The organism is Streptomyces sp. Q2, assembly GCF_056820935.1.
Genome location: NZ_JBXEJE010000014.1, coordinates 117,118 through 172,962 on the forward strand (window position 1 = coordinate 117,118; position 55,845 = coordinate 172,962).

47 protein-coding genes, 3 tRNA genes and 5 pseudogenes are annotated in these 55,845 nt (G+C 70.3%); 23 read left to right on the top strand and 32 right to left on the bottom strand.

Translation table 11 applies throughout. The annotated features are described in order from the left end of the window. Both ACWBNA_RS17350 and ACWBNA_RS17355 read right to left on the bottom strand, forming a co-directional pair. Window positions 1-346 (bottom strand): annotated as a pseudogene (locus ACWBNA_RS17350) (hypothetical protein); the annotation flags it as partial. Between the two features lie 732 nt (window positions 347-1,078). Further along, entirely contained in the window at window positions 1,079-2,533 is a 1,455-nt protein-coding gene (locus ACWBNA_RS17355) for an amino acid permease (RefSeq protein WP_482705248.1), read from the bottom strand. Window positions 2,534-3,240: 707 nt separating this feature from the next. Between ACWBNA_RS17355 and ACWBNA_RS17360 the strand changes: the two genes are divergently transcribed. Together ACWBNA_RS17360 and ACWBNA_RS17365 are read left to right on the top strand one after the other, a co-directional pair. Continuing rightward, window positions 3,241-3,975 (top strand): FadR/GntR family transcriptional regulator, encoded by a 735-nt coding sequence (locus tag ACWBNA_RS17360; protein WP_482705249.1) that lies wholly within the window; start codon window positions 3,241-3,243, stop codon window positions 3,973-3,975. 77 nt (window positions 3,976-4,052) lie between these two features. Beyond that, window positions 4,053-5,522 (top strand): APC family permease, encoded by a 1,470-nt coding sequence (locus tag ACWBNA_RS17365; RefSeq protein WP_482705250.1) that lies wholly within the window; start codon window positions 4,053-4,055, stop codon window positions 5,520-5,522. 122 nt (window positions 5,523-5,644) lie between these two features. Here the strand turns inward: ACWBNA_RS17365 and ACWBNA_RS17370 are convergent, their stop codons facing one another. Then, complete coding sequence (locus ACWBNA_RS17370; RefSeq protein ID WP_482705251.1) at window positions 5,645-5,800, bottom strand: hypothetical protein; 156 nt, start codon at window positions 5,798-5,800, stop codon at window positions 5,645-5,647. Window positions 5,801-5,863: 63 nt separating this feature from the next. On the opposite strand from ACWBNA_RS17370, the gene ACWBNA_RS17375 reads away from it, so the two are divergent. Further along, window positions 5,864-6,268: a response regulator transcription factor gene (locus ACWBNA_RS17375; protein ID WP_482705252.1), complete on the top strand. Its 405-nt coding sequence runs from the start codon at window positions 5,864-5,866 to the stop codon at window positions 6,266-6,268. A 76-nt stretch (window positions 6,269-6,344) separates the two neighbouring features. Here ACWBNA_RS17375 and ACWBNA_RS17380 read toward each other — a convergent pair whose 3' ends face one another. From ACWBNA_RS17380 to ACWBNA_RS17395, 4 genes are all read right to left on the bottom strand, one after another. After that, a complete protein-coding gene (locus ACWBNA_RS17380) occupies window positions 6,345-7,202 on the bottom strand; it encodes a hypothetical protein (protein ID WP_482705253.1) in 858 nt (285 codons plus the stop codon). 107 nt (window positions 7,203-7,309) lie between these two features. After that, window positions 7,310-8,146 carry a hypothetical protein gene (locus ACWBNA_RS17385; RefSeq protein WP_482705254.1) on the bottom strand — a complete coding sequence of 279 codons (837 nt, stop codon included), beginning with the start codon at window positions 8,144-8,146 and terminating at the stop codon, window positions 7,310-7,312. Window positions 8,147-8,187: 41 nt separating this feature from the next. Continuing rightward, on the bottom strand, window positions 8,188-8,424 hold the full coding sequence (locus tag ACWBNA_RS17390; protein ID WP_482705256.1) for a hypothetical protein: 237 nt from the start codon (window positions 8,422-8,424) through the stop codon (window positions 8,188-8,190). Next, a complete protein-coding gene (locus ACWBNA_RS17395; RefSeq protein ID WP_482705257.1) occupies window positions 8,412-8,591 on the bottom strand; it encodes a hypothetical protein in 180 nt (59 codons plus the stop codon). The genes ACWBNA_RS17390 and ACWBNA_RS17395 overlap by 13 nt, the downstream gene beginning before the upstream one ends. 620 nt (window positions 8,592-9,211) lie before the next feature. Between ACWBNA_RS17395 and ACWBNA_RS17400 the strand changes: the two genes are divergently transcribed. Continuing rightward, window positions 9,212-10,084 carry a DUF2182 domain-containing protein gene (locus ACWBNA_RS17400; protein ID WP_482705258.1) on the top strand — a complete coding sequence of 291 codons (873 nt, stop codon included), beginning with the start codon at window positions 9,212-9,214 and terminating at the stop codon, window positions 10,082-10,084. 1 nt (window position 10,085) lies between these two features. Here the strand turns inward: ACWBNA_RS17400 and ACWBNA_RS17405 are convergent, their stop codons facing one another. After that, window positions 10,086-10,442, bottom strand: a complete 357-nt coding sequence (locus ACWBNA_RS17405; protein WP_482705259.1) for a DUF1326 domain-containing protein — start codon at window positions 10,440-10,442, stop codon at window positions 10,086-10,088. Between the two features lie 236 nt (window positions 10,443-10,678). Then, window positions 10,679-11,335 (bottom strand): DUF1326 domain-containing protein, encoded by a 657-nt coding sequence (locus ACWBNA_RS17410; protein ID WP_482705260.1) that lies wholly within the window; start codon window positions 11,333-11,335, stop codon window positions 10,679-10,681. Between the two features lie 291 nt (window positions 11,336-11,626). Between ACWBNA_RS17410 and ACWBNA_RS17415 the strand changes: the two are divergent. Together ACWBNA_RS17415 and ACWBNA_RS17420 are read left to right on the top strand one after the other, a co-directional pair. Next, window positions 11,627-11,858 (top strand): annotated as a pseudogene (locus tag ACWBNA_RS17415) (Tn3 family transposase); the annotation flags it as partial. Window positions 11,859-11,973: 115 nt separating this feature from the next. Then, on the top strand, window positions 11,974-12,450 hold the full coding sequence (locus ACWBNA_RS17420) for a tautomerase family protein (protein ID WP_482705261.1): 477 nt from the start codon (window positions 11,974-11,976) through the stop codon (window positions 12,448-12,450). A 77-nt stretch (window positions 12,451-12,527) separates the two neighbouring features. Here ACWBNA_RS17420 and ACWBNA_RS17425 read toward each other — a convergent pair whose 3' ends face one another. Further along, entirely contained in the window at window positions 12,528-13,118 is a 591-nt protein-coding gene (locus ACWBNA_RS17425; RefSeq protein WP_482705262.1) for a TetR/AcrR family transcriptional regulator, read from the bottom strand. A 101-nt stretch (window positions 13,119-13,219) separates the two neighbouring features. On the opposite strand from ACWBNA_RS17425, the gene ACWBNA_RS17430 reads away from it, so the two are divergent. From ACWBNA_RS17430 to ACWBNA_RS17440, 3 genes are read left to right on the top strand one after another with little or no spacing between them, the layout of a single operon-like run. Then, on the top strand, window positions 13,220-13,651 hold the full coding sequence (locus ACWBNA_RS17430) for a tautomerase family protein (RefSeq protein WP_482705263.1): 432 nt from the start codon (window positions 13,220-13,222) through the stop codon (window positions 13,649-13,651). Further along, complete coding sequence (locus ACWBNA_RS17435) at window positions 13,644-14,672, top strand: zinc-dependent alcohol dehydrogenase (RefSeq protein WP_482705264.1); 1,029 nt, start codon at window positions 13,644-13,646, stop codon at window positions 14,670-14,672. The genes ACWBNA_RS17430 and ACWBNA_RS17435 overlap by 8 nt, the downstream gene beginning before the upstream one ends. Window positions 14,673-14,719: 47 nt before the next feature. Then, a complete protein-coding gene (locus ACWBNA_RS17440) occupies window positions 14,720-15,412 on the top strand; it encodes a PaaI family thioesterase (RefSeq protein ID WP_482705265.1) in 693 nt (230 codons plus the stop codon). Window positions 15,413-15,438: 26 nt separating this feature from the next. Here ACWBNA_RS17440 and ACWBNA_RS17445 read toward each other — a convergent pair. Together ACWBNA_RS17445 and ACWBNA_RS17450 are read right to left on the bottom strand one after the other, a co-directional pair. Then, window positions 15,439-16,383, bottom strand: a pseudogene (locus ACWBNA_RS17445) (site-specific integrase). Between the two features lie 335 nt (window positions 16,384-16,718). After that, window positions 16,719-17,597, bottom strand: coding sequence for a helix-turn-helix transcriptional regulator (locus tag ACWBNA_RS17450; protein WP_482705266.1), 879 nt, complete (start codon window positions 17,595-17,597; stop codon window positions 16,719-16,721). A 103-nt stretch (window positions 17,598-17,700) separates the two neighbouring features. Here ACWBNA_RS17450 and ACWBNA_RS17455 point away from each other — a divergent pair, with 103 nt between their 5' ends. After that, window positions 17,701-18,396: an SDR family NAD(P)-dependent oxidoreductase gene (locus tag ACWBNA_RS17455; protein WP_482705320.1), complete on the top strand. Its 696-nt coding sequence runs from the start codon at window positions 17,701-17,703 to the stop codon at window positions 18,394-18,396. 240 nt (window positions 18,397-18,636) lie between these two features. Then, a complete protein-coding gene (locus ACWBNA_RS17460) occupies window positions 18,637-18,915 on the top strand; it encodes a DUF1048 domain-containing protein (protein ID WP_482705267.1) in 279 nt (92 codons plus the stop codon). Between the two features lie 891 nt (window positions 18,916-19,806). Here the strand turns inward: ACWBNA_RS17460 and ACWBNA_RS17465 are convergent. The 6 genes and pseudogenes from ACWBNA_RS17465 to ACWBNA_RS17490 all read right to left on the bottom strand — a co-directional run. Then, window positions 19,807-20,234, bottom strand: a pseudogene (locus tag ACWBNA_RS17465) (transposase); the annotation flags it as partial. Between the two features lie 167 nt (window positions 20,235-20,401). Continuing rightward, window positions 20,402-21,340 (bottom strand): ABC transporter substrate-binding protein, encoded by a 939-nt coding sequence (locus ACWBNA_RS17470; RefSeq protein WP_482705268.1) that lies wholly within the window; start codon window positions 21,338-21,340, stop codon window positions 20,402-20,404. A gap of 10 nt (window positions 21,341-21,350) precedes the next feature. Beyond that, window positions 21,351-22,094 carry an ABC transporter permease gene (locus tag ACWBNA_RS17475; protein ID WP_345570832.1) on the bottom strand — a complete coding sequence of 248 codons (744 nt, stop codon included), beginning with the start codon at window positions 22,092-22,094 and terminating at the stop codon, window positions 21,351-21,353. Then, window positions 22,091-22,744 carry an ABC transporter permease gene (locus ACWBNA_RS17480; RefSeq protein WP_266396739.1) on the bottom strand — a complete coding sequence of 218 codons (654 nt, stop codon included), beginning with the start codon at window positions 22,742-22,744 and terminating at the stop codon, window positions 22,091-22,093. Before ACWBNA_RS17480 ends, ACWBNA_RS17475 begins: the two co-directional genes overlap by 4 nt. After that, a complete protein-coding gene (locus ACWBNA_RS17485; protein ID WP_482705269.1) occupies window positions 22,741-23,949 on the bottom strand; it encodes an ABC transporter ATP-binding protein in 1,209 nt (402 codons plus the stop codon). Before ACWBNA_RS17485 ends, ACWBNA_RS17480 begins: the two co-directional genes overlap by 4 nt. Beyond that, window positions 23,946-24,656, bottom strand: a complete 711-nt coding sequence (locus ACWBNA_RS17490) for an IclR family transcriptional regulator (protein WP_345570838.1) — start codon at window positions 24,654-24,656, stop codon at window positions 23,946-23,948. The genes ACWBNA_RS17485 and ACWBNA_RS17490 overlap by 4 nt, the downstream gene beginning before the upstream one ends. 343 nt (window positions 24,657-24,999) lie before the next feature. Here ACWBNA_RS17490 and ACWBNA_RS17495 point away from each other — a divergent pair, with 343 nt between their 5' ends. The 5 genes from ACWBNA_RS17495 to hutU are packed head-to-tail and all read left to right on the top strand — an operon-like array spanning window position 25,000 to window position 31,096. Continuing rightward, entirely contained in the window at window positions 25,000-26,541 is a 1,542-nt protein-coding gene (locus ACWBNA_RS17495) for an HAL/PAL/TAL family ammonia-lyase (RefSeq protein WP_482705270.1), read from the top strand. Continuing rightward, complete coding sequence (locus tag ACWBNA_RS17500; protein ID WP_482705271.1) at window positions 26,538-27,761, top strand: CaiB/BaiF CoA transferase family protein; 1,224 nt, start codon at window positions 26,538-26,540, stop codon at window positions 27,759-27,761. Before ACWBNA_RS17495 ends, ACWBNA_RS17500 begins: the two co-directional genes overlap by 4 nt. A gap of 20 nt (window positions 27,762-27,781) precedes the next feature. Further along, window positions 27,782-28,657 carry a 3-hydroxyacyl-CoA dehydrogenase family protein gene (locus tag ACWBNA_RS17505; protein WP_345570844.1) on the top strand — a complete coding sequence of 292 codons (876 nt, stop codon included), beginning with the start codon at window positions 27,782-27,784 and terminating at the stop codon, window positions 28,655-28,657. Beyond that, on the top strand, window positions 28,650-29,432 hold the full coding sequence (locus ACWBNA_RS17510; protein ID WP_055634697.1) for an enoyl-CoA hydratase-related protein: 783 nt from the start codon (window positions 28,650-28,652) through the stop codon (window positions 29,430-29,432). Before ACWBNA_RS17505 ends, ACWBNA_RS17510 begins: the two co-directional genes overlap by 8 nt. A 5-nt stretch (window positions 29,433-29,437) precedes the next feature. Then, on the top strand, window positions 29,438-31,096 hold the full coding sequence (gene hutU / locus ACWBNA_RS17515; RefSeq protein ID WP_482705321.1) for a urocanate hydratase: 1,659 nt from the start codon (window positions 29,438-29,440) through the stop codon (window positions 31,094-31,096). A 49-nt stretch (window positions 31,097-31,145) separates the two neighbouring features. Here hutU and ACWBNA_RS17520 read toward each other — a convergent pair. The 4 genes and pseudogenes from ACWBNA_RS17520 to ACWBNA_RS17535 all read right to left on the bottom strand — a co-directional run. Next, window positions 31,146-31,325, bottom strand: a pseudogene (locus ACWBNA_RS17520) (MurR/RpiR family transcriptional regulator); the annotation flags it as partial. Window positions 31,326-31,551: 226 nt separating this feature from the next. Then, window positions 31,552-31,628, bottom strand: a tRNA-Ile gene (locus tag ACWBNA_RS17525). A 168-nt stretch (window positions 31,629-31,796) separates the two neighbouring features. Beyond that, a tRNA-Asn gene (locus tag ACWBNA_RS17530) sits at window positions 31,797-31,869 on the bottom strand. Between the two features lie 6 nt (window positions 31,870-31,875). Next, window positions 31,876-31,948 (bottom strand) — tRNA-Asn (locus ACWBNA_RS17535). Window positions 31,949-32,107: 159 nt separating this feature from the next. On the opposite strand from ACWBNA_RS17535, the gene ACWBNA_RS17540 reads away from it, so the two are divergent. The 4 genes from ACWBNA_RS17540 (at window position 32,108) to ACWBNA_RS17555 (ending at window position 37,771) form a co-directional block, all read left to right on the top strand. Then, window positions 32,108-32,413, top strand: a complete 306-nt coding sequence (locus ACWBNA_RS17540) for a YtxH domain-containing protein (protein WP_468654125.1) — start codon at window positions 32,108-32,110, stop codon at window positions 32,411-32,413. An 87-nt stretch (window positions 32,414-32,500) separates the two neighbouring features. Then, the gene (locus ACWBNA_RS17545) at window positions 32,501-33,955 is read left to right on the top strand and encodes an FGGY family carbohydrate kinase (protein WP_482705272.1); all 1,455 of its coding nucleotides are present in this window, start codon (window positions 32,501-32,503) and stop codon (window positions 33,953-33,955) included. A gap of 154 nt (window positions 33,956-34,109) precedes the next feature. Continuing rightward, entirely contained in the window at window positions 34,110-35,843 is a 1,734-nt protein-coding gene (locus tag ACWBNA_RS17550; RefSeq protein ID WP_482705273.1) for an ABC transporter ATP-binding protein, read from the top strand. Further along, window positions 35,843-37,771, top strand: coding sequence for an ABC transporter ATP-binding protein (locus ACWBNA_RS17555; protein ID WP_482705274.1), 1,929 nt, complete (start codon window positions 35,843-35,845; stop codon window positions 37,769-37,771). Before ACWBNA_RS17550 ends, ACWBNA_RS17555 begins: the two co-directional genes overlap by 1 nt. Before the next feature lie 188 nt (window positions 37,772-37,959). Here the strand turns inward: ACWBNA_RS17555 and ACWBNA_RS17560 are convergent, their stop codons facing one another. From ACWBNA_RS17560 to ACWBNA_RS17580, 5 genes are all read right to left on the bottom strand, one after another. Next, on the bottom strand, window positions 37,960-39,303 hold the full coding sequence (locus ACWBNA_RS17560) for an RNA polymerase sigma factor (RefSeq protein ID WP_482705275.1): 1,344 nt from the start codon (window positions 39,301-39,303) through the stop codon (window positions 37,960-37,962). A gap of 107 nt (window positions 39,304-39,410) precedes the next feature. Next, complete coding sequence (gene dnaG / locus ACWBNA_RS17565) at window positions 39,411-41,312, bottom strand: DNA primase (RefSeq protein ID WP_482705276.1); 1,902 nt, start codon at window positions 41,310-41,312, stop codon at window positions 39,411-39,413. Window positions 41,313-41,464: 152 nt separating this feature from the next. Next, the gene (locus ACWBNA_RS17570; protein WP_482705277.1) at window positions 41,465-42,730 is read right to left on the bottom strand and encodes an NAD(P)/FAD-dependent oxidoreductase; all 1,266 of its coding nucleotides are present in this window, start codon (window positions 42,728-42,730) and stop codon (window positions 41,465-41,467) included. A 136-nt stretch (window positions 42,731-42,866) separates the two neighbouring features. Next, complete coding sequence (locus ACWBNA_RS17575) at window positions 42,867-44,162, bottom strand: deoxyguanosinetriphosphate triphosphohydrolase (protein WP_482705278.1); 1,296 nt, start codon at window positions 44,160-44,162, stop codon at window positions 42,867-42,869. A gap of 165 nt (window positions 44,163-44,327) precedes the next feature. Next, window positions 44,328-45,134 carry a sirohydrochlorin chelatase gene (locus tag ACWBNA_RS17580; protein ID WP_482705322.1) on the bottom strand — a complete coding sequence of 269 codons (807 nt, stop codon included), beginning with the start codon at window positions 45,132-45,134 and terminating at the stop codon, window positions 44,328-44,330. A 326-nt stretch (window positions 45,135-45,460) separates the two neighbouring features. Here ACWBNA_RS17580 and ACWBNA_RS17585 point away from each other — a divergent pair, with 326 nt between their 5' ends. Then, window positions 45,461-46,159 (top strand): SanA/YdcF family protein, encoded by a 699-nt coding sequence (locus ACWBNA_RS17585; protein ID WP_482705280.1) that lies wholly within the window; start codon window positions 45,461-45,463, stop codon window positions 46,157-46,159. Here the strand turns inward: ACWBNA_RS17585 and ACWBNA_RS17590 are convergent. From ACWBNA_RS17590 to ACWBNA_RS17600, 3 genes are read right to left on the bottom strand one after another with little or no spacing between them, the layout of a single operon-like run. After that, window positions 46,146-46,913 (bottom strand): enoyl-CoA hydratase-related protein, encoded by a 768-nt coding sequence (locus tag ACWBNA_RS17590; protein WP_482705281.1) that lies wholly within the window; start codon window positions 46,911-46,913, stop codon window positions 46,146-46,148. The genes ACWBNA_RS17585 and ACWBNA_RS17590 overlap by 14 nt on opposite strands. A gap of 17 nt (window positions 46,914-46,930) precedes the next feature. After that, complete coding sequence (locus tag ACWBNA_RS17595; protein WP_482705282.1) at window positions 46,931-48,199, bottom strand: ferredoxin reductase domain-containing protein; 1,269 nt, start codon at window positions 48,197-48,199, stop codon at window positions 46,931-46,933. Then, window positions 48,196-49,758: an amino acid adenylation domain-containing protein gene (locus tag ACWBNA_RS17600; protein WP_482705284.1), complete on the bottom strand. Its 1,563-nt coding sequence runs from the start codon at window positions 49,756-49,758 to the stop codon at window positions 48,196-48,198. Before ACWBNA_RS17600 ends, ACWBNA_RS17595 begins: the two co-directional genes overlap by 4 nt. A gap of 405 nt (window positions 49,759-50,163) precedes the next feature. Here ACWBNA_RS17600 and ACWBNA_RS17605 point away from each other — a divergent pair, with 405 nt between their 5' ends. After that, on the top strand, window positions 50,164-52,323 hold the full coding sequence (locus ACWBNA_RS17605) for a molybdopterin oxidoreductase family protein (RefSeq protein WP_482705285.1): 2,160 nt from the start codon (window positions 50,164-50,166) through the stop codon (window positions 52,321-52,323). Window positions 52,324-52,407: 84 nt separating this feature from the next. Here ACWBNA_RS17605 and ACWBNA_RS17610 read toward each other — a convergent pair whose 3' ends face one another. Next, entirely contained in the window at window positions 52,408-53,253 is an 846-nt protein-coding gene (locus tag ACWBNA_RS17610; RefSeq protein WP_482705286.1) for a sugar phosphate isomerase/epimerase family protein, read from the bottom strand. A 179-nt stretch (window positions 53,254-53,432) separates the two neighbouring features. Next, window positions 53,433-53,885 carry a gamma-glutamylcyclotransferase family protein gene (locus tag ACWBNA_RS17615; protein ID WP_482705287.1) on the bottom strand — a complete coding sequence of 151 codons (453 nt, stop codon included), beginning with the start codon at window positions 53,883-53,885 and terminating at the stop codon, window positions 53,433-53,435. A 206-nt stretch (window positions 53,886-54,091) separates the two neighbouring features. On the opposite strand from ACWBNA_RS17615, the gene ACWBNA_RS17620 reads away from it, so the two are divergent. Beyond that, window positions 54,092-55,741, top strand: a complete 1,650-nt coding sequence (locus tag ACWBNA_RS17620; RefSeq protein ID WP_482705288.1) for a M4 family metallopeptidase — start codon at window positions 54,092-54,094, stop codon at window positions 55,739-55,741. Window positions 55,742-55,845 lie beyond the last annotated feature (104 nt).

A 55,845-nucleotide genomic window follows, 5' to 3' on the forward strand; every position in this document is an offset into this window, starting at 1 on the left:
CCGCCGATTCACTTGCTACCCGGTGAGGCGACGGCCATCTCCGGCCCCCCTGGTGCTCCGCCGCTTTGAAGTGGCGGTGCAGGCTGGCGGGGCTCATGTGTGCCGCGGCGGCGATCGCGTCGATGCTGATCGGCTCGGCGTAGTGCGCGCGGATCCATCGGGCCACCTCGCGTACCCGGGTCGTGGCCGAGTCTGTCGGCGACCACTGGCGCAGGACGGGACCGAGGGAGCTGCGCAGCAGCCGGTAGAGGATCTCGCTCTCGATCCGGGCGGCGAGGGGGCGGATGTCTTCGGGGGTGCTCGGCGACGGAGTAAGAGTCCCGCCCCGCTCCGAAGTCGCGAGCAACGGATTCAGTCCGTCGAGCGGTAGTTGACGCTCCAACAGCTTACGAGGAACGTTTCCGCAGGTCAGAAGCCTGCACAGGTGGGGCGGGTGGGACTCGAACCCACGGCCGACGGATCATGAGACCTTTGAAGATCTTGGCGGTCCTTGCCGATCCGTGCCGATTCATGGCGTTCTTGCAGGTCAGGCGTGTGCACCTGTGTCGGCCTCGCGCGGTCCGTGTCGGTTGGTTCCTGTCCTTGCGGTCCCTTCGTGGTCCCTGCCGCACCCTGAGGGACTACCCAATTACGGAATCCCGGACGTCGCTCCTGCTCAGCGGACACGGTCGAAACATGGCACAGCGGATTCTCCTTCCACCACGCAGAGGCTCCACCCGCGCAGGCCCTGCGGCGAGTGCTCTGTCCTCCGAGGGAGCTACGCGCAGGTGTCCACGTGACGATTCCGGGCCGTTTCCAGAGCGAACTCGATGTCGCCGAGTTTCGGCAACACCAGCCCACAGTGGCACGGTGTAGCACCGGATGCTCGCTGGCCTGCGGAATCGGAGACGACGTGCCACCACACGCACATCCCGAGCCACGCGGCGACCATCCCGACCGCGGCACGACTGGAGTACTGGTCCGCCCCCGCGGGACATACCGGCCCGGCATGACGGGTGCAGCCGTGAAGCCGGTGACGCGGCGGGAGGGCCGCGTCACCGGCGGGTCGGGGCGGCCGCACAACGGGCCGCCCGGGCTGTTACGAAGGGATGACCTTGTCCTGCCGTGCGTTGCGTGCCAGCCGCTCGCGGACCAGCGCGAAGGCCACCACGGCCCCGGCCACCAGGGTGGACAGGACGACCTGGTCGCGGCCGCCGCCGTCGGCGGTGTCGGTCAGCATGTAGACCAGGACGAACGTGATCATCGCGATGGTGGCCCAGGTCAGGTACGGGTATAGCCACATCCTGACGACCAGCTTGTCCGGCGACTCCCGCTGGATGATCTTGCGCATCCGCAGCTGGGAGAAGCAGATCACCAGCCAGACGAAGAGGGCTATCGCACCGGAGGAGTTCAGCAGGAACTGGAAGACCGTGTCCGGCCAGAGGTAGTTGAAGGCGACGGCGACGAAGCCGAAGACCACCGAGGCCAGGATGGCCGCCTGCGGGACTCCGCGTCCGGTGGTGCGGGCGAAGGCGGCCGGGGCGTCGCTGCGACGGCCGAGCGAGAACGCCATCCGGGACGCGGTGTAGAGGCCGGAGTTGAGACAGGACAGCACGGAGGTGAGCACGATGGCGTTCATGATCTCGCCGGCGTGCGGGATGCCGATGGAGTTCAGCGCGGCGACGTACGAGCCGTCCTTCAGGATCGCCGGGTCGTCCCAGCGCAGCAGCGACACCACGATCAGGATCGAGCCCAGATAGAACACCGCGATCCGCCAGATCACGCTGTTGGTGGCCTTGGTGACCGCAGCCTGCGGGTTCTCGGTCTCGCCGGCGGCCAGGGTGACGATCTCGCTGCCCATGAAGGAGAAGACCACCATCAGGATGCCGGTGAGGATCGCCCCCGGCCCGTTGGGCAGAAACCCACCGTGTTCGGTCAGGTTGGAGAAGCCGGATGCCGGGTGATCCGAGCCGGGCAGCAGGCCGAAGATCGCGAGTCCGCCGATCACGATGAACGCGCCGATGGCGACGACCTTGATGCCGGCGAACCAGAACTCGAACTCGCCGTAGGAGCTGACGGAGACGAGGTTGGTGGCGGTGAGGACGACCATGACGAGCAGAGCCCAGCCCCACTGCGGGACCGCGGGGATCCACCCGGCCAGGATCTTGGCGCCGGCGGTCGCCTCGACGGCGAGCACCACGACCCAGAAGAACCAGTACAGCCAGCCGATGGTGAAGCCGGCCCAGCGGCCCAGCGCACGGTCCGCGTAGGCGGAGAACGAGCCGGAGCTGGGGTTGGCCGCGGCCATCTCGCCGAGCATCCGCATGACGAGGACGACGAGGGTGCCGACGAGCAGGTAGGAGATCAGGATGCCGGGACCGGCGGCGGCGATGCCGGATCCGGAGCCGACGAACAGGCCGGCACCGATGACACCACCGATCGCGATCATCGACAGGTGACGGTTCTTCAGCCCGGCTTGCAGGCCGGATCCTTCTGAGGCGCTCTCGGTGGTGGTCACCGGATCAGGTGTGGGACGAGGGGCTTGTGTTGTCATCTCGACATCCAGGAAGCAGGTGGGGACGAGGGAAGGTTCCGGCGGGATCGGGCGGGGTGGCCGCGTGGATGCCGCCGGGCGGGGTGCGCGGGGGTGCCGGGTAACGGTGCGGGTGGCGATCACGGTCGGTGGGAGGGCATGGTGGACCGTGGCCTCCGGGTCCGGTGTCTGCTGGACCGGTCGAACCGGAGACGTTCAGGAAAATAGTTCAGGACGATCGAATAAAACAAGGGGTCCAGTCGTCCACCCCATGGCGTCAGCACGCCGTCTCCCCGGGGCACGCATACCTCGCTCCCGCCCCCTCGCACCCCGTCGGCGGACCCCGGCGACGCGCCCGCCGGGGCGTAAATCCCCTGGTCGGGGCTATGACGAGCCGACCGCCACGCCTGCCCCCTCCCCCTGATTCCGGACCAGTCGCGGCAGGCTCTTGTTTAACTGTTCACCTTGCTCTAATTTTTCTGCATCGCGACCCGCTCCTCCCGTCGCGACGCCCGTACCGTGCCGCGCCATGCCGTGCCCCGGCTGTTCCGGGCTGATTCGGAACCTTCTCGGGAGTCCCCATGCATCACACAGTGGCGTCGTCGCGGGAACCACCGGCGGCCCTTCCCCCTCACCGAACGCGAGCTCGCCCTCGGCGCCGACCCGGCGCACCGCACGACGGCCGTCGTGGGCCGCGACCGCGATCAGCAGGCCGTTAGGGTGGCGTCGTGGCGAATGCAGCGGGCAAGTTCGGGCCTTACAACCAGCCAGGCCCGGCCCGGACGACGTCGGTCACCGGTGTGGGACACGCCCGCGCCCTGCCCGGCGGCGGTCAGAGCGGATCCGATCTCGTCCGGTCACGGATCGCACTGCGGGTACGCCTGCGATCCGTGCAGCCTGGAGACCGGCTGCCGGACGCCGGGGTTCTCGCCGAGGAGCTGGGAATCGGCGAGATCACCGTGCGCCGCGCGCTGGAGGGCATGTGCCAGGACGGCCTGCTCGACCGCCGGCGCGGACGGGCGGGCGGAACCTTCGTCGCGCAGGACTGGGACACCGTCGTAGCCCTGACCCACGACCCCGAGGAGGCGGCTTCGCTGGACGCCTTCCAGCTCCTGCTCGAATGCGGCCTCGTGGCGCACAGTTCGGGAGAGGTCCCGGCCGAACGGCTGGACGGGCTTCGGGCGCTGGTCGAGGAGATGGAACAGACCGACGACCCGGCACGCCTGGCCGAGTTGGAGACCCGATTCCACCTGGACCTCGCGGTGGCGCTCGGCGGCGCCGGAATCCTCGAGTTCGCCGCCGATCTGCTCGGCCGGCTGTGCCTGCTGCTGCCCGCACCGGAACCCGCGGTCGTACGGGCGCAGAACCGCTGCCACGCCGAACTGCTCGCCGAACTCGGGCAGGGCGCGACCGATCCGGCCGTGCAGGCGGTGAAGGCACACCACCGTTCCCGGCACCGCTGACGCCCGGTCCGTGCCGGCCCGGCCATCGAGAACCCGCGCATTCATCACGCCGCCACCCCGCACGAGGAGTTGCCGCCATGCCCAACCCCGGAGCCGGCCCGCTGTCCCCGCCGGGTCCCGTCGGCGGCACGCCGCAGCGGCTGCGCGGCGGCGTCCTCGGCATGGCGGACATCGCCGCCGCCACGATGGCCAACGTCGGCCCGGCCATGAGCTTCTTCTTCGGTTTCGCCTTCCTGGCCACCACCGCGGGCGTGGCGTCACCGCTGACCATCCTGGCCGCGGGCATCGCGGTGGCGCTCCTCGGCAACACGCTGGCGGAGTTCTCCCGGGCACACCCCTCGGCGGGCAGCTTCATCACCTTCGTCGGCAAGACCTTCGGGCCGGTCAGCGCGGTGACCACGGCGCTGCTGGCGACGCTGGGCTACATCATCGCGATGGCCGGCGTCATCTCGATCTCCGGCGGGTTCGTGCAGATCACCCTGCACCACTACACCGGCGTGGACCTGCCGTGGATCATCTGGACGCTGCTGCTCACCGGGCTGGCCGTGACGCTGATGCTGCGCGGGGTGGTGGTCTCCACCAAGTGGGCCGGCTACTTCTTCGGCGCGGAGATGCTGGTGCTGGTCGTGGTCTCGGTCGCCGCGCTGGTGGAACACCGCGGCGAGCTGTCCTTCGACCCGTTCATGCCCAGCCACATCAGCGACGGCTTCAAGGGGCTGGCGGCCGGCTTCCCGCTGGCGGTGTACCTGTTCATCGGCTGGGAGAACTCGGCGGCCCTCGCCGAGGAGACGGAGAATCCGCGGCACAACGTCGGCCGCGCGGTGTTCTCCTCCATCGCGATCATGACGGTGAGTTACATCCTCTTCGCCTACGCCACGGTGACCGGCTTCGGCTACGACGTGACCAGACTCGGCGCCTCCCGGATCCCGTTCATCGAGGTGGCCCACCACACCCTCGGCGTGCTGGCGTTCCTCGCCTACCTCGGCGGTCTGACCTCCACCCTCGGCGTGCTGATCGCGGGCATCAACTCCCAGGCCCGCCTGGTGTTCAACGCCGGACGCGAGGGGCTACTCCCCTCCTTCTTCGGTTATGTGCACCCCATCCGCCGCACACCGAACAAGGCGATCATCACCTTCACCGCCACCGCGCTGCTGATCATCGGCGGTTGGGCCCTGGGCCACCTGCTGGGGTCCTCCGGCGACTCGATGAACCCGGTGGTCTTCTTCACCGAGTCATCGACCCTCGGCGCCATCCTGATCCTGCTGGTCTACCTCGCGTCCAACATCGCCCTGCCGCTGTACTACCGCAGGTACCGGCCGCAGGAGTTCCGGGTGGTCCGGCATCTGGTACTGCCCGCGCTCGGCACGGTGGCCATCCTGGTCCCGCTCTACTACCTCGCCAAGCCGGGCCAGCCCGCGCCTTACAACTGGTTCCCCTACGTGGCGGTCGCCGCCCTGCTCGCCGCCGTCGGCTACGCGGCCCTCCTGGTCCGACGCGACCCGACCTTGGCCGAACGCGTCGGCTCCATCGTGGCCGACGCGGACTGAGCCCTCGCGACCGGCAAGATCGCAGACTCGACGAGGACGGACTGATCGGCGCGGCAGCCCTGCTGCTTCTCTGATCGCGCGGCTGGGTGGAGCCAGTCGTGGCGCCACCGGAGCCCGGCACATCATCGATGAACCGCCTGCCGGTCCGCGGCCGGTGCCTCCTCGTAGACCACCGCACCCATCAGCTGGTGGCGCAGGCAGATCCGCCCGTCCGAGCGCGTGGTGAGCAGGCCCGAGTGCAACGCCTCGTCCCAGGCGACCGAGTCGACGCCAAGCACGAGACTCGCCTGGCACATGGTGTTTCGATCGCTGCGGTCATCGGCGGCGATGAGAAGGAGCGCGTGGAAGCGGCGGTGGGCCATGGCCGGGGCGGCACGCGCGCCTGGCTCAGAGGGCGCCGGCTCGCCGAGGCGGGCGGCAGCGGAATGCTGGTCGGCCTCGCCGACGCCACCCGTCCGCCCGGTGGCGGCTCCGAGGCTCCGTACGGTTCCCCGGACCGCGCCGAACTCACCCAGCGGCTGGCCACCCTGACCGCCCGGGAACTGGAGATAGCCGAACTGGTGGCGCACGGGCCCACCAGCCAGGCCATCGCGGACCGGCTCTACGTCAGCCGACGTACCGTCGAGACCCATGTCTCCCGCGCTTTCCGCAAGACCCGGGTCCCCTCGCGTACCGCCCTGACCGCGCTGATGGCCCGCCGCCGCACCGGGAGCCCTTTCGGGGACGCCCGCGCGGAGCAGGACTGAGCGTGGCCCAGGTGCCCTCGGCGGTGATCAGTGAGCCTCTGCGAACCGGCCACCGCGGTCTCGGCCGGGAAGCTGCCTACCTGACGTCGACGAAGTCGCCGGGCGCCGTCGCGGAGCCGGTCGTGGTGGTGCCGGCGAACACGAAGCGGTAGTAGCCGTCGGAGCCGGCCTTGGTGGTGGTGCTCAAGGTGCCGGTGCTGCTGGTCTTGACCGTCTTGAGGGTGCTGTAGGTGCTGCTGCCCTTCTTGCGGAACTGCAACTTCACCGGCTGGTTCGCGTATCCGGCGTACTTGCCCGTGGTCCAGTTGGCGCGACTCAGCTTGCCGGTGACCGTAATGGTTCTGCCCTTCTTCACCGGCTCCGGGGAGGCGTTGGCGGTCAGCTTGGCGGCACGCTTGATCTTGGTCGTGGCGACGTCGTCGTCGTAACTGGCGTTCGCGTAGAGGTCGTAGGCGCCCAGGAAGAGTTTCCAGGTCCCCGCGGTGCCGTTGCCGTCCTTGAAGGCGACCGCGGGGTCGATGGTGAAGATCGTCTTGCAGCTGTAGCTGTAGCCGTTCTGGACCGGCGTCTCCGTGCAGGTGGGGTAGTCGTCCGACTCCAGGCCGCCGGTGATGGTGTCCGTGCTCGAACTGTCGGTGCCCTGCCACAGGAAGGCCTGGGTGATGGCTACGCCTTCCTCGTCGAAGGCGGTGAACGTGACGGGAACGGCCTTCTTGCCCGTTACACCGAGAACGATGTCTTTGCCCTTGTTGACGACTCCGTTCTTGAATGTGGTGCCGCCCAGCGCGTCCTTCGGCTGGACGCTCTGCGAGGCGAAGGCTCTGAGACCCGTCGCCGCCCCAGGGTGCTCCGCTGCCTGGGCGGCGCCCGGAAGAACGAGCGCCGAGAGTACGACGGCGCCGGAAAGGACGGTGGCCGCAGTGCGGATACGCATGTGATTTCCCCCAAGGTGAGGTCGGGTGGCCCTGCCGAACTTGCCTTACGGCAGGGCTCGTTGATGTGGTGAAGAGGTCGGTGCACGCCCGGACCCGGCGAAGGGGCTCATGGCGTGGGAGAGCGGAGGACGTCGTCGATGTCGAAGCTGTGGTCGGGCGTCGGGTAGAGGTCCGTCGGGTAAAGGTCCGTCGGCTGGGAGCCCGGTGCGGGTACATCGGCCGGGTCGGCGGTGGGCTTGCCGTCCGGGCTGCACACCTGCGGTGCCGTGGGCTCGGACAGTTCGTGGTCGGCGACCCGCTTCGACCGGAAGTCCACAGTGCCGCGACCCCAGAGGTCCTCTCCGCCGCCGACCTCGACCTCGACCTCCTTGGGCAGTTCCTTGCTCGTCAGCGGCTTGCCCACGGTGATCGAGAGGAGGGCGCCCTCGCAGGGGCTGCGGTCCGTCGCGTAGAGGGACGCGGGCAGGGCGATCTTCTGCTCGACGCTCGCGTCCGTATGGAGTTCGACGCGCTTCACCCGGCGGATGTCGAAGTAGTAGTCGGGTCGAGTCCCGTCCGAGAGCCGATCGCCGTCGGCGCCGTTCGCGACTCCGTACACCAGTTTCCAGAACTCGACCTGCACGGTGATCTTCCGGCAGAGCGGGCCGTTGTACCCCGGCAGGCTGACAACCTTCACCTGGTCGTCCTCGTAGTTCTCCTTGGGCGTGTCGACGACGAGCCGGACCCAGTCCCTGGATTCCTCGGCCGTCCACCCCTTGTTGTCGTGGCAGCCGGACGCCCCGGTCGGATACGGCGGAGTGAGAGAGGGCGTCGGCGAAGGGCTCGGCGACTGGGACACCCCTGTCGAGCTCCCGGACGGATCCCCGGAAAGGGAGGTGCCCTGGGCGCTCGAACAACCCCCGGTGAACAGGACGGCCACGGCGAGGGCCGCGACGACCGGCACGACGGGGTCTTTCGGCCTGGGTACGCGCCTCGGTAGGTACCTCACCGGGCGAGCCAGTTCCTGGCTTCCGCGGAGCTGAAGCCCCGCAGCACGGCGAGGGCGAAGGTATTGCGCGGGAGAACCGAGACGCCGCCCCCCTGGAGCAGGCCCTGCACACCGCTCAGCAGGCTCAGCGCCTCGATGCCGATGACCGTGACACGTATGCCGTTCGACCGCTTGCCCGCGAAAACGCCACACAGCGGAAGCGCCCCGGCGATCAGCAACGTCAGCACTGCCACGCACCGGAGCAGCCCGGCCCCTTGTCTCGACCGTGGTCAGCCGCGTCGTCCACCACGGCCGACAACAGGCCGCCCGCCACCAGGTTCAGCACGGCCTGGACCCGTACCCCAACCAGCGCCGGCCTGACACTCTTCGGCATCTGCGCTTTCACGCTCGGTGTCGTCATGAATGCAAGAAAACGGCATACGGGTCAGGGAGACGTCGGTAGGAGTACGTAGTCCATGTACGTATGTGCCATCGCCGCCCGGCCGCCGCGATCTCCTCCGTCGTCGTTTCGGCGCGGAAACACGCTGCCTACTCTCGGCGACGAGGTCCACGGGCGAGACACAGGATGCGAGCTCCGGGCCGACCCCGCCGACCGCACGGTCGACGCACCTCTGGACGCGGCCGGGCGCCGGCATGCCCGCCCGGTACTCGACTGCCGCGTCGGGGCCTGTCCTTGCGGCCTCAACTCGGCCTCAATGAGGCCCGACAGAATCGCGCCGAAGACATGGAGGACGGTCGCGCCAGCTCAAGAACGGGATTCGAACCCGCCTGCGGCGGATTCCCCTTCCCACGCCCAGAGATTCCGCCTCGGTCAATCGGGCGCAGGGCGGCTCACCTCCGCTCGCACGGAGAGCAGACTTGGTGACCTGGGTCGCCTCAGGCGCTTTGCCCTTGTCCTCGGCGTCGAGGCAGGTTCGATCGGCCTCCACCGTTGGCACCGCCGTGTGCACTGCCCCTGCCGAGGGAGCGACCCATGCTCAGTCGGCCGGGGCGGTGCGAGGTCGCGCCGCAGATGGAGGCGTGCTGTCCTGGAACCATCCGCAGGAATGGAGGCCGATGCGTCACATCCGGACTTCCGCCTTCGCATCCTCCCAGTCGCCCGCGCCGACCGGAGCGGGCGGAGGCTTGCTGCCGGCGCGGGATCTCGCGGTCGCCTGGTTTCTGGTCGTCCTGATTGCGGTGCCCGCTTGGGCGCTGACGATCGGGCAGGCCCGGGACATGGGGGTCGAACCCGGCACCATGGGGATGGCCCTGCCGCTGTTCCTGCTGTTGTGGGTGACGATGATGGCGGCCATGATGCTGCCGTCCATGGCGCCGGTGGCCATCACGTGGGTGCGGGGGATCGGCCGGCAATCCACCGGCTGGACGCGGACCGTGCGCACCGTCGAGTTCGTGGGCGGGTACCTGCTGGTGTGGACCGCCTTCGGACTGCTCGCCTATGCGGCCCTCGCTCTCAGCGGTGGCCTGGTGGGCGACCATCCCACCGCCGGACGCTGGATCGGCGCGGTGGCCTTCCTGCTCGCGGGCCTGTATCAGCTTGGCCCTCTCAAGAAGGTCTGTCTGCGGCACTGCCGCGACCCCATGAGCCACCTGGTGCGCTACGCCGGGTTCCGCCAGCCTGCCCGCGACCTTCGCGTGGGCGTCCATCACGGCGCCTACTGTGTCGGCTGCTGCGCGGGACTGATGGTCGTCCTGATTCCGCTCGGCGTGATGAACGTGGCGGCGATGGCCGGACTGGCCGTGGTGATCTTCGTGGAGAAACTGTCGTCCCGTGGCCCGCTGCTCGCCCGGGTCGTCGGCGTCGCGTTCCTCGTGCTGGCCGTGCTCGCGCCGTTTCAGGACTGGCTGCTTCCGGGGCTGCAGGGGTCCATGCCGTCGATGGACGGCATGTGACTCACCCGGTCCCCGACGACCGTGCTGTCCGCCACGCGGCCCGCTGGCAGCTGGCAGCTGGCAGCTGAAGAAGCCTGCGCTGGACACGCAGAACGGCACCAGATAATTGAACAGCACCCGCATCCAGGTCGCGGCCGTGGCGTTCCCGGACGCCGGAGAACTGCGACAGCTGGCCGATGGCCCCGCCTTCCCTGCCGGACAGGATGCGCTCCAGGGCGTCGGCCTGCTCACCACTGGCCGCGGTAGCCGCGACCAGCCCGGCCTTCCAGTTACCGGAGGGCAGATTGGAGGGGAAGTAGTTGCAGAACGCGAAGTCCACGTCGGACAGGTCCAGGTCGTCCAGACTCCCGTCTGCCACTGCGGATGATGGGTGGCTGCGACTGCCCGCCGATGGACGCGACCGCTCGCGTGACCGGGGCCGCCTCGCCCCGAGGCCGATGATTTTGAACGGGGAACCCGCCTCGTCGGCCGGAGTGCGCCGGGACCAGGTAATGGGTCCCGTGTTCACGGATTCGGGCCGGTGATCAAACGGCCGCAGTGAGGCCCGGTGGTGCTCCCCGGCCGGGTAAGGCTCCAGCCGGGCCGCCCGGCTCTTCAGTCAGGACCGCTCCAGTCGAAGGGGAAGTATTTGCTCGACTTCCCCGAGCGTTCCCAGGAGAAGCCGAATGCCTCGGCCCGGTCGACGGTGGCCCGTCCCCAGGTGGCGATCTGGCCCGGCCCGACCTCGGCGCCCGGGGCATTATGAACCTGAACGCGTGCGCCGTCCGGGGTCGTCGGCCCGGTGAGTGCCTCAGCGGTGGCCGTGACCCGGCCGGGAATCTCGGCTCGCCAGGTGGCGAGGTCCTCGTCGATCTCCACGTGGATGGGGGCGCTGTCCATGCCGCGCATCTCGGGGTGGAACATCTCCCCGAACTGCGCGGGCCATCCGCCCGCCTCACCACCGAAGATGGCCCCGAGTGCACCGCGCTGCTGCTCGTCGGCGTGCTCGTCGAGGAAGACCGCGGCGTACGCCTCAGTGTGCGCGCCGGCCCAGACGTTGCCGACGAAGGAGCCGAGCATCAGGACGTTGAGATCGTCGAGCCGCACGTCGCCGAAGCTGCCTTCCCGGATATGCCAGACCAGCACGCCTTCGCAGTCGCCGTAGGTCGGGGGCTGTGCAAACGTGCAGGGGCACGGTATGGCGCACTTGCACACATCGAACCAATCACCGGCCAGGCGCCAACGCGTACCGGTGGTGACCTGCTCTGTCATCTCGCTTGCCTCCTGCCGAGCTCAAGGGAGCTCACTCGGAGTGGCGAGACCGCCTGTCCCGAGCTCGCTCCCGGGATGGCGAGGCGGCCTCCCTTCCAGCTTGCACCTCACGTCCTGGTAGGGGGAACCCGGCCACCGCGGAGCTCACGTGCGAGGGGGCACCCTGGTGAGCTGCGTGGCCGGCTGCAGCAGTCGCAGCCGGGCCGGCGCCGCAGGCATCCGCCTCGGCGCCGGCCCACCGTCGATCGAGCGGCCTACGGCCGCGCGTCCAAGACGGTCGCCACATGAAGCGCGCTCGGCCTGGTGCTGAACGCGTTGGTGCTGTTCAACACCAGGTACATGGACGCGGCCGTCACCCAGCTCCGCGCCGACGGCTTCAACGTCCGCGACGAGGACGTCGCACGCCTGTCCCCGTTCGTCCGCTACCACCTCAACATGCTGGGCCGGTACTCCTTCCAGCTCCCGGACCTGCCCGGCGGCCTGCGGCCGCTGCGGGATTAAGCACGCCTCCGAGAGCGAATGAGCTCCTGCTTTTCCTGCCCTCCGCAGCTGCGGGGGGCTGCTCCGGTCACACAGGCTATGACAGTCGCTATATCGCAGCGTAGGATCGACTTATAACAGTCGTCATAGGGGGAGTCGTGACCGTCATCACCGTGAACAGTTCGAAGGGCCGCCTGAGCCCGGAGCGGCGCCGCAGGCTGGCCGAGACGCTGACGGACGCCGTGCTCGTGCCCGAGGTCGGGCAGTTCGCCCCGGCCGCGCGGGTCGGGTTCCAGGTGCACTTCACCGAGCGCGAGCCCGACATGATGGCCATCGGCGGCCGCCTTCTGGCCGACGCGGGCCCGGGCGCCGACGCGATGGTGATCGACGTGACGGTCATGGACGGCGACTGGCGCCAGGAAGTTCGCGCCGAGGTCATCGAACGCGTCCTGGCCGCGATGGCCGACGCCTGCGGCATGCCGGAGCCGTCGCCAGCCTGGTGGGTGACCTTCCGCGTGGTCGACGAGGGCAGCTGGGGTTCACGCGGAGGCGTCCTGTCCGTCCTCTCCCTCCTCGAAAGCGGCGTGTTCACCGAGGAGAAGGCCAAGGCCGTCCGCGCCGCGCTCGGCGCGTAAGGGCTGCGCGCGGGCGGCGCCCCGTTCTTCGCGCGGAGCGTCGCCCGCACCGTGGCAAGTGGCCTTCCATGAGGCCCTCAGTGCTTGATCATGGCGTCGATGAGGGTCTGGAGCTGCGCCGCGGTGCGGTCCAGGGGTTCGGTGCTGCGCTTGGCGCGGCAGAGGGCCACGGAGCCCTCGACGGCCGCGACGATGAGCGTGGCGACCTGCGCCGCCCGCTCGGCGTGGGCTCCGTGTGCGCGCAGGGAGTCCGCGAGCAGGCCCTCCCACTGGTCGAAGACCTCGGCCGCGGCCGCCAGGGCGGGCGGTACCTCGTCGGCCGAGGGTTCCTCGATGGCCACGGCCAGGACGGGGCAGCCGGCGTGGAAGTCGGTGTCGACGACGATTCCCCGCCACAGGGCCAGGAAGGCGCGCAGACCGGCGGCGGGGCCGGCCTCGAGTTCCTTGCGCAGCCTGCGGGCGACCCATTCCCCCGTGTAGCGGACCGCTTCCGTGGCCAGCTGCTGCTTGCCCTCGGGGAAGTAGTGGTACGTCGAGCCGAGCGGCGCCCGGGCGTGCTTGGCCATCTCCCGGATGCTCGTGGCGCTCAGCCCGCGCCGGCTGATCATGTCGGCGGCGCCGGCCACGATCCGCTCGCGGGACGGCGTACCGCTGCTGCTCTTGGTCACCTGCACGTCTCCTCTGGATATAACGATCGTCATAGTCTAGCGTGACCTCTCGTTATGGCGACTGTCATAACGAGAGGCTGTCGAAGAACCGAGGAGCTGCCATGCCGATGATCCGGTTGACCGTCCCGACCGGCGCCCTGACCGATCAGGGCCGCGCAACGATCCAGCAAGATCTCGCCGCTGCACTGCTGCGCTGGGAGGGTGCGCCCGACACCGCCTTCTTCCGGGCCCAGGCCTGGAGCTACCTCACCGAGCTGCCCGAGGGCGCGCAGAAGACGGCCGAGGACGACACTCCCCGCTTCCTGGTGGAGGTGACGGTTCCCCAGGGGGCTCTGTCGGAGCGGCGCAAGGCGGGCCTGGTCGAGGAGGCCACCGCCACCGTGGCCTCGGCCGCCGGCCTGTCCCCGGACCAGGCACTGAGGGTGTGGGTGCTGGTGCACGAGCAGCCTGAGGGCAACTGGGGCGCGGGCGGCTCCGTCGTCCGCTTCGCCGACCTGGTCGCGCTGGCGAAGGGGCAGCGGGCCGATGCGTGAACTGACCTACATCGCCCGGCGCACCGTCGAATGGCGCGAGGCCCCCGACCCCAAGATCCGGTCCGGCCTGGAGGCGATCGTCGCCCCCGTCGCCGCCACCTCCTGCGACGTGGACTCCTCCATCCTGGCCGGGCACGGCTTCATCGACCCGCCGTTCGCACTCGGCCACGAATGCGTCGCCCGCGTCACCGACATCGGCGACCAGGTCACCACCCTGGCCCCCGGCGACCTGGTCGTGGTGCCCTGGTCCATCAGCTGCGGCACCTGCACCCCCTGCCGCGGCGGGCTCACCGCCCACTGCGCATCGGTCCCACACATGGCCATGTACGGCGCGCCGATCGGCGGCAGCTGGGGAGGACTCTTCTCCGACCTGGTCCGCGTCCCCTACGCCGACGCCATGCTCGTCCCGCTGACGGCCGGTCTCGACCCGGTCGCCATGGCCGCGGCCAGCGACAACTGGTCCCTGTCCTGGCGCCTGGTCGCCCCCCACCTCAAGACACGGCCGGGCGCCCGGGTCCTGGTCGTCGCCCGCGGCAGCATCGGCCTGTACGTCTGCGACATCGCCCGCGCCCTCGGCGCCTGCGACGTCCTCTACGTCGACCCCGACGCCGAGCACCGCCGCCTCGCCGAAAGCTACGGTGCCCGCACCGCCGAGGCGATCGAGCCGATCCAGCACGGCTTCGACATCGCCGTCGAGGCCACCGGCCGCGTCGACCAGCTCGCGCTCGCCGTCAGATCCCTCGCCCCCGAGGGCATCTGCGAGTCCGCCGGCAACCACTTCCGACCCGGCGAGCTCCCCCTGCTCGACATGTACCTCACCGGCGTCACCCTGCGCATCGCCCGCGACAACGTCCGCGCCCACATCCCCGACGCCCTCGACCTCGCCGCCTCCGGAAAGGTCTCTCCCGACCGCGTCGTCTCCCACGTCCTCGACTGGGAACAACTGCCCGACGCGCTGCCGGAGAAGCAGCTGAAACCCGTCTTCGTACGGGACATCACCCCGGCCCCGACCCCGAGCTGATCCCCGCCGACCGGCCGCGGCATGCGGCCACGCACCGAGAAGCCCCGATGACATCGCCCCTGCCCCACCACTCCGCCACCAGCACCGCCCCCGAGCGACAAGACGAGGAGGAACTCCACCAGCGACGGTCAGCGATCGCCGCGCTCGGCCACGAGCTGCGCGCCCTGGTGGACGCGACCGTCCGCACCACAGCCGCACCAAGCACCCTGCACCGCGTGGCGGACGGCGTACACAGGCGCACCGCGCAACTGACCGGACGCCGCGCACATGCGGAAGTCCCTGAGGTCGACGAGTTTCCGGGCGGAGTGCGGATGTACAGCCCCGTCACCGGGACCGGCAGCCCCCTCGCGCCGCCTCTGCGCGTGACACGGCTCGACCGCGGCGCCACAGGCACATGCGTCCTGGGCATCGCCCACGAAGGGCCGCCCGGCTACGGACACGGCGGCATCAGTGCCATGCTGCTGGACGAGTTGATGGGCTGGGCCTGCGCCACCGTAGGAATGCCGGGTATGACCGTCTCCCTTCAAATGCGCTACCACCGCCCCGTTCCACTGGAATCCCCGCTGCGCGTACTCGCCCATGTCACAGGCGCCGAGGGCCGCAAGGTGTACGTGACTGGTTCGATCGTCACCGAAGAAGACCTCGCCACCGTCCTGGTGGCGGCAGACGGAGTCTTCGTCTCGCCGGACCCCGAGCATGCCCGGGCTCTGTTTCCCAGCCTGCGAAGCGCCCCGCGGTAAGCCCACTCCGCCCCGGCAGGAGCCGTTCAGCGGCGGCTGTCTCCCGTGGCGAGCAAAGCCGTGAGCTCGGCGATCGCCTCCGGGGACGGCTTGAAGTACCGGCGGACGTTCTCCGGCTTCTTGTGCCGGGACTTCGCCATCAGCATCAGCAGCGACGCTCCCTGCTCACCGAGATGAGTCAGGGAGGATGGCGGTACTCGTACAGGTCTGGACGGCGGTGTGCTCCTCCAGCAGCGCCTGGGCCTGCCCGTACGACAGCCGGGCGAACCCGGTGTCCGGGCAGACGTCACGCGGGCCAACGACCCTGCCGGGGCCGGGCTTGCGGTGGGTGACGAACACCGGCCCGCGGGTGCGGCCCTACAGCAGCCGGGGCAGGAGCCGGGCGGTGCCGGCGTCCCAGTACACGGTCTCCAGTACGTAGTCCTCGCGGGTCTGGCGGGCCTTGGTACGGGCGCCCTTCGCCTTCACCTGGCAGCGGCGCCTGGCGAAGTCCAGCTCCTCGATGTTCACGCCGGGGATCTCCTCCGCCCGCCCGACGTCTCGTGGAACATCCGCCACAGCGTCTTCTCCCGCAGGTGGACCTCGCGCCGGGCGATCTGCCGGTCGACGGTCATCTTCGAGCGGGCCGGGGTCTCGGAGTCCGGCACCGCCAGCCGCTTCGCCCGGTCCGGAACCGTCGGGCCCTCGTACCCGCGGTCGGAGCACCAGCTGGTCCAGGACAGCACGGCACCGCGGCGGGCGTTCCACGTGTTCACCGCTGAGCGGCCCCACCAGCAGCTCCAGCACCTCGCCGATCTCCGCGTCCTCCAACGAGGCGAGCGGCCAGCCCTTTCCGAGGCGCTCGGCGGTCTTCCCGACCGCGATGCCGTAGTTCCGGACGGTGTTCGGGTTGCCGAGCGAGTCCAGGAACAGATCGGCCGCCGTCCGGACGGTCCCCGCCTTCCCGTCGGCAGCTGAACGAGTATGGGCACCGTTTTCCCCTTGCAGCAGACAACAGGGCCGCTTCGTGCAGCGGCCGGAGAACGTCACCGCAGGTGACGGATCAACTACCGCAGATATTGGGGTGTTATCCGTGGGAAGACTTCAGCCCCATCCCGGGGACGGCGCCCCGTCAGTCTCCGACCAGGGCCGACGAAGGCTTGGAGCACGATCTGACATGGAGTCCTCAACTCCCGTATCAGGCCGGCCACCGCCAATCAACCGCGTCGGTCGCGTCGGCACACGTCCATGGTGAGAGCCGTGAGCGGTCGTTCTCACTGACGGACCTGACCTCTGCTTGCTGGACGAGATCCGGCCGCCCCGATCGTTACGGCGTAGAGAACAGACCGGGCCCCGGAGGCGAGGAGCCCTCGGCGCGGACGCCGTTGGTGACCCGCAGGAACTCCAGCTTTTCCGCATCGGCGGAACCCGCGGCCACCGTGTAGACGACGAGTCGGATGTCGCAGCCTGGGACGGTGAGCACGTCGCAGTCGCAGATCACCTCACCCACCTGGGGGTGTAGCACGGTCTTGCGGGCCGAGACGTGCGGGCCGACCGTGCCCTCGTCCCACAGACGGGCGAACTCCGCGCTGGTCGAACGCAGTTCCTCGACGAGGTCGGTCAGGCCGCGATCGCGGGGATAGTCGATGAGAGCTGTGCGCAGGTCGGCGACGAGGGCAAGTCTCAGGGCGTCGTCGTCCTGGAGGACGGGCCAGGACGCGAGCCGGCCGGGCCCTGTGGCGAAGACCGCTCGTGCCAGGTTGCGGTCGTCGTGTGTCCGTGCGCTGGGGTCGCCTATCAGGACCGACCATGCGGGGGTCCAGGACAACAAGGTCCAGTCGGCGCTGAACACGCCCACGGGGAGCTCCCCGAGGCGGGCCAGCATCCGTTGGACCCCGGCCGGAACATGCGTGGAGACCGTTCCCTCCTGGGGAGGCAGGAGGCCAGCCAGCCGGTAGGCGTGATCGCGCTCCATGGGCTGCAGTTGCAGTGCCCTGGTCAGGCTCGCGACGACCTGCGCCGATGGGCTTGTGGCGCGTCCCTGTTCCAGGCGGACCACGTAGTCGACCGACAGCCCGGCGAGTTCGGCCAGTTCCTCGCGGCGCAGCCCCACCGCGCGTCGTCCGGGCCGTGAGGTCAGTCCGACGTCGGCGGGAGAAAGGCGGTCGCGCCAGCGGTGCAGTGCCGTGCCCAGGGTCTCGTCCACTCGGCCATTGTGTCTGCCGGGCCGTCGTCGTGCCTGGTACTGGCTGTCCTACCGTCACGGAGAGCACTGGTTGGTCCTCTCGTCACGGGCCGAGAGTGGACGCATGACGACAACATTCATCACCGGAGCCAACAAGTCCCTCGGGTATGAGACCGCCCGCCGCTTGATCGAGGCCGGCCACACCGTCCTCATCGGTGCGCGTGATCCGGAGCGCGGCCGGGCGGCCGCCGACGCACTCGGTGCCCGTTTCGTCCAGATCGATGTGACGGATGACGCGTCAGTGGCTGCGGCCGCCGCCGATATCGAGGCTCGCGAGGGCGGCATCGACGTCCTGATCAACAACGCAGGCGTCTTCGGGACGCACAGCCCCGCCGACCAGATCACGGCCGCTGACGCCAGTGAGGTGTTCGAGGTCAATGTCGTCGGGATCGTCCGGGTTACGCACGCGTTCCTGCCTTTGCTGCGCAAGTCCGCGAGCCCGGTCATCGTCAATGTGTCCAGCGGTATGGGATCGTTCGCGGCCACCCACGACGCAGAGCGCGTCGAGTCGAGGAACCTCGCGCCGCTCTACACGGCGTCGAAGGCTGCCGTGACCATGCTGACCACGCAATACGCGAAGTCCTGGCCGGACGTGAAGGTGAACGCGGCCGACCCGGGCTACACCGCGACCGACTTCAACGGGCACAGCGGCCCGCAGACAGTGACCGAGGGGACCGACGCGATCGTCGAACTCGCCGCCATCGGGGCGGACGGACCGACGGGAACCTTCCGCGACCGTCACGGTGAGGTGGCCTGGTGATCCACCCCTGAATCCGGGGCGTGCCCGGCACGGACGAGGGTTCCAGAGTGGCGGACTCGTGCCGAGATCCTTCATCTCGCCGGGCATGGCCCCCAGGGTCGTCTTGGTTTGTTGGGCTGGATGATGGCGTGTGCGGCAGCCTCAACGGCCTTGGGAGACCGGGACTCAGCTGCGCAGCCCGATGAGCAGAGCTGCGGTGGTTGCGTCGAGGAAGACGTAGCCGCGCTTGTCACCGCGCACGTGGCCCGGGTCAAGGCACTCCCGCCGGACTACCGGATCGTTTACAAGGAGATGCAGAAGTACCCGTTCAAGGTCGGACCGGTCAGCCTGCCCGACGGGCCCCTCCTCCCCTGGGATCGTCGACTTCTTCGAGGAGGCGTCGCCGCGGGCGAGGGAGTTTTGGAACTCATCGGCCCTGATGCCGCCGCGTTCTGCGACGACCTGATCAAGGACTCTCCCACCTACGCGGATGCCTACCAGGAATCCATGAGCGGGGAACCCGGCGCGGCCAGGAAGTGACAGCCGCCGGACCGGTTCGCAACACTGCCGGTTCCACACAGTTCCCGATCATCAGCATTACCGCAGCTCAGCGCGACGGCTGCCCGGCGAGGAAGCACGATCCTGATCCCGCTCCGAAGTCGCGAGCAGCGGATTCAGTCCGCTGAGCGATAGTTGACGCTCCGACACCTAACGAGGAACGTTTCCGCAGGTCAGCGACCTGCACAGGTGGGGCGGGTGGGACTCGAACCCACGGCCGACGGATTATGAGTCCATTGGGGATCTTGGCGGTCCTTGCCGATCCGTGCCGATTCACGCCGTTCTTGCAGGTCAGACGTGTCGATCTGCGTCAGCCCTGTGCAGTGCTTGTCGGTCTGTTCCTGTCCTTGTGGCCCCTCAATGGCCCCTGGGGGTCGATGAGTTGGACGCTTACCACAGCAGCAGCCGCGTCCGCCCAGTTCAGCCAAAGGGATAGAAACTCTCGTACAGCGGATTTCCTTTCCAACGCGCAGAGGCTCCGCCTCGGGACGGAGCCTCTGTGGCCGTAGTCGCAGGCCAGGACATCTACGGGCACGGAGCGGTCGCACAAGACGCGGGATACGTCAGCGGCCTTCTGGTGTCGCGTGTCATAGCCGATAGGAGAAGCGCAGCGCGCCGCCCTCCTCGCGGTAGCGGCCACGTCCTTGTTTGCCGAAGGGGTTCGGGAGCATGTGGAGGTCTACTCGCTCAGGATCGAGGACGGAGGTGACCACGAGGAGCCGCCAACGTTCATTGCCTGCGTGCGGGTCTGTCAAACGAGCGGTGTAACTCGGGTTATTGGAGTTACTGACGGGCTGCGGAGAGGCGTCCGTCGAAGGTGATGTCGAAGGCGTTCAGTGCGGTCTTCCAGCGCATGGTCCAGCGGGCCTGTCCCTCGCCGATGGTCAGGCCCTTCGTGGCGAGTGAGATGACCATCTCGTCGACGCCGGTCTGGCGCTTCTGCCGCTTCTTGACGATCTTCGGTTCGAAGGAGCCGTCGCGGTCGCGGGGCACGATTGTCTCCACCGGGCCCACGACGGTCAGCAAGGTCTTGGAGCGTTTGCCGTGCGGGAGTTGCCGCCGTTCTTGCCGGCCGCATCGTGCTTGTCATGGCCGAGGTGGTCGGTGATCTCGCCCTCCAGGGCGGACTCCAGCAGCCGCTTGGTCAGTTGCTGCAGCAGCCCGCCCTCGCCTGTCAGCTGCAGGCCCTCGGCCTGGGCCCGGTGCACCAGCTCGTCGATCAACTGGTCGTCCACGGCCTTCGCCGACACCGCCTCTGCCGAGTCGACAGGCTTGGGATCGGTCACGTTCTCACTGGTCATCGATGCATCTTCCATGATCGGGAGTTACACCGAACGTCTTACAGTCCCACAGCCCACCCACCACCATGCAGTGACTGTCAGTCAGCGCACACGAAGGGCACACCGCTCAAGTTCGAAGACCCAGATCAGCGAGAGAACGTGAGACGAGGCTGAGAAGGCGATGGAGATCAGCTCAGACCGACGGACGTGAGCCAGGCCTTGGCGACGTCGCTCATGTCGTCGAGCTTGGCAACCTTGCTGTTCAGCTCCATGAGTCCCTCGGTGGTCAGCGCCGCGGACACGGCGTTGAGAGTGCTGGTGACGGTGGGGGTGACCTTGTCCTTGTTGATGACGGGCAGGATGTTCTCGGCCAGGAAGAGGTTCTTGTCGTCCTTGAGGGTGACGAGCTTGTTCTTGGCGATGGCGGGGTCCGTGCTGGTCAGGTCACCGACCTGAACCTGGTTGTTGGTGATGGCGGCCAGGGTCAGCGGGCCTCCGGCGTCCAGCGAGACGAACTTCTTGAAGGACAACCCGTAGACGCTCTTCAGCCCGACCACGCCGTTGACCCGGGTCTTCCACTCCGGCGGTGCGCCCAGTGCCATCGTGCCGGCCACCGGGGCGAGGTCGGAGATGGTGGTGAGGTCGTGGGCGGTCGCCGTCTTCTGGGTGACGGCCAGCACGTCCTTGTCCTCCGCCGTGGACTGCTTGAGCGCGGAGATGCCAGAGGGCAGCGCCTTGGTCAGCGCGGCGGAGACCTCGGCCGGGCTGCTGGCCTTCGTCTTCGGGTCGAAGTACTGGAGCAGCGCGCCCGTGTACTCCGGGAGGAGATCGATCGAGCCGTCCTTGAGCGCGGGGATGTACGTCTCCCGGCTGCCGATGTTCAGCCGGGTCTTGACCTTGACGCCCTTGGCCTTCAGCGCCTCCGCGTAGATGGTGGCGAGGAGTTGGCTCTCCGTGAAGTTCGCCGACCCGACGGTGATGGTGTCGGCGGCGGACGAGGCGCCGACCGTGGCGCTGGTGCTCATCGGGTCACCGCCGCTGCCGCACGCGGTGAGGACGAGGGCGCCGGTGGCGGTCAAGGCCGCGAGGCCGAGGAGCTTCTTGCTTCTTGTGGACGCGCTGTTCATGGGACTCTCTTCACTGTGCGGTGGCGGTGGCGGTGGCGGATGCCGGTACTGCGGGAGGGGAAGTGCGGCGGGAGACCCTGCGGGTGAGGCCGGGCGAGACGAGGAGCCTGGCCAGCCCGAGCAGGAGGAGTTCGACGGCCAGGGCGAGCGCGGCGACGAGGATCGCTCCGCCCGCCATCTGCGCGTAGTCGCTCTGGGCGAGGCCGTCGATGAGGAACCGGCCGAGACCGCCGAGCGAGACGTAAGCAGCCACGGTCGCGGTCGCGATGATCTGCAGCGCCGCGGCCCGGATCCCGGACAGGATCAGCGGCAGCGCGCACGGCAGTTGAACGCGCAGCAGGATGTCCCGGCCACGCCAGCCCATGCCGCGCGCGGCGTCGACGGCGGCGGCGTCCACCGCGAAGACACCCGCGTAGGTGTTGGTCAGGATCGGCGGCACCGCGAGCAGGACGAGCACGATCAGGCTCGGAATGGTGAACGCCAGGTCGGAGGCGATGTGCGGGGTGATCAGCAGCACCGCGATCATCAGCACACCCAGCGTCGGCAGGGCACGCAGCGCGTTGGCGAGGCCGCCGACCAGGAAGGCGCCGCGCCCGGTGTGACCGATCAGGAGGCCGACGGGCACGCCGATGACGAGGGCGATGGCCAGCGCCATGCCGGACAGTTCGAGGTGGGCCAGGGTCTGGGCGGGGATGCCGTCGGGACCGCTCCAGTTGACGGGATCGGTGAGCCAGCCGGTGATGCTCGTGCTCATCGGGCGGACCTCCTGGGCTGCCAAGGGGTGAGCGAGTGGCCGGCGAGCAGGATCAGCCCGTCCAGCACCAGCGCGATGACCAGGCTCAGTACGACGCCGGTGACGATCGGGGTGAAGAAGTGCAGCTGGAAGCCCTGCGTGAACAGCGAGCCGAGCTGCGGCACACCGAGCAGCGCAGCCATCGACACGATGCTGACGTTGGAGACCGCCGCGACCCGCAGCCCGGCGGCGATGACCGGTACGGCGATGGGCAGTTCGATCCGTATCAGCCGCTGGTGCGACCGGTAGCCCATGGCGTGGGCGGACTGGATGACGTCGGCGGGTACGGCCGCCAGCCCGTCGGCCACGACCCGCACCAGGAGCGCCGTTGTGTAGACGCTCAGCGCGATGACCACGTTGACCGGGTCGAGGATCCGGGTGCCGAGCAACTTCGGCAGCAGGATGAACAGAGCGAGGGAGGGCACCGTGTAGACCAGCCCGGCCAGCGCCACCAGCATCGGGTAGAGCCGGCGGCTGCGGTGGGCCAGCCGGCCCAGCGGCAGCGCGACCAACAGGCCGATGAGGAGCGGCAGTATGGACAGCCAGAGGTGCCATGCGGTGAGGTCGGCGATCTCTCCGGCGTTGTGGCGGAGCCATTCCGCGGCGGTCACAGGTGGCTCCCGGCGGGGGCCTCGGCGGCGGGCTCGACGGACCCCGCGGTGGCCCCCGCGGCGGACTCGACGGCGGACCCGGCGATGGCCCCCGCAGGGGCGGTCGCCGAGGCGGCTGCGGCCTCTTCGATCGCGCGGGCCACGGCTGTCGGCGACACGGTCCCGGCCAGGTGTCCTTCGGCGTCGACCAGGACACCGCGACCGCTGGGAGAGGACAGTGCCGCGTCCAGCAGTTCGCGGAGGGTGCTGTCCGTACGGGCCGTGGTGGCGCTGAGGTTGAGGTCCTGCTCGGTGACCCGGTCGCCGTCGAGCCGGTCGAGCGCGGCCCAGCCGACCGGCTCACCGCCGGGGGCGGTGACCAGGATCCAGCCGTCCAGCGCCGCCGCCTCGGCCTCGGCGCGCGTCGCGCCGAGCACGACGGCAGGCTCGGCGGCGGGAATCACGCCGTCTCCCGTACCGGCGAAGCCCAGCGCCCGGTAGCCCCGGTCACGGCCGACGAAGCCCGCGACGAAGGCGTCGGCGGGCCGGGCCAGCAGCTCGGCCGGGGCAGCGGCCTGTGCGAGCCGCCCGCCCTCGCGGAGCACCGCGACCTGGTCGCCGAGCTTGAGCGCCTCGTCGATGTCATGGGTGACCAGCACGATCGTCTTGCCGATCTCGCGCTGGAGGCGGAGGAACTCCTCCTGCAACTGGGCGCGTACGACCGGGTCGACGGCGCTGAACGGCTCGTCCATCAGCAGGTAGGGCGGGTCGGCGGCCAGCGCGCGGGCGACACCGACGCGCTGCTGCTGGCCGCCGGACAACTGCCAGGGGTAGCGGTCGGCGAACTGCGGGCCGAGGCCGACCCGTTCCAGCAGTTCCAGGGCCCGGGTCCGGGCCTCGCGGCGGCCGAGCCCGAGGAGCCGGGGGAGCGCCATGACGTTGTCGGCGACGTTCTTGTGCGGGAAGAGGCCGGCGTGCTGGATGACGTAACCGATCTTCCGTCGCAGCTCGGTGGCGTCGGTCCCGGAGACCGGCTGTCCGCCCAGTGTGATGGTGCCGGAGGTGGGCTCGATCAGGCGGTTGACCATGCGCATGGAGGTGGTCTTGCCGCAGCCGGACGGCCCCACCAGAACGGTGATCTTCCCGGTCGGTGCCTCCAGACTGAGCCGGTCGACGGCGACCGTACCGTCCGGATATGCCTTGGTGACGTTGTCGAATCGGATCATGACATTCTCTCCGTTACGGTGCCGTATGTCGGCTGTGCCGGCTGTGCCGGCGGCGGTAGCTGCCCGCCGAGCGAACGCGACAGGTCGTGGGCCTCACCGGCGAGCCGGACCCCGATCCGTACGACCTTGTCGCCGCGCAGCCGGTAGTCGGGGACCACCACGCTCAGGGCGGCGATCACCCTGGATCCGGTGAGCAGTGGTGCCGCGATCGCGGTGACGTCGTTCTCGACGCCGTCCTCCACGACGACGTAACCCCGGGCCGGCGTCTCCCCCGCGAACACCGCCCCGACCGCGCTGGCGCGCCGGGGGATCGTCCGGCCCACCCAACTGGTGTGCCGGACCGAGTGAGTGCCCTCGGTGATCGCGATGTACAGGGCGGTGTCCTCGTGCGAGGGGATGCTCAGGTACACCGACTCCTGGGTCACCGCGACGATCCGTTCCATCGCCTCGCGGCAGTACGGCACCAGGGACTCGTGACTCAGGGCCCGTGCCCCGAACTGCACGATCCGGGTGCCGGGGCGGAACGATCCGTCGGCCTCGCGTCGTACGAAGCCGCCGTTCTCCAGCGCGCGCAAGAGGCGCAGCGCGGTGCTGGCCGCCAGCCCGGTCTCCCGGGCGCTCTCCGCCAGGGTGATGGCCCCGTGCTCGCAGACCACGCCGAGCAGAGCCATCGCCCGCTCCGCAGTCCGTATCGACGTTTCGCCCATGCCCCACCTCCTGAATAGGTGGAAACACTAGAGACGGTTCTTTTCGGATGTATTCAGTCAGGTTTCTGTTGAGTGAATCCCGATTGCCACCAGACGGAATATGTGAAACGCATAGTGGCGACTTGAGCACGAAGAGTCACCACTCGGCAGGGGAAATACTTTCGGAAGGGCAGGATTGCACTGCCACAGATATGCGCGGAGCCCGAAAGAACATCCTGAGCAGGCCGCTCTGCCGCCTGGTGGCAATCGGGTTTCATCGGGCAGAAACCTCGGCGAGCGAGACGCGAAACCGGGCGTCCATAGCGTCCGATTCCATACACACGCACCGCTGGGAAGGAATACCGTGAGTGATTCTCGGGAGCCGGTGGGCATCGGATCCACGCCGCTGTCCATTGACGACATCGTGTCGGTGGCGCGGCACGGCGCCCCGGTGCTGCTCACCGAGGAAGCCGCCCTGGCGGTCAAGGGCATGCGCGTCCGGATGCTCGCGGGCCTCGACGTGGACGGACAGCCCGTCTACGGGCTCACCACGGGCGTCGGCGACCTCTACGACGTGTCGGTCGCCCCGGAGCACGTGTCGTCGGCCCAGCTGAAGATGCTCAAGAGCCATGCCTGCGGGGTGGGCGAGCCCTACCCGCCCGAAGTCATGCGCGCCATGATCCTCCTGATCGTGCGGGCGATGGCCCAGGGCCGCAGCGGAGTGGGCCTCGGTCTGGTCGAGACCCTCGTCGCGATGCTCAACCGAGGCGTCACCCCCTGGTCCCCCGGCCGCGGCTCGGTCGGCTATCTGATCGGCACCGCACACATCGGCCTGGTCACGGCCGGTCTCGGCCGGGCGTACTTCGAGGGCGAGCTGCTGCCCGGCGCCGAGGCGATGCGCCGCGCCGGTCTGCCCGTTCTCGAACTGGGCCCCCGCGAGGGTCACGCCCTGATCAGCGGCACGTACGAGGTGACCGCGATGGCGGCGCTCGCCGTCCACGACGCTTGGCTGCTGACCGCCGCCGCCGACATAGCGGCGGCGATGAGCCTGGAGGCCCTGCGCGGCAACGACCGCGCCTTCGACCCCCGCGTCCAGCAGGCCCGCCCGCACCCCGGCCAGGCGGCCACCGCCGCGAACCTGCGCGCCCTGCTCGACGGCAGCGCGATCGTGGCGGCGCACCGTCACCACCGCCTCCAGGACCCGCTGAGCCTGCGCTGCGCGCCCCAGGTCCACGGCAGCGTGCGCGACGCGCTGGACTACGCCGAGCGCACGGTCACCATCGAGGCCAACTCGGTCACCGACAACCCGCTGTTCTCCGTCGCCGGCGACGAGCTCACCGCCCACACCGGCGGCAACGGCCACGGCGCCCCGGTCGCCATGGCGCTGGACGTCCTCGCCATCGCCGTCACCCACCTGCTCAACATCTCCGAGCGCCGCACCGACCGCCTCACCAACGCCCACTTCAGCGAACTGCCGGCCTTCCTCGCGGCCCCCGGCGGCGAGGACTCCGGCTTCATGATCCCGCAGTACGTCGCCGCCTCGCTGGCCGCCGAGGCCCGCGCGCTCGCCCAGCCCGCCTCCGTGCACAACATCCCGACCTCGGCGATGCAGGAGGACCACGTCAGCATGGGCGTCCCCGCCGGCTGGCAGGCCCGGCAGGCGGTCGAGTACGCACAGCAGGGCCTCGGCATCGAGATCCTGGCGGCGGCGCAGGGGCTGGAGCACCACGGCACCCTGCGCCCGGGAGCCGGGACGGGGGCCGCGTACCGAGCGGTCCGGGAGCGGGTGGCCGCCCTGGAGGAGGACCGCGAGATGTACCCCGACCTCGCGGCGGCCCGGGAGCTGGTCGCGGACGGCAGCCTCGTGGCGGCCGTGGAAGCAGTAGTGGGAGGACTGGCCCGATGAAGAGCACGGTGACGAGCGAGAACAACGCAGATCAGAAAGGCCCGCTGTCCGGCGTCAAGGTCCTCGACCTCTCCCGGGTCCTGGCCGGTCCGCTCTGCGGGGCGCTGCTCGGTGACCTCGGAGCCGAGGTCACCAAGGTCGAGATGCCCGGCGCCGGCGACGACTCCCGGCACTTCGCCCCGCACATCAACGGCGAGAGCTCGTACTTCATGATGCTCAACCGGGGCAAACGCGGCATCACCCTCAACCTGAAGTCCGACGAGGGCCGCGACCTGCTGCACCGCCTGGTGCGCGACACGGACATCCTGATCGAGAACTACCGGCCCGGCGTCACCGCCCGCCTCGGCATCGACTACGACACCCTGGCCGCCGTCAACCCGCGCCTGGTGTACGTCAGCATCTCCGGCTTCGGCCAGACCGGACCACTCGCCCACCGCCCCGCCTACGACCACATCATCCAGGCCATGGGCGGCATCATGAGCCTCACCGGCTGGCCCGGCACCGGCCCGACCCGCGTCGGCGAGTCCATCGGCGACGTCGTCGCCGGGATGTACGGCTCGTACGGTGCCCTGGCCGCGCTCCGGCAACGCGACGTCACCGGGCACGGGCAGCACGTGGATGTCGCCATGTTCGACTCCGTGCTGTCCCTGCTGGTCGTGTCGCTGTCCCAGTTCACCGCCGACGGCACCGAACCCGAGCGGATCGGCAACCGTCATCCGGTCTCCGCCCCCATGGACAGCTTCCCCGCCCGCGACGGACAGGTCGTCCTCGCGGTCGCCAACGACGCCCTCTTCGCCCGTCTGTGCAAGGAGACCGGCATGCCCGAACTCCTCGACGACCCCCGCTTCGCCACGGACGCCCAGCGCGCCCGCCACCACGCCGAACTCCGGGTACTGATCGAGAACTGGACGCGTGGCCTGACGGTCGACGAGGCCGTGAACCGGCTGGAGGCGGCGGGCGTACCGGCAGGTCCCATCTGGAGCCTCAAGGAGGCCCTGGACAGCGACCACGCGCGGCAGCGACAGCTGCTGGGCACCGCACGGCACCCGGTGGCCGGCGAGGTCGCCGTGATGCGTCAGCCCGTCCGCTTCTCCGGAGCGCAGCCCGCCGCCCCCGCACCCGCGCCGGTCCTCGGGCAGCACACGGACGAGGTGCTGGCCGCCGCGCTCGGGCTGAGCCCCGACGAGATCGCGGGCCTGCGCGCCCGTGGCGCGATCTGAGCCCTCGAATGGAGAGAGACATGCCGGAGAAGAAACTGCCCACCGTGGCGGTGATCGGCGCCGGGACCATGGGCGCGGGCATCGCCCAGGTCTTCGCCCGAGCGGGCTGCCGGGTCGCCCTGTGGTCCCGCAGCGAAGCCACCCTGGACGCCGCGCGCGCCCTCGTCCCGGACGAGGTCCTCCGCACGCGTTCGCTGTCGGAGGCGCTGGACGGCGCGGACGTGGTGAGCGAGAACGTCGCCGAAGTGGTCGCCCTCAAGCAGGACGTCCTCGCCTCGATCGAGGCCGCGGTGACACCGGACTGCCTGCTCACCACCAACACCTCCAGCGTGCCGATCACCCTGCTGGGCACGGCACTTGACGATCCCGGCCGGTTCCTCGGCATGCACTGGTTCAATCCCGCGCCGGTCATGCCGCTCGTCGAACTCGTCGCCGGCGAGGCCACCTCCGCGACGGCGATGGAGCGCGCCGAGTCGCTGACCCGGCGGCTCGGCAAGCTGCCCGTCGTCGTACGGGCGGATGTCCCCGGCTTCGTCGTCAACCGTATCCAGTACGCGGTGCTGCGCGAGGTGCTGCACCTGGTGGAGTCGGGCGTGACCTCCGTGGCGGACGCCGACCTGGCGGTCCGTACGACGCTCGCCCCACGCTGGGCGGCCTGCGGCCCACTGGAGCTGATGGACCTGGCCGGGCTGGACGTGGTCGAGCAGGTGTCGGCGATCCTGATGCCCGAGCTGAGCCGCTCGGCCGAGGTGCCGGAGTCCGTGAGGAAACTGGTGGCCGAAGGCGCTCTGGGCGCCAAGTCGGGACGCGGCTTCTACGAGTGGCCCGGCGAACGGGCCGACCGGGTCAAGGCCCACCGGGACGCCGTCGTCAGGCAGTTGACCCACGATGGCTGACGGCACCGGCACCATTCTGACCCGTACTGAGGACGCGGTCGGCCACGTCCGCCTCCACCGCCCCGAAGCGGCCAACGCGTTGAGCCGCGCCATGATGACGGCTCTGCTGGACGCCGTACGCGCCTGGGACGCCGACCCCGACGTCCGCTGCGTCGTCATCAGCGGCACGGAACGCCTCTTCGCGGCCGGCGCCGACATCGCCGACCTGGCGGAACTCTCGGAGTCCGGCCCGGTCGGCACGTACCTCGATGATTTCAGCGACCTGTGGGAGGCCCTGTACGCCACCCGCATCCCTCTCGTCGCGGCGGTCAACGGCCATGTCCTGGGCGGCGGCTGCGAACTCGCCATGATCTGCGACCTCGTCATCGCCTCGGACACCGCCCGCTTCGGCCAGCCCGAGCTGCGTCTCGGTGCGATCCCCGGTGCGGGCGGCACCCAACGCCTCGTCCGCGCGGTCGGCAAGGCCCTCGCGATGGACATGATCCTCACCGGCCGCACCATCACCGCCCCCGAAGCCCTCGCCGCCGGCCTCGTCAGCCGCGTCGTACCCCCCGACCAGCTCGACCGCACAGCCCACGACACGGCCCGCACCATCGCCGCCCACCCCGCGACCGCGGTCCGACTGGCGAAGGAGGCGGTGCTGACGGCCTTCGAGACGCCCCTCTCTGTCGGCATCCGCACCGAACGCCGCCTGGCCGCCCTCAACTCCTCCACCGACGACCACACCCAGGGCCTGCGGGCCTTCCTCGACAAGCGCCGGAGCAACGAACGATGACTGGAATTTCTGGACCGAGGACCGTGCGCGCTCCGCGCGGGAGCTCGCTCAGCGCGCAGGGCTGGCAGCAGGAGGCGGCGCTGCGGATGCTGCAGAACAACCTGGATCCGGAAGTCGCCGAGCACCCCGACAAGCTCGTCGTCTACGGCGGCACGGGAAAGGCGGCGCGTGACTGGCGGTCGTTCGACGCCATGGTCCGCACCCTGCGAACCCTGAAGCAGGACGAGACGATGCTGGTGCAGTCCGGCCGTCCGGTGGGGGTGATGCAGACCCACGAGTGGGCCCCGCGGGTCCTGATCGCCAACTCCAACCTGGTTGGCGACTGGGCCAACTGGGAGGAGTTCCGGCGCCTGGAGGCCCTGGGCCTGACCATGTACGGGCAGATGACCGCCGGTTCCTGGATCTATATCGGTACGCAGGGCATCCTCCAGGGCACCTACGAGACCTTCTCCGCCGTCGCCGCGAAGAAGTTCGGCGGCACCCTCGCGGGCACGATCACGCTGACGGCCGGCCTCGGCGGCATGGGCGGCGCGCAGCCCCTCGCCGTGACCATGAACGACGGCGTCGCGATCTGTATCGACGTCGACCCGCGCGCCATCGAGCGCCGTATCGAGCACCGCTACCTCGACGTGCGCGCGGACTCGCTGCAGCACGCCCTGCAGCTGGCGGTGGAGGCCCGGGACGCCCGCCGCCCTCTGTCGATCGGCCTGCTCGGCAACGCGGCCGAACTGCTCCCGCAGATGCTCGCCGAGGGCGCCCCCATCGACATCGTGACCGACCAGACCTCGGCCCACGACCCCCTCGCCTACCTCCCCATCGGCGTCGACTTCGACGACATGGCCGACGCCGCGGCCAAGGACCCGGCGGGCTTCACCACCCGCGCCCGTGAGTCCATGGCCAAGCACGTCGAGGCGATGGTCGGCTTCATGGACGCCGGCGCCGAGGTCTTCGACTACGGCAACTCGATCCGCGGCGAGGCCCAACTCGCCGGATACGAGCGGGCGTTCGCCTTCCCCGGCTTCGTGCCTGCCTATATCCGGCCGCTGTTCAGCGAGGGCAAGGGGCCCTTCCGCTGGGCCGCCCTGTCCGGTGAGGCCTCCGACATCCACAAGACCGACAAGGCGATCCTGGAGCTCTTCCCGGAGAACGAGTCCTTGCACCGCTGGATCAAGATGGCCGGCGAGCGCGTCCACTTCCAGGGCCTGCCCGCCCGTATCTGCTGGCTCGGCTACGGCGAGCGGGACAAGGCCGGTGAGCGGTTCAACGACATGGTCGCCAGTGGTGAGCTGGCCGCCCCGCTCGCCATCGGCCGCGACCACCTCGACTCGGGCTCCGTCGCCTCCCCGTACCGCGAGACCGAGGCCATGCTCGACGGCTCCGACGCGATCGCCGACTGGCCGCTGCTCAACGCCATGGTCAACGTGGCCTCCGGCGCGTCCTGGGTCTCCATCCACCACGGCGGCGGCGTCGGCATGGGGCGCTCCATCCATGCCGGCCAGGTCTCCGTCGCCGACGGCACCGCACTCGCCGGCGAGAAGATGCGCCGCGTGCTGACCAACGACCCCGGCATGGGTGTCATCCGCCACGTCGACGCCGGCTACGACATCGCGGAGACGGTCGCCGACGAGCGGGGCGTCCGGGTGCCTATGCGCGAAGGTGTCTGATCCCCGGAACGCGCATCGCTCTCCCAGAACGCGCCGAGGTCACCACCGCTCACTCCACGAACAGCCCGCGCGCCGCCTCCCCCGCGTCGAACTGCTCCAGCCGGACCTGCGCGTCCGGCAGGTCGTCGCAGATCGCCTCCAGCAGCACCCGGCCCAGCAGTATCGGCGCGCAGGCGGTGTCGAAGGCGAGCCCGGTGCCGACGGCGGCGAGCAGCAGCAGGTCGGACACAGAAGGCAATGACGGCGAGCACGATCTGTTGCGCGAGGCGGGGTGCACCTATATCTGGCCGACACGGACCTATCAGCCAAATAAATCACCCTATATCGGACACAGATTGGCCCCTGGCTTGGCCCCTGAGACGGCAGAGCCCCCCTCACATTCGCTGCACAACCATCGAACCCGAGCGAGGGGACGACAAAACCGCAGGTCAGATCGTTTCCGCGCGCGCAGCGAGTGGTGGGGCGGGTGGGACTCGAACCCACGGCCGACGGATTATGAGTCCGCTGCTCTAACCGGCTGAGCTACCGCCCCATCGCGGCGTGTCGCGTACACGTGTGCGCGCCGTCTGCCGCAGCATAGCCGCTCATACGATCTCCTGCTTCGGATGGTCGACTTCGCCTGCCCTGGAGGACTGCGGCGCGCTGAGCCCGGTTCCCACGGACATGAAAAAGGACCCCTACGGGGCCCTCGTTCACGTTGCTCTCCCGACTGGACTCGAACCAGTAACCTGCCGGTTAACAGCCGGCTGCTCTGCCAATTGAGCTACGGAAGATCGAAGCTCCCCCGACTGGACTCGAACCAGTAACCTGCCGGTTAACAGCCGGCTGCTCTGCCAATTGAGCTACGGAGGATTGCCTCGCTGCATCGAACGTTGCTCCCTGGGTATTCGCCAGGGGGCGGGCGGTCGCTGCGACACATACATTAGCGCAAGCAGGGGGGTGCTCCGCCAATCGGTTCCCCTCTGGCACCGATGCCGCGCCGCAGACCAACACGAGGGAAGGGTGGCTGTCATGCGCTACCGGCTCACGTTCGTCGTCGGACTCGCTCTGGGTTACGTGCTGGGCACGAAGGCCGGACGCGAGCGCTACGAGCAGCTGAAGAAGTCCGCCCGCCAGGTCGCACAGAACCCCGCCGTCCGCAATACCGCGGAGACGGCGGCTCAGCAGGGCCGCCAGTACGCGGGCAAGGCGTACCACGTGGTGAGCGAGAAGGTGGGTGACCGGGTGCCCGACTCGGTGGCCCAGCGGGTGCGATCCCTGCGCGATCACCACACGAACGGGGCCGCCGGGGACGACTGGGGTACCAGCAATACCTAGCGGTCCGGGCCGTGTCGGGGGCCCTTCGACGGACAGGGGCCCCCGAGCCGACACGTTCACCCCTCGCGGTACGGCAGAATTTTGGCCATGGGGATAGTCGCCGGGCTGGACAGTTCGCCCGAATTCACTCGCATCGTCGTCTGTGACGCGGACACGGGCGCCGTGCTGAGGCAGGGTTACGCACCGCATCCGGTGGAGAACACCGACGGCGGTGCGCGGCCTTCCGATGTCGACCCGCAGGCCTGGCTGCTGTCCCTCGGTGAAGCCGCCGGCGGCGGGCTGCTGGAGGGCGTGCAGGCCATCGGCGTGTCCGCGCAGCAGAACGCGGTGGTGCCGCTGGACTCCCAGGGCAACACCGTGCGGCCGGCGATGGTCGGCGGGGACCGGCGGGCGCAGGTCGCGGCGGCCGATCTGGTCGACGCGCTCGGCGGGCGCGAGGCGTGGGCGCAGGCCGTGGGCTGTGTGCCGCAGGCCGCGCAGCCGGTGGCGAAGCTGCGCTGGCTCGCCAAGACCGAACCCGAGGCCGCCCAGCGCACGGCCGTCCTGCTGCAGGCCCACGACTGGCTGGTGTGGCAGCTGCTCGGGCGGCCGGTGAGACGGACCACCGATCGCGGTGGGGCGTCCGGGACCGGGTACTGGTCCGCCGCCACGGGTGCCTACCGGGCCGATCTCGTCGAGCTGGCGCTCGGCCACCAGGTCATGCTGCCCGAGGTGATCGGGCCCTCCGACGCGGCCGGTACGACTCCGGAAGGGCTGCTGATCTCCGCCGGGACCGGCGAGACGATGTCCGCCGCCTTCGGGCTGGGGCTCGGTCTGGGCGATGCGGTGGTGTCGCTCGGGGCCTCCGGTTCCGTGATGGCCGTGCACCCCGAGGCGCTCGTGGACCAGAGCGGGATGATCACGTCGTTGGCGGACGCCACCGGCATGCACCTGCCGGTCGTCACCACGCTGAATGCCGTACGGACCCTGCGCGGGGCCGCCGAGATGCTGGGGCTCGCCGATCTGGAGAGCCTGTCCGAGCTGGCGATGAAGTCGACGCCGGGGGCGCACGGACTGGTGCTGCTGCCCTATCTGGAGGGTGAGCGGACGCCGAGTCTGCCGCACACCGCCGGGACGTTGGCCGGCCTCAGGCGTGAGTCGATGAAGCCGGAGCATCTGGCGCGGGCCGCGTTCGAGGGCATGCTGTGCGGGCTCGCGGACGCGCTCGACGTGATGCGCGGCCGGGGTGTGGAGGTGCGGCGCGTCTTCCTGCTGGGGGCGGCCGCCGAGCTGCCCGCCGTGCAGGCGGCGGCGCCCGCGCTGTTCGGCGCGCAGGTCGTCGTACCGCAGCCGGCGGACTACGCGGCGATCGGGGCGGCCCGGCAGGCCGCCTGGGCGCTCGGCGTGTCGCAGGGGAACCTCGACCCGCGCACCCCGCCGGCCTGGCAGGGAGCGGCGGCGCAGGTTCTGGAGCCCGGCGAGGACCTGGCGGTGGGGCAGGCCGTACGGCAGCAGTTCGTGTCGGTGCGGGAGCAGACACATCCGGGGGCGTTCCGGTCATAGCGGAACGTAAGACTCCGGTATGAGCCTGGGCCGGAAGGCCGAGTGAAGCACTGCTGTCGGCTTAATCGGTTGAGGTAACACGGGTGGAGTGTCCGACGATAGGGGCCAGGGGCAACCAAACCCCGCCCCCACCGCCGACTCCGAGAGACCAAGCGTGCTCATACGACTTCTGCGGACCTATCTCAGGCCCTACAAGAAACCCATCACCCTTCTGGTGCTGCTGCAGTTCCTGCAGACCTGCGCCACTCTCTACCTGCCCACGCTGAACGCGGACATCATCGACAGCGGCGTCGTGAAGGGCGACACCGGCTACATCCTCTCGTTCGGCGCGCTGATGATCGGCATCTCGCTCGTGCAGGTCGTGTGCAACGTGGGTGCCGTGTACCACGGCGCGAAGACCGCGTCGGCGCTCGGCCGGGACCTTCGGGCCGCCGTCTTCGACCGGGTGCAGTCCTTCTCGGCGCGCGAGGTCGGCCAGTTCGGCGCGCCCTCGCTGATCACCCGGACGACCAATGACGTCCAGCAGGTCCAGATGCTGGCCCTGATGACGTTCACCCTGATGGTGTCGGCACCGATCATGTGTGTGGGCGGCATCGTGCTGGCGCTCGGCCTCGACGTACCGCTGTCCGGGGTGCTGGTCGCGGTCGTGCCGGTGATGGGGATCTGCGTGACGCTGATCGTGCGCGCCCTGCGCCCACTGTTCCGGTCCATGCAGGTGAAGCTGGACACGGTGAACCGGGTGCTGCGCGAGCAGATCACCGGCAACCGCGTGATCCGCGCCTTCGTCCGGGACGAGTACGAGGAGCAGCGGTTCAGGAAGGCCAACGCCGATCTGACGGACACCGCCCTGGGCGCCGGCAACCTGCTCGCACTGATGTTCCCGATGGTCATGACGGTGGTGAACCTGTCGTCGATCGCGGTGGTGTGGTTCGGCGCCCACCGCATCGACAGCGGGCAGATGCAGATCGGCGACCTGACCGCGTTCCTCGCCTATCTGATGCAGATCGTGATGTCCGTGATGATGGCCACCTTCATGTTCATGATGGTGCCGCGCGCCGAGGTGTGCGCCGAGCGCATCGAGGAGGTCCTGGACACCTCTTCGAGTGTGGTGCCGCCGACGGCCCCGGTGCTCGAACTGCGCCGGCACGGCCACCTGGAGATCCGCGGGGCGGGCTTCCGCTACCCGGGTGCCGAGGAGCCGGTGCTGAAGGCGATCGACCTGGTGGCCCGGCCGGGCGAGACGACCGCCGTGATCGGCTCGACCGGCAGCGGCAAGTCGACGCTGCTCGGGCTGGTGCCGCGGCTGTTCGACGCGACCGACGGCGAGGTCCTCGTCGACGGTGTCGACGTGGCGACCATCGACCCGGTGCTGCTGGCGAAGACCGTCGGCATGGTGCCGCAGCGGCCGTACCTGTTCGCGGGCACGGTCGCCACCAACCTGCGCTACGGCAATCCCGACGCGAGTGACGAGGAGCTGTGGCACGCGCTGGAGGTGGCGCAGGCCAAGGGCTTCGTGAAGGGACTGGAGGGCGGGCTCGACGCGCCGATCGCCCAGGGCGGGACGAACGTGTCGGGCGGTCAGCGGCAGCGGCTCGCGATCGCCCGCACCCTGGTGCAGCGTCCGGAGATCTACCTCTTCGACGACTCCTTCTCCGCGCTCGACTACGCGACCGACGCAGCCCTGCGCGCCGCGCTGGCCGACGAGACCGCCGAGGCGACCGTCGTGATCGTCGCCCAGCGGGTGTCGACCATCCGGGACGCCGACCGGATCGTCGTCCTCGACGAGGGACGGGTCGTCGGCACCGGCAGGCACCACGAGCTCATGGCGGACAACGAGACCTACCGGGAGATCGTGCTCTCCCAGCTCACGGAAGCGGAGGCTGCCTGATGGCGGGGCCTGCGGGACGGATGATGGCCGGGACCGGCCCCGACCACCGTTCGATGGACTTCAAGGGGGCGGGCAAACGACTCATCACCCACTTCAAGCCCGAGCGGCTGACCATCTACGCGCTGCTGGTCTGCGTGACGGTGAGCGTCGCCCTGTCGGTCGTGGGGCCGAAGATCCTCGGCAAGGCCACCGACCTGGTCTTCGCGGGAATCGTCGGGCGGCAGATGCCGGCCGGGCAGACCAAGGCGGAGGTCCTCGACGCCATGCGCGAGCGGGGCGAGGGCTCCGTCGCCGACATGCTCCGCAGCACCGACTTCACCCCTGGCCAGGGCATCGACTTCGGTGCCGTCGGGGAGGTGCTGCTGCTCGCGCTCGCCGTGTTCGTGGTGGCCGGCGCGCTGATGCTGGTGGCGACCCGGCTGGTGAACCGGGCGGTCAACCGGACGATGTACCGGATGCGCGAGGACGTGCAGACGAAGCTGTCGCGGCTGCCGTTGTCGTACTTCGACAAGCGGCAGCGCGGTGAGGTGCTGTCCCGGGCCACCAACGACATCGACAACATCGGGCAGACCCTCCAGCAGTCGATGGGCCAGCTCATCAACTCGCTGCTCACCATCGTCGGTGTGCTCGTGATGATGTTCTGGGTGTCCTGGCTGCTGGCGCTGGTCGCGCTCGTCACCGTGCCGCTGTCGTTCGTCGTCGCCACGCGTGTCGGCAAGCGGTCGCAGCCGCACTTCGTGCAGCAGTGGCGCTCCACCGGCAAGCTGAACGCGCACGTCGAGGAGATGTACACCGGGCACAACCTGGTCAAGGTGTTCGGCCGTCAGGAGGACTCGGCGAAGCAGTTCGCCGAGCAGAACGACGCCCTGTACGAGGCCGGGTTCAAGGCGCAGTTCAACAGCGGGGTCATGCAGCCGCTGATGATGTTCGTGTCGAACCTGAACTATGTGCTGGTCGCGGTCGTCGGCGGGCTGCGGGTCGCGGCCGGTGCGCTGTCCATCGGCGATGTGCAGGCCTTCATCCAGTACTCGCGGCAGTTCTCGATGCCGCTGACGCAGGTCGCGTCGATGGCGAACCTGGTGCAGTCGGGCGTGGCCTCGGCCGAGCGGATCTTCGAACTCCTGGACGCGGAGGAGCAGGAGGCGGATCCGGTGCCGGGTGTGAGGCCCGAGGAGCTGCGCGGGCGGGTGGCGCTGGAGCACGTGTCGTTCCGGTACGACCCGGAGAAGCCGCTGATCGAGGATCTCTCCCTGACGGTGGAGCCGGGCCACACGGTCGCGATCGTCGGCCCCACGGGAGCCGGCAAGACCACGCTGGTCAATCTCCTCATGCGGTTCTACGAGGTGTCCGGCGGGCGGATCACCCTCGACGGCGTCGACGTCGCCCGGATGTCCCGGGACGAGCTGCGCGCCGGGATCGGCATGGTGCTGCAGGACACCTGGCTGTTCGGCGGCACGATCGCCGAGAACATCGCGTACGGTGCCGCGCGCGAGGTCACGCGCGGAGAGATCGAGGAGGCGGCCCGTGCCGCCCACGCGGACCGGTTCGTGCGGACGCTGCCCGACGGGTACGACACCGTGATCGACGACGAGGGCAGCGGGGTCAGCGCGGGTGAGAAGCAGCTCATCACCATCGCGCGGGCGTTCCTGTCGGACCCGGTGATCCTGGTCCTCGACGAGGCGACGAGTTCCGTGGACACCCGCACGGAGGTGCTGATCCAGAAGGCGATGGCCAAGCTGGCGCACGGGCGTACGTCGTTCGTGATCGCGCACCGGCTGTCGACGATCCGGGACGCGGACACGATCCTGGTGATGGAGAACGGGTCGATCGTGGAGCAGGGCACGCATACCGACCTGCTGGCGGCCGACGGGGCGTATGCGCGGCTGTACCAGGCGCAGTTCGCGCAGGCGGTGGCCGAGGTGGACTAGCCTTTTCGCCCCCGCCGCCCCTTCCCGTCCCGTCCCTGGGGGCGGCTGCGCCCCCAGACCCCCGCTTTCGGCCCGAAGGGCCTCGTCCTCAAACGCCGGACGGGCTGAAATTCAGCCCCTCCGGCGTTTGAGGAGCGGGGTCTGGGGCGGAGCTCCAGAAGGGGCGGCGGGGGCGAGAAACGGCTGTCTCAGTCCAGGTAGCCCCTCAGCTGGTCCGCGAAGGCGTGGTCCCTCAGTTTGTTGAGGGTCTTCGACTCGATCTGGCGGATCCGTTCGCGGGTCACGCCGAAGATACGGCCTATCTCCTCCAGCGTGCGCGGGCGGCCGTCGGCCAGGCCGTAGCGGAGCTGTACGACCTTCCGCTCCCGCTCCCCCAGCGTCGACAGGACCGCCTCCAGGTGCTGCCTGAGCAGCAGGAACGCCGCCGACTCGACCGGGCTGGCCGCGTCGCCGTCCTCGATCAGGTCGCCGAGGGCCACGTCGTCCTCCTCCCCCACGGGGGCGTGCAGGGAGACGGGTTCCTGGGCCAGGCGCAGGACCTCGCTGACGCGCTCCGGCGTCAGGTCCAGGTGGTCGGCGACCTCTTCCGGCGTCGGTTCGTAGCCGCGTTCCTGGAGCATGCGGCGCTGGACGCGGACGACGCGGTTGATGAGTTCCACGACGTGGACCGGGACGCGGATGGTGCGGGCCTGGTCGGCGAGGGCGCGGGACATGGCCTGGCGGATCCACCAGGTGGCGTACGTGGAGAATTTGTAGCCGCGGGCGTAGTCGAACTTCTCGACGGCCCGGATCAGGCCGAGGTTTCCCTCCTGGACCAGGTCGAGCATGGTCAGTCCGCGGCCGACGTACCGCTTGGCGACGGAGACCACGAGCCGCAGGTTCGCCTCGATCAGCCGGCGCTTGGCCATGCGGCCCATCACGACCAGTTTGTCCAGGTCGAGGGCCAACTCGCTGTCCAGGTCGGGGGTGTTGCTCAGCTTCTCCTCGGCGAACAGGCCGGCCTCGACCCGGCGGGCGAGTTCGACCTCCTCGGCGGCGGTGAGCAGCGGGATGCGGCCGATCTCCCGCAGGTACTGGCGGAACAGGTCCGAGGAGGGGGCGCCGGTGTCGGCGCGGCCACGGCGCGGCTCGGGAACCTCTACGTGTTCGTGGACCTCGACCGGTTCGGGGACCTCGACGGGTTCGGGGACCTCGACTGGTTCGGGGACCTCGGCGCTCTCCAGCGCGTCGGCCGGCGGGGCCTCGGGCTCCGCCTCGGGGTGGTGCACGGCACGGTTCTGCGGCGGGACCGCGAGGAGAACGTCGGTCTCCGCGTCCGGTTCCGTGCCGTCCGTACCGATCTCGGTCTGGGTGAGGGTCTGGGTCTGCACGGGGGCGACCTCCAGGATGATCGCTGCTGAGGTGTGCGGCAGCGCTACTTCGGGAGCGGAGTCGACGGCCTCGCCGCTGTCCGTCCCGTACGCGTTGAGCGGAACCGCGGGGGTGTGGGACCCGTTGGGGACGGATCGGCCGCGCTCCGAGGACTCAGGCACCGGAACCCAGTGTGGAGTACGACACATGACCGCCACGAGGGGCGTGCGGGGACTTTTTGAGTCCGGTCCGTGACCGGGTGGTTACCCGTGACGTTCGCCGTCCGGTCTCAGAGTGCCGCGGGGCCCTGTTCCTGGAGTGCCCTGTCGTACCTCGTGAGGATCATCATCTCGTTCTGGATGGCGGCGACCTGGGCCGGGTCGCCGTGCTGGCCGAGCCGGGTGAGGGCGCTCTGCAGATCGGGGATACGGCGGGCCACGGCCCTGCGGCGTACGGTCACGAGCTGTTCGCCCGCGTAGTTCTCGTCGACCGTCTTGCGCATGATCGCCTCGACCGCGAGTTCCGTGACCATCGCGCGGACGGCGTCGTCCGGGGCCGCGTCACGGACCCGGACCAGGTACTCCTGCGGGTCCTGGGTGCCGTATTCGACGCCTCCCGCGTCCATGACGGCCTGGCGGACGGCCGCGTAGGGCGGGGCGGTGAACTCGTCGATGCCGTACGCGTCGAAGGCCGGGGAGACCAGTTCGGGGCGCTGCAGCGCGAGTTTGAGGAGCTCGCGCTCGGTGGCGTAGACGGGGTTGCGGAGGTTGAGGGCGGGGCCGGACACGGCGGGCCGGGGCGGGGCGTCGTACTGCTGGCCTCGGACGCGCTGCGGTGCCGGGCCCTGGCCGCCGCGGTCGCGGGCCCAGCGGGCCAGCTGGGCGACCCGCTTGACGACGAACTGCGTGTCGAGGATGCCGAGCATGCCGGCGAGCTGCACGGCGACCTCGTGCTGGGCGCCGCTGTTCTTGATGCGGGCCACGATGGGGGCGGCCTCGTCCAGCGCGGCCGCGCGGCCCGCCGGGGTGTCCAGGTCGTAGCGGACGACGATCTGGCGCAGCGCGAACTCGAAGAGCGGGGTGCGGGGTTCGACCAGGTCGGCGACCGCCTCGTCGCCCTTGGCCAGGCGCAGCTCGCACGGGTCCATGTTGTCCGGGGCGATCGCGATGTACGTCTCGGCGGCGAACTTCTGGTCGTCCTCGAAGGCCCGCAGGGCCGCCTTCTGGCCGGCCGCGTCGCCGTCGAAGGTGAAGATCACGCGTGCGCTGCCGTTGTCCATCAGCAGCCGGCGCAGGATCTTGATGTGGTCGGTGCCGAAGGCCGTACCGCAGGTGGCGATGGCGGTGGTGACGCCGGCGAGGTGGCAGGCCATGACGTCCGTGTAGCCCTCGACCACGACCGCGCGGCTCGACTTGGCGATGTCCTTCTTCGCCAGGTCGATGCCGTACAGCACCTGGGACTTGCGGTAGATCGCCGTGTCCGGCGTGTTGAGGTATTTGGGGCCGTTGTCCGCCTCGTACAGCTTTCGCGCGCCGAAGCCGACGACCTCGCCGCCGATGTCGCGGATGGGCCACATCAGGCGGCCCCGGAAGCGGTCGATGGGGCCGCGTCGGCCCTCCTGGGAGAGGCCGGAGAGCAGGAGCTCCTTGTCGGAGAAGCCCTTGCCGCGGAGGTAGCGGGTGAGGTGGTCCCAGCCCTGGGGGCTGTAGCCGACGGAGAAGTGCTCGGCGGCGCCCTGGTCGAAGCCGCGCTCGGCGAGGAACTTGCGGCCGGTGTCCGCCTCGGGGCTGGTGGCCAGCTGTTCCGTGTACCACTGGGCGGCGACCTTGTGGGCCTCGACCAGGCGGATCCGCTCACCGCGCTGGTGGGAGGGGTTGTACCCGCCCTCCTCGTAGCGCAGCGTGATGCCGGCCTGGGCGGCGAGGCGCTCGACCGCCTCGGAGAAGGAGAGGTGGTCGACCTTCATCACGAACGTGATGGTGTCGCCGCCCTCCTGGCAGCCGAAGCAGTGGAAGAGTCCCTTGCTGGGGCTGACCTGGAAGGACGGCGACTTCTCGTCGTGGAAGGGGCACAGCCCCTTGAGGTTTCCGCCGCCCGCGTTGCGCAGCTGGAGGTACTCGGACACCACGGCGTCGATCGGGACCGCGTCCCGTACCGCCTTCACGTCCTCGTCGTTGATCCGTCCTGCCACGAGGTGAGTCTACGGGGCAGAACTGACACTCTCGGGGCGCGGTGACCGACCCCCGGCCGGGGGGCCGGCCCGCCGCGCGGCGGCTACGGGACACGGCGTCCCCCGGGAATCGCGGCACGGTGGTGGTGTGACAGCCGATCGCACTCGTCGGGTCACGAGGCCAGGCTGTCGAGCGGTACGTGCGGGTTCGCGAGCGCGTCGGTGTCCACCGGGGCCTTGCCACGAATCAGCTGCTGGATGGGCTCTGTGACGTCCCACACGTTCACGTTCATCCCCGCCAGCACCCGGTCCTCCTTCACCCAGAACGCGATGAACTCACGCTTTCCCGCGTCCCCCCGGATCACCACTTCGTCGTACGACCCCGGGGGCGCCCAGCCGCTGTACTCCATCCCCATGTCGTACTGGTCGGAGAAGAAGTAGGGCACACGGTCGTAGGTGAGGTCGCGGCCGAGCATCGCGCGGGCCGCCGCCGGGCCGCCGTTGAGCGCGTTGGCCCAGTGCTCGACACGCAGCCGGGTGTCGAAGAGGGCGTGGTGGAAGGAGGCCACGTCGCCTGCCGCGTAGATGTCGGGGTCGGAGGTGCGGAGCCGTTCGTCGACCATGACACCGCCGCCGTGCGCGCGCTCGGCGATCTCCAGGCCCGCGGCCTCCGCGAGGGCGATCCGCGGGGCCGCGCCGACCGCCGCGAGGACGTCGTGCGCGGGGTGCTCCTCGCCGTCGTCGGTGCGGGCGGCGAGGACCACGCCGTCCTGGCCGACGATCTCGGTCAGCCGGGCGCCGAAGTGGAAGCGGACGCCGTGCTCGCGGTGCAGCTCGGCGAAGAGGTTGCCGAGCTCGGGGCCGAGAGCGCCGTACAGCGGGGTCGGCTCCGGCTCGACGACGGTGACCTCGGCGCCGTACTCGCGGGCCGCCGCCGCGACCTCCAGGCCGATCCAGCCGGCGCCGGCGATCACGATGTGACCGTTGTCCCTGCCCAGGGCGGCGAGGACACCCTTGAGGCGCTCGGCGTGGGCGAGGCGCCGCAGGTGGTGGACGCCCGCGAGGCCGGTGCCCGGGATGTCCAGGCGGCGGGGCTCGGCGCCGGTGGCCAGGAGCAGCTTGTCGTAGCGGACGACGGTGCCGTCCTCGCCGAAGCGGACGGTCTTCGCGGTCCGGTCGACGGCGTCGACGGTCTGGCCGAGGTGCAGCTCGATGTCGTTGCGCGCGTACCAGGCCGGTTCGTGGACGAAGACGCTGTCGCGCTCCTCCTTGCCGAGGAGGTAGCCCTTGGAGAGGGGCGGGCGCTCGTACGGGTGGTCGCGTTCGTCGCAGATCAGTATCACGCGGCCGGTGAAGCCCTCCGCTCGGAGCGTCTCGGCCGCCTTCGCGCCGGCGAGACCGCCTCCGACGATGACGAATGTCTGATCCGCGTCGACCACTTGATGCCTCCTCGTAAGGGTGCCGCCACATGCGAGCGTCCCGCACGCAGGGTGATGCGGGAAGAGGGAGTGGCCCGTTCAGGCCACGGAGTGTCACGTACGGGCTGGTTTCACGTCATCTGGTGTCTCAGCCCTCTCACAGATGCCCCGTCAGGCGTTCGTGCAGTGAACGGGCCGCGATGTCGGTGAGGGCCGCGATCTGGTCGACGATCACCCGCTTGCGGGCGCGGTCGTCGGACGCCTGGTCGAACAGGGCCCGGAACTGGGGGTCCAGGCCGTCCGGTGCGCGCGCGGTGAGCGCCTCGGCCAGCTCGGCGACCACGATCCGCTGGTCGGCCCGCAGCCGCTCCTGTTCGGCGCGCTGCATGACGTACCGGTCGGCGACCGCCTTGAGGACCGCGCACTCCAGGCGGGTCTCGTGGGGGACGACCAGCTCGGCGGTGTAGCGGGTGAGCCGCCCGGTGCCGTACGCCGCGCGCGTGGCGGCCTCGGCGGCGAGGCAGAAGCGGCCGATGAGCTGGCTGGTGGCGTCCTTCAGGCGGGCCTGGGCGACGGCCGAGCCGTCGTAGCCGTGCGGCCACCACTCCTGGTCCTGGAGGCGGTCGAGGGCCGCGGCGAGCTCGGCGGGGTCGGTGTCCTCGGGGACGTACCGGCCGATGGCGACCGCGAAGACCGCCTGGCGTTCCGGCTCGGCGTGCAGGCAGTTGGGGTCGATGTGACCGGCGTGCAGGCCGTCCTCGACGTCGTGGACCGAGTACGCCACGTCGTCGGACCAGTCCATGACCTGGGCCTCGAAGGTGGTGCGGGTGCCGGGGGCACCCTCGCGGACCCAGTCGAAGACGGGCCGGTCGTCGTCGTAGACGCCGAACTTCGGGGACTTCGGGTCGGTGGGGTGGGCACCTCGGGGCCACGGGTACTTGGTGGCGGCGTCGAGGGCGGCACGGGTGAGGTTCAGTCCGACGGAGCCTTCGGCGGTGAAGCGCTTGGGCTCGATGCGGGTCAGGAGCCTCAGGGACTGGGCGTTGCCCTCGAAGCCGCCGCAGTCGTCGGCGAATTCGTTGAGGGCCACTTCGCCGTTGTGGCCGAACGGGGGGTGGCCGAGGTCGTGGGAGAGACAGGCGGCCTCCACCAGGTCGGGGTCGCAGCCCAGGGCCGCGCCGAGCTCTCGGCCCACCTGGGCGCACTCCAGGGAGTGGGTGAGGCGGGTGCGGGGGCTGGCGTCCCACGCCTGGTTCCGGGTGCCGGGCGTCACCACCTGGGTCTTGCCGGCGAGTCGTCTCAGGGCGGAGGAATGCAGGACGCGGGCGCGGTCGCGTTGGAAGGCGGTGCGGCCTGGGCGTTTGTCCGGTTCGGTGGCCCAGCGGTCGACTGACGTCGGGTCGTAGCCGGGGGGCAGGATGTGGTTCTGGTGTGCGGGGTCGGTGCCTTCCATGTCTCGACAGTAGGCGCAGGTGGTGACAATCGGGTGTGCCTACGGGTCTGCCAGGACCTGTGGTGGCGGCGGGTGCGGGTGCGTTGTGGCTTGTCGCGCAGTCCCCCCGCCCCTTCAGGGCGTCAGCCCATCTCGGCGTTTATCAAGCCGAGGCCAGTTCCGGTATCAAGCCGAGGCCAGTTCCGGTGCCGGCATCGTCGCCGTTGCCAGGGACTGGTCGTAGCGGTGCAGGACCAGGCGGGCCATGGCCGGGTGGGTGCCCAGGGGGGCCGCGGCTATCCAGGGGGCCGCTTCGGCGCACTGGGTGGCGAAGAGGCCCGGGGCGGTGAAGTAGGAGGCCACGGCCACTCGGTCGCGGCCTCGGGCGGCGAGGGCGCGGATCGCCGTGTCGACCGTCGGGGTGGCGGCGGAGGCGTAGGCCGGGACCACCGGCACGCCTAGGCGTTGCGACAGGAGCTGGGCCGTGCGGCCCGTGTCGACGGCCGCGTCGGGGTCGCGGGAGCCGGCCGCGGCGAGGACGACCGCGCTGGTGCGGCGGGTGGCCTCGTCCAGGCGGGTGGGCCAGCCGGCCTCGACCAGGCGGGCGTGCAGGGTGTCCACGAGAAGGGGGTGGGGGCCGAGCGGGCCGGCCACGCGCGTGCGTGCCCGGGAGGCGGCCGCCATCTCGGGGATGTCGCGCTTGACGTGGTAGCCGCGGCTGAGGAGCAGCGGTACGAGGACGGCGTCGCCGGTGCCGAGGGAGGCGAGGGTGTCGGGGAGCAGCGGCTCGTTCAGCTCGATGTGACCGAGGTGCACGGGCAGACCGGGGCGCAGCTCACGGACGCGCTCGACGAGCGTGTGGACCGTGCTCAGCGTGCGCGGGTCGCGGCTGCCGTGGGCGACCAGGACGAGCGCGGGCGGCTCGGGGCGTCGGCGGCCGTCGAGCGAGACGAGGCTGAGCTGGGTGGCGAGCTGGCTGCTGATCCGGTTCATGAGGTGCGCCGTACTGTCGAGGTCGGCCCCCGGGAGCGGCAGGGCTCCGACGGGGCGGGTCGTGGTCTTCTCACCAGGAACGTTCGACTTGCTCGTCTTGCTCGTCGCCGTCATGAACCGATGGTGGCCGCGGGAGGTTGCCGCCCCGTTGCGCGGGAATGACGGGTGTTTTCGAGGGGTTCACGGTGGGGTGCAGGGGGGCTGTGAGGTGTTGTGACCTGCCGTTTCGCAGGTCGTAGTGAAGCTGGTCACAGAGGGTGCGGCGAACCGGAGGGCCTTACAGGACGTCTCTGACTGTCGAGAGCCGACCGGGGAGGGACCGTCCGATGCGACTGCCGAGGCCGCTCAGACAGCTGCGCAGACCCCGTCTGCCGCGCACCCGTGCCGGGCGGCGGCGGCTGGTGCAGGCCGTGATGGCCGGGTGCGTGCTGGCGCTGCTTCCGGCGACCTGGATGTACGCCGTGACGGGCGACCGGCTGCGGACGGAGGCGGACGTGCCGCGCACCGAGGTCGCCGTCGTCTTCGGCGCCGGTCTGTGGGCCGGGGAGCCATCGCCGTATCTGGCCCACCGGCTGGACGCGGCGGCGAAGCTGTACCGCGAGAACCGCATCGAGGTCGTCCTGGTCACCGGCGACAACAGCCGTAAGGACTACGACGAGCCGGACGCAATGCGCACGTATCTCACGAAGCACGGGGTGCCCGACGGGCGGATCGTCAGTGACTACGCCGGCTTCGACACCTGGGACTCCTGCGTCCGCGCGAAGAGGATCTTCGGTGTCGACCGGGCCGTGCTGATCAGCCAGGGTTTCCACATCCGGCGGGCGGTCGCCCTGTGCCAGGCGGCGGGGGTCGAGTCGTACGGCGTCGGGGTCGCCGCCAAGCACGACGTGACCTGGTACTACGGGGGCGCCCGGGAGATCCTCGCGGCGGGGAAGGCGGCGCTGGACGCCGCGTTCGAGCCGGACCCCCGGTTCCTCGGTCCGAGGGAACCGGGGGTCACCGAGGCGCTTGCTAGCGGCCGGTGAAGCGCGGGGCGCGTTTCTCCAGGAACGCGGTCATGCCCTCCTTCTGGTCCTGCGTCGCGAACAGGGCGTGGAAGACCCGGCGTTCGAAGCGGACGCCGTCGCGCAGGCCGGTTTCCAGGGCGCGGTCGACGCACTCGCGGGCCGCCCTGACCGCCGTACGGCTGTAGGAGGCGATGGTCGCCGCCGCTTCGAGGGCGTCGGGCAGGACGCGGTCGTCGGGGACGACCCGGGAGACCAGGCCAGCGGTCTCCGCCTCGCGGGCGTCCATCGTGCGGCCGGTGAGGACGAGGTCCATCGCCTTGGCCCGGCCCACCAGACGGGTCAGGCGCTGGGTGCCGCCGATGCCCGGGATCACGCCCAGCTTGATCTCCGGCTGGCCGAAGACCGCCGATTCTCCGGCGATCACCAGGTCGCACATCATCGCCAGTTCGCAGCCGCCGCCCAGGGCGTGCCCTCCCACGGCCGCGATCTTCGGGGTGCGGAGGTCCGCGAACTCCTCCCAGGCGGCGAAGTAGTCCTCCGCCGCCATCTCCACGGCCGTCTTCGACGCCATCTCCTTGATGTCGGCACCCGCCGCGAAGATGGTCTCCGAGCCGGTGACGACGAGGCAGCCGACCTCGGGGTCCGCGTCCAGCGGGCGGAGAGCGGAGAGGAGTTCGGCGAGGAGTTCGCCGCTCAGGGCGTTGCGGACGTGCGGGCGGTGCAGGCGTACGGTGACCACTCGGTCGTGCCGTTCGATCTTGATGGTGTCCATCGGTGTTCCTCCTCGGTCTACGAGTCCCAGATCGCGCCGTACGCGGGAATTCCGCGCCGTTCCAGTCCGTGCACCACCTGCCAGGTGAGCTTCTTGTTGGAGATGCAGATCACCGCTTCGGCCCCGAAGTCGCGGTAGGCCTCGTAGGCGAGGCGCACCATGTCGGGTTTGCCGTCGCGGGAGGTGTCCCAGACGAGGGCGTGCGGCTGGACGGCGAGGATCTCGTCGACGAGGGCGTCGCCGTAGGTGGTGCGGGGGTCGCGGGTCGCCCAGACCAGGCGGGAGGGGACCTCGGCGGCGAGGAGGTGGGGCAGGCAGGGGCCGATGCCGCTGCCTGTCGCGACGTAGACGACCTTGGTGAAGAGGGTCTCGATGTTGGCGACGCCGGCCGTGGTGATGCCCTTCACCCACACCCGGGACGGCATGTCGTCGATGAACGAGCCCGTCCAGTCGCCGGCCCGGGAGATCGTGAGGCGGAAGCCGGGCTCGCCGGGGGACGGGACGTTGGCGAAGGAGTGCCACTCCTTCAGCGGGCTGCGGCTGACCGCGGTGGAGGAGCCGGCGAAGGGGGTCTCGCCGTGGTCGAAGCGGGCCAGGGCCACGTGCGGCGAGGGGCGTTCGACGTGTACGTCGACCTTGCGCAGCCGCAGCCAGGGCAGGGCGACGCTGAAGGTGACCACGGAGAGGACCGTGAGCGGGACCGGTCCCGGGGTGGACAGCAGCGTGTGCGTCCAGAAGAGGGCCAGGGCCGTCCAGCCGCCGAAGCGGTGGATCTTCTCGAAGTGGTCGTGGTGGCGGGAACGGAAGGGGGGCAGGGCGGTGGCGACGATGACGGCCAGGAGAGCCACCAAGGTCCAACTGGCCGCTAGGAGCGCGGTGTTGCCGCCCTCCGCCGTCACCGCGACCGCCAGCGCCAGGAACCACCCCGCTCCGGCGAGCGCCCCGCCCACGTGCAGTCCGCCGAAGTGGTAGACCTTGCCCAGCGTCCAGCGGACCCGCAGCGGCCAACCGGTCGACGGCCAGGTGGCCAGGCGGAAGAAGAGGTTGATGACGTGCTGCTGGCGGACGACGATCGCGAGCGCGAGGTTGGCGATCGAGGCGTGCCCCAGGGTCGGTGTCGACAGCGGCCAACCTGCGTACAGGAACACCAGGTTGGTCAGGATCACCAGCCCCGCCAGGCGGTTGTGGTGCATCAGGCGCGGGTGCTTGAGCAGGCGGCGGGCGGCGGGCAGGAGTGGGGGCAGCTCGACGGCCGCGACGGCCTCGCGGTCGAGTGAGGTCGTCATCGGGTCACCCCCTGGAGAGCGGTCCGCTCCGCGGCCAGCCGCAGCAGTGCCTGCTTGTCGATCTTGCCGCGATCGGTCTCGGGGAGGAACGCGAGCGGCAGGACGTCCGCGGGCACGCAGTAGTAGGGCAGCGCATCCGCCACCGTGCGGCGGGCCTCGTCCGGGTCGACGTCCGCCGGGCAGACGAAGGAGACCAGGTTCCGGGCGTCCCGTTTCAGGGTCACCGCGCGCACACAGCCCTCGACGGACTCCAGGACCGAGGAGACGGAGTCGAGTTCGACGCGGAAGCCGCGCACCTTGACCTGGTCGTCGGTGCGGCCGAGGTGTTCGAGTTCGCCGTCGTCGGTCCAGCGGCCCAGGTCGCGGGTGCGGAACATCCGGCGGTCGCCGCCGAGGAAGGGGTCGGGGGCGTAGCGCTCGGCGTTCAGCCGGTCGTCGCCCAGGTAGCCGGCCGAGACGCAGTCGCCGCCCGCCCACATCTCGCCGACCTCGCCGACCGGCAGCGGTCTGCGGTCGGCGTCGAGGACGTAGACGGTGTTGTTGGGGGTGGGGCGGCCGATGGTCAGCAGCGGGTCGGCCGGGTCGTGCCGGCGCATGGTGTTGACGATCGTCGTCTCGGTGGGGCCGCAGCAGTTGAAGAAGGCCGCCCGGCGGGCCCAGAGGTCGGCGAGCGGGCGCGGGCAGGGCTCTCCGGCGACGGCGACCGTGTGGACGCGCGGGCAGGCGGCGGGGTCGATGCCGGACAGCACGGTCGGGGTGGCGATCAGCACGGTGGCCGTACGGGCCGCCGCCGCGATGTCCCTGCCGCGGATGACGAGGGTGGCGCCGTGCGCGAGGCCGCCGAGGATCTCCCAGGCGGCCATGTCGAAGGCGATGTTGAGGAGCTGGGCCACGCGGTCACCGGGGCGGATGCCGAGGCCGCCCGGCTGGGTGAGCAGCAGGTTGGCGACGTTGCGGTGGGTGACCTTGACGCCGTTGGGGCGGCCGGTGGTGCCGGAGGTGAACAGGACGTAGCAGCCGTCGTCGGGGCGGACGTGCGGGCGCGGGGTCCGGGGTTCACCGTCGGTGGCGCGGCGGGGGCCGGGAACGTACGGCAGCGGTTCGTCGAGCGCGATCACGCGGTGGCCGTCCGGCAACGGCACCCGGTGGGCGTGCTCCGCCAGAGTGAGGACCACGCGAGTGCGGGCCGTGCGGACCACGTGGGCGAGCTGGGCCGGGGGCGCCAGGGCGATGTCCTGCGGGACGTAGGCGGCGCCGGCCTTCAGGATGCCGAGCAGACCGACGATCATCGGGATCGAACGGCGGACGAAGAGTCCGACGTGGTCGCCGGGGCGTACGCCCTCACGAACGAGGCGGGCGGCGAGGGCGTCGGCGTACCGGTCGAGCCGGCCGTAGGTGATCGTCGCTCCGAGGTGCTCGGCGGCGACGGAGTGGGGGGCGGACGCGGCCCACCGTTCCACGGCGTGGTGGACGAGGGGGTCCGGGACGGTGGCCGTGGGGCCGTGGCCGTACTGCCGGAAAAGGTGCTGGTCGCGGGGGGTTAAATGGCGCAGAGGCATGGTTGGGGGGACCTCCTGGCTGGCTGTTTCGAGTGACGGTGTGCCACATGCGGCCAAGCCGCGTGTGGATGCAGCCGGAATGAACGGCGGGCATGCCGGGGTGTCGAACGCCGTGCGGGGTCGCGCGCGGGGGCCAGTCTGCGCTTCGGGTCTTTCAGCTCTCAACGAGGCGTGTTCAGCCAGTCACGGAGCGGAATGCGTCACATGTGGCTTCTTTCACCACAACGGCAACTTCCGTGCCGACCGGCGGCGACTGCGCGGTGGGCAGGTGTGCGCCTCACCGCGCCCAACGACGTGGGCGGGCGTACGCCTCACGGCGGCGGACCGGCGGCGGGGAGGTCGCCGTGTCGGGCGCGTAACAGGGAGCCTCCGTCCGCGTAACACGGCCGAAGCACGCTGAAAGGCATGCAGAACACCGCGACGCCCACGCACTGCCCGTACTGCGCCCTGCAGTGCGGGATGAATCTGACGGCCACCCCGGACGGGACCGTCGAGGTGAGCGAGCGCGCGGATTTCCCGGTGAACCGGGGCGCGCTGTGCGGCAAGGGCCGTACCGCGCCGGCGGTGCTCTCGTCCCGGGTGCGGCTGACCTCCCCGTTGGTGCGCTCCGAGGGCACGCTCGTGCCCGCCACCTGGGACGAGGCACTGGACCGGATCGCCGAGGGGCTGTCCCGCACGCGCACGGAGCATGGTCCGGACGCGTGCGGGGTCTTCGGCGGGGGCGGTCTGACGAACGAGAAGGCGTACACGCTCGGCAAGTTCGCGCGCGTGGTGCTCGGCACCTCGCAGATCGACTACAACGGGCGCTTCTGCATGTCGTCCGCGGCGGCGGCCGGGATCAAGGCGTTCGGCCTGGACCGCGGCCTGCCCTTCCCGCTGGAGGACATCCCGAAGACGGGCTGCGTGATCCTCGTGGGGTCCAACCTCGCCGAGACCATGCCGCCTTCCCTGCGGTTCTTCAACGAACTGCGGGAGAACGGCGGCACGCTGATCGTCATCGACCCGCGCCGCACCAAGACCGCCGAGCAGGCCGACCTGCACCTGGCGCCCCGGCCGGGAACCGACCTGGCGCTGGCGCTCGGCCTGCTGCACCTGGTCGTTGCCGAGGGGCGGGTCGACGAGGAGTACGTCCGGGAGCGGACCTCCGGCTGGGAGGAGACGCGGGCGGCGGCGATGGCGCACTGGCCGGAGTACGTGGAACGGATCACGGGGGTGTCCGTTCCACAACTCCGCCAGACGGTACGCATGTTCTGCGAACCGGAGTCCGCGATGGTGCTCACCGCCCGCGGGCCCGAGCAGCAGTCCAAGGGCACCGACACCGTGGGCGCCTGGATCAACCTGTGCCTGGCGACCGGCCGCGCGGGGCGCCCGCTGTCCGGGTACGGCTGTCTGACCGGGCAGGGCAACGGGCAGGGCGGACGCGAGCACGGCCAGAAGGCCGACCAGCTGCCCGGCTACCGCAAGCTGGACGATCCCGCCGCGCGCCGGCATGTCGCCGAGGTGTGGGGCGTGGACCCGGACAGCCTTCCCGGTCCGGGGCGCAGTGCCTACGAACTGCTGGACGCGCTGGGTGGGGACATCAAGTCACTGCTGCTGATGGCGTCCAACCCGGTGGTGTCGGCGCCGCGCGCCGCCCACATCGAGGAGCGCATCAAGTCGCTGGACTTCCTCGCGGTGTGCGACGTCGTGCTGTCGGAGACGGCTGCCCTCGCCGACGTCGTCCTGCCGGTCACGCAGTGGGCCGAGGAGACCGGCACCATGACCAACCTGGAGGGCAGGGTGCTGCTGCGCAAGCGGGCGATCACCCCGCCCGAGGGCATCCGCAGCGACCTGGAGGTCATGCACGAGCTGGCAGCCCGGCTCGGCGTGGAGAAGGGCTTCCCGACCGACCCCGAGGAGATCTTCGAGGAGCTGCGCCGGGCCAGCGCGGGCGGGCCGGCCGACTACTCCGGGATCACCTACCGCAGACTGGCGGAGGAGAACGGGGTGTTCTGGCCGTGCCCGGCGACCGAGGCCGACGACTGCGAGGACGCCTCGCTGGACGCCCCCGGAAGCGACGACCCGGCACAGGAGCAGGACGACGACACCACCGGGGGCGTCCACCCCGGCACCCCGCGCCTCTTCCTCGACCGGTTCAACACGCCGGACGGCCGGGCCCGGTTCGTCCCGGTCTCGCACCGGGCCATCGCCGAGGAGCCCGACGACGAGTACCCGGTGCTGCTGACGACCGGCCGGGTCGTGGCGCAGTACCAGTCCGGCGCCCAGACCCGCCGCGTCGACGAGCTGAACGCCGCCGCACCCGGCCCGTTCGTGGAGCTGCACCCGCGGCTGGCGGAGCGGCTCGGCGCGTCCGAGGGCGACCCGGTGGCCGTGGTCTCCCGGCGCGGCCGGGCGGTGGCACCGGCGCGGATCACGACCGCGATCCGCCCCGACACCGTCTTCATGCCCTTCCACTGGGCCGGCGAGGGCCGAGCCAACACCCTGACCAACCCGGCCCTCGACCCGACCTCGCGGATGCCGGAGTTCAAGGCGTGCGCGGTACGGCTGGAGGCCGTACAGGGCTGAGTCCGTTCAGCACCGACGGCGGCAGGTGGTGCGCGGCGGCGAGCACCATCCCGCATCCCGCATCCCGCATCCCGCCGGCAAGCCTCAGGAGGCGAGTAAGCCGGACTCGGCCGCGCGCAGGAACTCGATCGAGCGACGGGCGACCTCGGGTGCGTCCAGGGAACCGCCCTGGATCTCGACGGACACCAGACCCTCGTGTCCCAGCGCGTCCAGCGCCGCCAGCACCGGCGGGAAGTCGATCTCGCCCGCGCCGAACTCCAGGTGCCGGTGGACGCCGCGCACCATGTCCTCGATCTGCACGTTCAGCAGATGGCGGGCGGCCAGCCGCACGCACTCCAACAGGGGCCGCACCTCCACACAGTGGGCGTGGCCGATGTCCAGGGTGACGCCGAACAGGTCGTGACTGCCGAGCAGTTGGCGCAGCCACAGACAGCGTTCGACCGTGTCGACGAACATGTACGGCTCCGGCTCGAAGGCCAGCGCCACCCCGTAGGCCTCGGCCGTCTCCAGCACCGCCCCGACGCCCGCCGCGAGGCGCTGCCACACCGCCGTCTCGGACACCCCGGCCGGGGCCGGTCCGCTGCACAGGTGGACGGTCGGCGAGCCCAGTTCGGCCGCGATGCGCACGGCGCGCCGCAGCAGGTCGATCCGCCGCTCCGGCTCCGTCGACATCAGCGTCGGCTCGCGCCTGGCCCAGGCGTCGAGGAAGTACGGGGCCCCGGTCTCGACGGTGACGGAGAGGCCGTGCCGCGCCAACTGTCTGCCGGTCAGGGCGACCTGGCGGCCCAGGTCCGCGGCGTACGGGTCGAGGTGGTGGTGGTCGAGGGTGAGGGCGACGCCGTCGTAGCCCAGGTCCGCGAGGACGCCGAGGGCGTCGGTCAGCCGGTGGTGGGCGAACCCGTTGGTGCCGTAGCCGAATCTGAGGCTCATGTCGGCGGCACCCTCGCCAGATCCGCCGCGCGGGGTGCCGCTGTGCGGTCGTTCATGCGGCGATCATTGCCAGGATTTGTTGAACTTTCATACTGCGTAGTGACGATGTTCTGTGTGAGATACGCAACAGTGAAAGGGATTGAGGAGACGGCCCGCCGCCGCGGCGCCCACGCCTCGGTTCAGCCGCGAACGAGCCAGTCGCCGCTGCCGATGCGCTTCCCGCGGGCGCGCAGACGCGCCGCCACGGTGGGCGCGGCGACGTACACCCACGCCCGTACGACCCGCCCGTCGCCGTCGCCGTCGCCGTCGCCGTCGAGGATCACCTCGCGCTCCACGCGCTCGTAGAGGCTGCGCGGATCCCCCGGCGCGTACTCCTCCAGCCGGTCCAGCGCGACCAGCAACTCCTCGTACGCCTCGGGCAGTGCGGTGACCACCTCGCCGTACACCACTCCCCCGCACTCCTCCAGGCGCTCCTCCACGGCGTACGGATAGCCGGGCCCTTCGTACAGCACCGCGCCGGCGAGCCGCCCCGGTTCCTCGGCCCGGGTGCGGCCGCGCAGGAAGAGGTCGTGGTTGGGCTCGCCGGGGCGGAGGGTGCCGTAGACGAAGAAGGGCAGTTTCCGGGCGCTCACAGAAACGATTCTCACCCCTCACACACCTGCGCATCCGCGCCATAGACACGACATGTCATGGCCCCTTAAATCTTCTTCAAGATCCGCTTTTCTTCCCCACGTCCCGCGCCATCCGCCCCCCACCTCCAGCGCGCCCTCCTGCATTCCCGCATGCCTTCACGCCCTCACGCCCTCACGCCCTCTCAGGCGCCTTCTCTAGGAGACCGATGAGCCGGATACGGCCGTACGTCCGAGGTTCCCGTCGTCTCGCCACCGCCGGTGCTGCCGCCACCACCGCCACCCTGCTGGCCGCCGCGCTCACCCCCGCCGCCGACGCGGCCGAACGGCCGACCCGGGCCTCCGCGATCGAGAACGCGTCGTCCGTGCTCACGGACCGTGCCGCGGCGCTGGGTCTCACCGCCGCGCAGGACACGACCGTCCGGGACGTCGTCGTGGACCCGGACGGCACGCAGCACGTCCGCTACGACCGCACCTATCACCGACTCCCGGTCCTGGGCGGCGACTTCGTGGTCCATCTGGCACCGGACGGCAGCTACCGCAGCACCAGCCGCGCCACGAGGAGCGCGATCTCGCTCGCGAGCGTCACCCCGAAGCTGTCCGCCCCGAAGGCCGCCGACCTCGCGGTGAACGCGCTGCGTGCCGCCAACCTCGGCGAGACCCTGCGGCGGATCACCGCCAAGTCGGAGCTGGTCGTCGACGCCCTGCACGGCGCCCCGAGGCTGGCGTGGCGGACGAACGCCGTGGCGCAGGACTCCCTCGGCAACCCGACCGCGCGGACGATCCTGACGGACGCCGGCACGGGCACCCAGCTCGACGCCTGGGACACCATCGAGACGGCCTCGGGCGACGGCAAGTCCCTGTACGGCGGCACGGTTCCGCTGCAGACGACGCCGTCGGGATCGACGTACCAGCTGAAGGACACGACGCGCGGGAACACGTACACCGGCGACGCGGCGAACCAGAACGACCTGTGCATCCTCACGGTCTGCCTGAGCCGGGCCCCCGCGACGGTCTTCACCGACGCCGACAACCACTGGGGCACCGGCACGGACGCCGACCGCGCCTCGGCGGCGGTCGACGCGCAGTACGGCACCGACGTGACGTGGGACTACTACAAGAACGTCCACGGCCGCAACGGCATCGCGGGCGACGGCAAGGGGTCCTACAACCGCGTGCACTACGGCACCCGGTACAACAACGCCTTCTGGGACGACAGTTGCTTCTGCATGACGTACGGGGACGGTGACGGGACGCAACTCGGCCCGCTGGTGTCCCTCGACGTGGCGGGCCACGAGATGTCGCACGGCGTGACGTCGAAGACGGCGGCGCTGGCGTACTCGGGCGAGTCCGGCGGCCTGAACGAGGCCACGTCGGACATCTTCGGCACGCTGGTGGAGTTCTACGCCGGCAACTCGTCGGACGACGGTGACTACCTGATCGGCGAGAAGATCGTCCGCTCCGGTTTCGGCCGGGACGCCCTGCGCTACATGGACAAGCCGTCCAAGGACGGCGCCTCCGCGGACTGCTGGACCGCTGCCGTGGGCGACCTCGACGTCCACTACTCCTCCGGCGTCGCGAACCACTTCGCGTTCCTGCTGGCGGAGGGCAGCGGCGCCAGGACGGTGAACGGCGTCAGCTACAACTCACCCACGTGCGACGGCTCTTCGGTCGCGGGCATCGGGCGCGCCAAGCTCGGCGCCGTCTGGTACCGGGCGCTGACCGTCTACATGACGTCCTCCACGGACTACGCGGGGGCGCGGGCGGCCACGCTGAGCGCGGCGAAGGACCTGTACGGGGCGGGGAGCACGGAGTACGGCGCGGTGGCCGCGGCCTGGAGTGCGGTCGGCGTGGGGTGAGTCGGGCAGGTACGTGCTGCGGCCGCCCCGGTTCTGTGGTCAGGACCGGGGCGGCCGTTTGCGTTGCCCGCGTCAGCAGCCCGCCCCCCCCCCCCCCCCCCCCG

Coding starts and splice junctions, on each gene's coding strand:
- ACWBNA_RS17355 (WP_482705248.1), bottom strand. CDS start 2,533: ATGACAACACAAGCCCCTCGTCCCACACCTGATCCGGTGACCACCACC.
- ACWBNA_RS17365 (WP_482705250.1), top strand. CDS start 4,053: ATGCCCAACCCCGGAGCCGGCCCGCTGTCCCCGCCGGGTCCCGTCGGC.
- ACWBNA_RS17380 (WP_482705253.1), bottom strand. CDS start 7,202: ATGCGTATCCGCACTGCGGCCACCGTCCTTTCCGGCGCCGTCGTACTC.
- ACWBNA_RS17395 (WP_482705257.1), bottom strand. CDS start 8,591: ATGACGACACCGAGCGTGAAAGCGCAGATGCCGAAGAGTGTCAGGCCG.
- ACWBNA_RS17410 (WP_482705260.1), bottom strand. CDS start 11,335: ATGACAGAGCAGGTCACCACCGGTACGCGTTGGCGCCTGGCCGGTGAT.
- ACWBNA_RS17430 (WP_482705263.1), top strand. CDS start 13,220: ATGCCGATGATCCGGTTGACCGTCCCGACCGGCGCCCTGACCGATCAG.
- ACWBNA_RS17435 (WP_482705264.1), top strand. CDS start 13,644: ATGCGTGAACTGACCTACATCGCCCGGCGCACCGTCGAATGGCGCGAG.
- ACWBNA_RS17440 (WP_482705265.1), top strand. CDS start 14,720: ATGACATCGCCCCTGCCCCACCACTCCGCCACCAGCACCGCCCCCGAG.
- ACWBNA_RS17455 (WP_482705320.1), top strand. CDS start 17,701: ATGACGACAACATTCATCACCGGAGCCAACAAGTCCCTCGGGTATGAG.
- ACWBNA_RS17470 (WP_482705268.1), bottom strand. CDS start 21,340: ATGAACAGCGCGTCCACAAGAAGCAAGAAGCTCCTCGGCCTCGCGGCC.
- ACWBNA_RS17475 (WP_345570832.1), bottom strand. CDS start 22,094: ATGAGCACGAGCATCACCGGCTGGCTCACCGATCCCGTCAACTGGAGC.
- ACWBNA_RS17485 (WP_482705269.1), bottom strand. CDS start 23,949: ATGATCCGATTCGACAACGTCACCAAGGCATATCCGGACGGTACGGTC.
- ACWBNA_RS17490 (WP_345570838.1), bottom strand. CDS start 24,656: ATGGGCGAAACGTCGATACGGACTGCGGAGCGGGCGATGGCTCTGCTC.
- ACWBNA_RS17500 (WP_482705271.1), top strand. CDS start 26,538: ATGAAGAGCACGGTGACGAGCGAGAACAACGCAGATCAGAAAGGCCCG.
- ACWBNA_RS17505 (WP_345570844.1), top strand. CDS start 27,782: ATGCCGGAGAAGAAACTGCCCACCGTGGCGGTGATCGGCGCCGGGACC.
- ACWBNA_RS17510 (WP_055634697.1), top strand. CDS start 28,650: ATGGCTGACGGCACCGGCACCATTCTGACCCGTACTGAGGACGCGGTC.
- ACWBNA_RS17540 (WP_468654125.1), top strand. CDS start 32,108: ATGCGCTACCGGCTCACGTTCGTCGTCGGACTCGCTCTGGGTTACGTG.
- ACWBNA_RS17545 (WP_482705272.1), top strand. CDS start 32,501: ATGGGGATAGTCGCCGGGCTGGACAGTTCGCCCGAATTCACTCGCATC.
- ACWBNA_RS17555 (WP_482705274.1), top strand. CDS start 35,843: ATGGCGGGGCCTGCGGGACGGATGATGGCCGGGACCGGCCCCGACCAC.
- ACWBNA_RS17575 (WP_482705278.1), bottom strand. CDS start 44,162: ATGGAAGGCACCGACCCCGCACACCAGAACCACATCCTGCCCCCCGGC.
- ACWBNA_RS17580 (WP_482705322.1), bottom strand. CDS start 45,134: ATGAACCGGATCAGCAGCCAGCTCGCCACCCAGCTCAGCCTCGTCTCG.
- ACWBNA_RS17585 (WP_482705280.1), top strand. CDS start 45,461: ATGCGACTGCCGAGGCCGCTCAGACAGCTGCGCAGACCCCGTCTGCCG.
- ACWBNA_RS17590 (WP_482705281.1), bottom strand. CDS start 46,913: ATGGACACCATCAAGATCGAACGGCACGACCGAGTGGTCACCGTACGC.
- ACWBNA_RS17595 (WP_482705282.1), bottom strand. CDS start 48,199: ATGACGACCTCACTCGACCGCGAGGCCGTCGCGGCCGTCGAGCTGCCC.
- ACWBNA_RS17600 (WP_482705284.1), bottom strand. CDS start 49,758: ATGCCTCTGCGCCATTTAACCCCCCGCGACCAGCACCTTTTCCGGCAG.
- ACWBNA_RS17605 (WP_482705285.1), top strand. CDS start 50,164: ATGCAGAACACCGCGACGCCCACGCACTGCCCGTACTGCGCCCTGCAG.
- ACWBNA_RS17610 (WP_482705286.1), bottom strand. CDS start 53,253: ATGAGCCTCAGATTCGGCTACGGCACCAACGGGTTCGCCCACCACCGG.
- ACWBNA_RS17620 (WP_482705288.1), top strand. CDS start 54,092: ATGAGCCGGATACGGCCGTACGTCCGAGGTTCCCGTCGTCTCGCCACC.